General features: G+C 72.5%; 43 protein-coding genes, 1 tRNA gene and 3 pseudogenes. 18 read left to right on the forward strand and 29 right to left on the reverse strand.

The window, feature by feature from the left end; translation table 11 throughout:
* Positions 1-103 precede the first annotated feature (103 nt).
* Positions 104-2,335, reverse strand: coding sequence for an FUSC family protein (locus ACFXPK_RS14285; RefSeq protein ID WP_385075106.1), 2,232 nt, complete (start codon positions 2,333-2,335; stop codon positions 104-106).
* A 416-nt stretch (positions 2,336-2,751) separates the two neighbouring features.
* On the opposite strand from ACFXPK_RS14285, the gene ACFXPK_RS14290 reads away from it, so the two are divergent.
* Positions 2,752-3,459 (forward strand): hypothetical protein, encoded by a 708-nt coding sequence (locus ACFXPK_RS14290; RefSeq protein WP_385075109.1) that lies wholly within the window; start codon positions 2,752-2,754, stop codon positions 3,457-3,459.
* A 51-nt stretch (positions 3,460-3,510) separates the two neighbouring features.
* Here ACFXPK_RS14290 and ACFXPK_RS14295 read toward each other — a convergent pair whose 3' ends face one another.
* The gene (locus ACFXPK_RS14295) at positions 3,511-4,716 is read right to left on the reverse strand and encodes a DUF2786 domain-containing protein (RefSeq protein WP_385075196.1); all 1,206 of its coding nucleotides are present in this window, start codon (positions 4,714-4,716) and stop codon (positions 3,511-3,513) included.
* A 231-nt stretch (positions 4,717-4,947) separates the two neighbouring features.
* On the opposite strand from ACFXPK_RS14295, the gene ACFXPK_RS14300 reads away from it, so the two are divergent.
* Positions 4,948-5,550, forward strand: coding sequence for a sugar O-acetyltransferase (locus ACFXPK_RS14300; protein ID WP_385075111.1), 603 nt, complete (start codon positions 4,948-4,950; stop codon positions 5,548-5,550).
* A gap of 69 nt (positions 5,551-5,619) precedes the next feature.
* Here the strand turns inward: ACFXPK_RS14300 and ACFXPK_RS14305 are convergent, their stop codons facing one another.
* The gene (locus ACFXPK_RS14305) at positions 5,620-6,096 is read right to left on the reverse strand and encodes an ATP-binding protein (protein WP_384993607.1); all 477 of its coding nucleotides are present in this window, start codon (positions 6,094-6,096) and stop codon (positions 5,620-5,622) included.
* 174 nt (positions 6,097-6,270) lie between these two features.
* Positions 6,271-7,185, reverse strand: coding sequence for an NADP-dependent oxidoreductase (locus ACFXPK_RS14310; RefSeq protein WP_384993610.1), 915 nt, complete (start codon positions 7,183-7,185; stop codon positions 6,271-6,273).
* Positions 7,186-7,537: 352 nt separating this feature from the next.
* Here ACFXPK_RS14310 and ACFXPK_RS14315 point away from each other — a divergent pair, with 352 nt between their 5' ends.
* A complete protein-coding gene (locus ACFXPK_RS14315) occupies positions 7,538-9,241 on the forward strand; it encodes a bifunctional 3'-5' exonuclease/DNA polymerase (RefSeq protein WP_385075116.1) in 1,704 nt (567 codons plus the stop codon).
* Between the two features lie 55 nt (positions 9,242-9,296).
* Here the strand turns inward: ACFXPK_RS14315 and ACFXPK_RS14320 are convergent, their stop codons facing one another.
* Both ACFXPK_RS14320 and ACFXPK_RS14325 read right to left on the reverse strand, forming a co-directional pair.
* A complete protein-coding gene (locus ACFXPK_RS14320) occupies positions 9,297-10,577 on the reverse strand; it encodes a hypothetical protein (RefSeq protein WP_385075119.1) in 1,281 nt (426 codons plus the stop codon).
* A gap of 63 nt (positions 10,578-10,640) precedes the next feature.
* A complete protein-coding gene (locus ACFXPK_RS14325) occupies positions 10,641-11,198 on the reverse strand; it encodes a SigE family RNA polymerase sigma factor (protein WP_384993617.1) in 558 nt (185 codons plus the stop codon).
* Between the two features lie 378 nt (positions 11,199-11,576).
* Here ACFXPK_RS14325 and ACFXPK_RS14330 point away from each other — a divergent pair, with 378 nt between their 5' ends.
* Complete coding sequence (locus ACFXPK_RS14330; protein WP_385075122.1) at positions 11,577-12,005, forward strand: nitroreductase family deazaflavin-dependent oxidoreductase; 429 nt, start codon at positions 11,577-11,579, stop codon at positions 12,003-12,005.
* On the forward strand, positions 12,002-12,469 hold the full coding sequence (locus ACFXPK_RS14335; protein WP_384993622.1) for a cupin domain-containing protein: 468 nt from the start codon (positions 12,002-12,004) through the stop codon (positions 12,467-12,469). The genes ACFXPK_RS14330 and ACFXPK_RS14335 overlap by 4 nt, the downstream gene beginning before the upstream one ends.
* 74 nt (positions 12,470-12,543) lie before the next feature.
* On the opposite strand, the gene ACFXPK_RS14340 is transcribed toward ACFXPK_RS14335, so the two are convergent.
* On the reverse strand, positions 12,544-13,299 hold the full coding sequence (locus tag ACFXPK_RS14340) for an NPP1 family protein (protein WP_384993624.1): 756 nt from the start codon (positions 13,297-13,299) through the stop codon (positions 12,544-12,546).
* 232 nt (positions 13,300-13,531) lie between these two features.
* On the opposite strand from ACFXPK_RS14340, the gene ACFXPK_RS14345 reads away from it, so the two are divergent.
* The 3 genes and pseudogenes from ACFXPK_RS14345 to ACFXPK_RS14355 all read left to right on the forward strand — a co-directional run bounded on the left by ACFXPK_RS14345 (position 13,532) and on the right by ACFXPK_RS14355 (position 16,314).
* The gene (locus tag ACFXPK_RS14345) at positions 13,532-14,515 is read left to right on the forward strand and encodes a superoxide dismutase (protein ID WP_385075126.1); all 984 of its coding nucleotides are present in this window, start codon (positions 13,532-13,534) and stop codon (positions 14,513-14,515) included.
* Between the two features lie 327 nt (positions 14,516-14,842).
* Positions 14,843-14,977: pseudogene (locus ACFXPK_RS14350) on the forward strand (1-deoxy-D-xylulose-5-phosphate reductoisomerase); the annotation flags it as partial.
* Positions 14,978-15,009: 32 nt separating this feature from the next.
* Positions 15,010-16,314, forward strand: coding sequence for a M50 family metallopeptidase (locus ACFXPK_RS14355; RefSeq protein WP_385075129.1), 1,305 nt, complete (start codon positions 15,010-15,012; stop codon positions 16,312-16,314).
* 744 nt (positions 16,315-17,058) lie between these two features.
* On the opposite strand, the gene ACFXPK_RS14360 is transcribed toward ACFXPK_RS14355, so the two are convergent.
* The 11 genes from ACFXPK_RS14360 to ACFXPK_RS14410 form a co-directional block, all read right to left on the reverse strand.
* Positions 17,059-17,132: transfer RNA gene (locus tag ACFXPK_RS14360), tRNA-Thr, on the reverse strand.
* Positions 17,133-17,238: 106 nt separating this feature from the next.
* Positions 17,239-18,783: an alpha/beta hydrolase gene (locus tag ACFXPK_RS14365; protein WP_385075132.1), complete on the reverse strand. Its 1,545-nt coding sequence runs from the start codon at positions 18,781-18,783 to the stop codon at positions 17,239-17,241.
* 106 nt (positions 18,784-18,889) lie between these two features.
* The gene (locus tag ACFXPK_RS14370) at positions 18,890-20,095 is read right to left on the reverse strand and encodes a DNA polymerase III subunit delta' (protein WP_384993681.1); all 1,206 of its coding nucleotides are present in this window, start codon (positions 20,093-20,095) and stop codon (positions 18,890-18,892) included.
* Between the two features lie 204 nt (positions 20,096-20,299).
* A complete protein-coding gene (gene tmk, locus ACFXPK_RS14375) occupies positions 20,300-23,665 on the reverse strand; it encodes a dTMP kinase (RefSeq protein ID WP_385075135.1) in 3,366 nt (1,121 codons plus the stop codon).
* Positions 23,666-23,843: 178 nt separating this feature from the next.
* Complete coding sequence (gene topA / locus ACFXPK_RS14380) at positions 23,844-26,705, reverse strand: type I DNA topoisomerase (RefSeq protein WP_385075137.1); 2,862 nt, start codon at positions 26,703-26,705, stop codon at positions 23,844-23,846.
* Positions 26,706-27,138: 433 nt separating this feature from the next.
* Complete coding sequence (locus ACFXPK_RS14385; protein ID WP_385006879.1) at positions 27,139-27,336, reverse strand: hypothetical protein; 198 nt, start codon at positions 27,334-27,336, stop codon at positions 27,139-27,141.
* A gap of 189 nt (positions 27,337-27,525) precedes the next feature.
* The gene (locus tag ACFXPK_RS14390; RefSeq protein WP_385075141.1) at positions 27,526-29,028 is read right to left on the reverse strand and encodes a methyltransferase; all 1,503 of its coding nucleotides are present in this window, start codon (positions 29,026-29,028) and stop codon (positions 27,526-27,528) included.
* A gap of 145 nt (positions 29,029-29,173) precedes the next feature.
* Positions 29,174-29,767, reverse strand: coding sequence for a small secreted protein (locus ACFXPK_RS14395; RefSeq protein WP_385006875.1), 594 nt, complete (start codon positions 29,765-29,767; stop codon positions 29,174-29,176).
* A gap of 350 nt (positions 29,768-30,117) precedes the next feature.
* Positions 30,118-32,529 carry a sodium-translocating pyrophosphatase gene (locus tag ACFXPK_RS14400; protein WP_385075144.1) on the reverse strand — a complete coding sequence of 804 codons (2,412 nt, stop codon included), beginning with the start codon at positions 32,527-32,529 and terminating at the stop codon, positions 30,118-30,120.
* Positions 32,530-32,764: 235 nt separating this feature from the next.
* Positions 32,765-33,211 (reverse strand): ATP-binding protein, encoded by a 447-nt coding sequence (locus ACFXPK_RS14405; RefSeq protein WP_384994788.1) that lies wholly within the window; start codon positions 33,209-33,211, stop codon positions 32,765-32,767.
* Between the two features lie 102 nt (positions 33,212-33,313).
* Positions 33,314-33,667, reverse strand: coding sequence for an STAS domain-containing protein (locus ACFXPK_RS14410; RefSeq protein WP_003967428.1), 354 nt, complete (start codon positions 33,665-33,667; stop codon positions 33,314-33,316).
* Between the two features lie 79 nt (positions 33,668-33,746).
* On the opposite strand from ACFXPK_RS14410, the pseudogene ACFXPK_RS14415 reads away from it, so the two are divergent.
* Together ACFXPK_RS14415 and ACFXPK_RS14420 are read left to right on the forward strand one after the other, a co-directional pair.
* Positions 33,747-35,440: pseudogene (locus tag ACFXPK_RS14415) on the forward strand (DEAD/DEAH box helicase); the annotation flags it as partial.
* A gap of 129 nt (positions 35,441-35,569) precedes the next feature.
* Positions 35,570-36,400, forward strand: a pseudogene (locus tag ACFXPK_RS14420) (Zn-binding domain-containing protein); the annotation flags it as partial.
* On the opposite strand, the gene ACFXPK_RS14425 reads toward ACFXPK_RS14420, so the two are convergent.
* The 7 genes from ACFXPK_RS14425 to ssd all read right to left on the reverse strand — a co-directional run bounded on the left by ACFXPK_RS14425 (position 36,306) and on the right by ssd (position 41,375).
* The gene (locus ACFXPK_RS14425) at positions 36,306-36,710 is read right to left on the reverse strand and encodes an Rv3654c family TadE-like protein (RefSeq protein ID WP_385075147.1); all 405 of its coding nucleotides are present in this window, start codon (positions 36,708-36,710) and stop codon (positions 36,306-36,308) included. The pseudogene ACFXPK_RS14420 and the gene ACFXPK_RS14425 overlap by 95 nt on opposite strands.
* A complete protein-coding gene (locus ACFXPK_RS14430) occupies positions 36,707-37,147 on the reverse strand; it encodes a TadE family type IV pilus minor pilin (protein WP_385075150.1) in 441 nt (146 codons plus the stop codon). Before ACFXPK_RS14430 ends, ACFXPK_RS14425 begins: the two co-directional genes overlap by 4 nt.
* Positions 37,134-37,355, reverse strand: coding sequence for a DUF4244 domain-containing protein (locus ACFXPK_RS14435; protein ID WP_384994797.1), 222 nt, complete (start codon positions 37,353-37,355; stop codon positions 37,134-37,136). Before ACFXPK_RS14435 ends, ACFXPK_RS14430 begins: the two co-directional genes overlap by 14 nt.
* A gap of 75 nt (positions 37,356-37,430) precedes the next feature.
* Positions 37,431-38,207, reverse strand: coding sequence for a type II secretion system F family protein (locus ACFXPK_RS14440; RefSeq protein ID WP_385075153.1), 777 nt, complete (start codon positions 38,205-38,207; stop codon positions 37,431-37,433).
* The gene (locus ACFXPK_RS14445) at positions 38,204-39,085 is read right to left on the reverse strand and encodes a type II secretion system F family protein (RefSeq protein WP_385075156.1); all 882 of its coding nucleotides are present in this window, start codon (positions 39,083-39,085) and stop codon (positions 38,204-38,206) included. Before ACFXPK_RS14445 ends, ACFXPK_RS14440 begins: the two co-directional genes overlap by 4 nt.
* 8 nt (positions 39,086-39,093) lie before the next feature.
* Positions 39,094-40,281 carry a TadA family conjugal transfer-associated ATPase gene (locus tag ACFXPK_RS14450; RefSeq protein ID WP_385075159.1) on the reverse strand — a complete coding sequence of 396 codons (1,188 nt, stop codon included), beginning with the start codon at positions 40,279-40,281 and terminating at the stop codon, positions 39,094-39,096.
* On the reverse strand, positions 40,278-41,375 hold the full coding sequence (ssd, locus tag ACFXPK_RS14455; RefSeq protein ID WP_385075162.1) for a septum site-determining protein Ssd: 1,098 nt from the start codon (positions 41,373-41,375) through the stop codon (positions 40,278-40,280). Before ssd ends, ACFXPK_RS14450 begins: the two co-directional genes overlap by 4 nt.
* A gap of 515 nt (positions 41,376-41,890) precedes the next feature.
* On the opposite strand from ssd, the gene ACFXPK_RS14460 reads away from it, so the two are divergent.
* Positions 41,891-42,736, forward strand: coding sequence for an HAD family hydrolase (locus ACFXPK_RS14460; RefSeq protein WP_384994810.1), 846 nt, complete (start codon positions 41,891-41,893; stop codon positions 42,734-42,736).
* A gap of 340 nt (positions 42,737-43,076) precedes the next feature.
* Here ACFXPK_RS14460 and ACFXPK_RS14465 read toward each other — a convergent pair whose 3' ends face one another.
* The gene (locus ACFXPK_RS14465; RefSeq protein ID WP_385075164.1) at positions 43,077-44,036 is read right to left on the reverse strand and encodes an oxidoreductase; all 960 of its coding nucleotides are present in this window, start codon (positions 44,034-44,036) and stop codon (positions 43,077-43,079) included.
* A gap of 102 nt (positions 44,037-44,138) precedes the next feature.
* Between ACFXPK_RS14465 and ACFXPK_RS14470 the strand changes: the two genes are divergently transcribed.
* Positions 44,139-45,275, forward strand: a complete 1,137-nt coding sequence (locus ACFXPK_RS14470; protein WP_385075166.1) for an ATP-binding protein — start codon at positions 44,139-44,141, stop codon at positions 45,273-45,275.
* 85 nt (positions 45,276-45,360) lie between these two features.
* On the opposite strand, the gene ACFXPK_RS14475 is transcribed toward ACFXPK_RS14470, so the two are convergent.
* Complete coding sequence (locus ACFXPK_RS14475; RefSeq protein ID WP_385075169.1) at positions 45,361-46,635, reverse strand: hypothetical protein; 1,275 nt, start codon at positions 46,633-46,635, stop codon at positions 45,361-45,363.
* Positions 46,636-46,893: 258 nt separating this feature from the next.
* Here ACFXPK_RS14475 and ACFXPK_RS14480 point away from each other — a divergent pair, with 258 nt between their 5' ends.
* From ACFXPK_RS14480 to ACFXPK_RS14505, 6 genes are all read left to right on the forward strand, one after another.
* Positions 46,894-49,410 (forward strand): bifunctional SulP family inorganic anion transporter/carbonic anhydrase, encoded by a 2,517-nt coding sequence (locus ACFXPK_RS14480; protein ID WP_385075171.1) that lies wholly within the window; start codon positions 46,894-46,896, stop codon positions 49,408-49,410.
* A gap of 225 nt (positions 49,411-49,635) precedes the next feature.
* Positions 49,636-51,591 carry an acetate--CoA ligase gene (gene acs, locus ACFXPK_RS14485; RefSeq protein ID WP_385075173.1) on the forward strand — a complete coding sequence of 652 codons (1,956 nt, stop codon included), beginning with the start codon at positions 49,636-49,638 and terminating at the stop codon, positions 51,589-51,591.
* A 201-nt stretch (positions 51,592-51,792) separates the two neighbouring features.
* Positions 51,793-53,193, forward strand: coding sequence for a Na+/H+ antiporter NhaA (gene nhaA, locus ACFXPK_RS14490; RefSeq protein WP_385075176.1), 1,401 nt, complete (start codon positions 51,793-51,795; stop codon positions 53,191-53,193).
* Between the two features lie 85 nt (positions 53,194-53,278).
* Complete coding sequence (locus tag ACFXPK_RS14495; protein ID WP_384994828.1) at positions 53,279-53,773, forward strand: phage holin family protein; 495 nt, start codon at positions 53,279-53,281, stop codon at positions 53,771-53,773.
* Positions 53,770-54,765: an alpha/beta fold hydrolase gene (locus ACFXPK_RS14500; protein ID WP_384994831.1), complete on the forward strand. Its 996-nt coding sequence runs from the start codon at positions 53,770-53,772 to the stop codon at positions 54,763-54,765. Before ACFXPK_RS14495 ends, ACFXPK_RS14500 begins: the two co-directional genes overlap by 4 nt.
* A gap of 152 nt (positions 54,766-54,917) precedes the next feature.
* Complete coding sequence (locus ACFXPK_RS14505) at positions 54,918-55,106, forward strand: hypothetical protein (protein ID WP_385075179.1); 189 nt, start codon at positions 54,918-54,920, stop codon at positions 55,104-55,106.
* A 59-nt stretch (positions 55,107-55,165) separates the two neighbouring features.
* Here the strand turns inward: ACFXPK_RS14505 and ACFXPK_RS14510 are convergent, their stop codons facing one another.
* A complete protein-coding gene (locus ACFXPK_RS14510; protein WP_384994835.1) occupies positions 55,166-56,365 on the reverse strand; it encodes a MarP family serine protease in 1,200 nt (399 codons plus the stop codon).
* 68 nt (positions 56,366-56,433) lie between these two features.
* On the reverse strand, positions 56,434-57,138 hold the full coding sequence (locus ACFXPK_RS14515) for an NUDIX hydrolase (protein ID WP_384994838.1): 705 nt from the start codon (positions 57,136-57,138) through the stop codon (positions 56,434-56,436).
* Positions 57,139-57,231 lie beyond the last annotated feature (93 nt).

Raw genomic sequence — 57,231 nt, forward strand, 5'->3', positions numbered from 1 at the left:
CCCCGGCTGTTCCTCCGCCCGCCGGCGGAGGGGCCGGTGGCCGGCCCGCGGTCGCTTCCCGTGATCGTCGTCCGGGGCCGATCCGCCCGGCGCGGCGGTCGCGTCAGGCGGACGGACCCTGCTCCGGCGCGCGGGCCGTGGGCCCTTCGGAGGGCCGCGGCCCGTCGCCGTTCCCGGCCCGCTCCCCGCCCCTGCCCCCGGCCGGGCCCTCCTCCAGAGCCGCCGACAGCTCCTCCAGCGCGTCGAGGAGCAGGCCCGCCCCGCTCCGTACGACCTGGTCGGGAACGCCCTCGCCGTCCCAGCGCGCCAGCTCCTCGCGGACCGTGTCCCAGCGCGGGACGCGCCGTTCCCGTAGGTCCTTGGCGCCCTGCTGCGTCGCCTCCCGCAGCGTCTCCGCGAGTCCGCCCGCCGCCGGTACGGGGGTGACGCCGCGCTCCGGAAGGTGCGCCTCCATCAGCATCGCGACCCGCGCGAGCTGGGCGAGCGCGTGCTCCGCGTGGTCGGCGGCGGTCCGCGACAGGCCGCGGTGCCGCACCGGTTCGTGCAGGGCCCGCTCCTCCGACGTGTGCCAGGCGACCCGGGCCGTACGGGTGGCGAGCAGGGTCTCGCGCACCTCGCGCGCTTGGGGGCCGCCGCGGTCGGCGGGCCGGGCGTAGTGGCCGACCACCGCGGCGGCGTACCGCCCGTCGGCGAGCAGCCAGTCGGCGAGGCGGGCGCGCAGCCTGGGGGTCTCCCAGGCGGGGAAGACCGCGTACGCGATCATCGCGAGCAGCCCGCCGAGAAGCGTGAGCAGGGCGCGGTCCCGTACGGTCTGCGACACCCCGGCCCCGGCCATGCCGAGCAGGAAGACCACATAGGCCGAGACGAAGATCTGACTGATCGCGTAACCGGTGCGCAGCAACAGATACATCAGGCCCGCGCTGACGACGGCGAGCGCGGCGGAGACATAGCCGCCGGGATGGGCGGCCTGCACGATGCCGGTGGCCAGCGCGACCCCGACGAGGGTTCCGCCGAACCGGGCCACGGAACGCCCGTACGTCTGGAGGAAGTCGGGGCGCATCACCATGACGACGGTCATGGGCGCCCAGTAGCCGTGGCCCAGGGGCAACGCGGCGCCGAGGACGTACCCCGCGCAGGTGACGGTGGTGACGCGGACGGCGTGCCGCAGGATCGGGGAGTCGCGGTGGAGTTCGTCCCGTATGTCGCGCAGGACGCCGGGGAGGAGGCGCAGCAGGCTGGGACGGTCGCGGTGGGTCGCGGGGCGGGCCGCGGCGCCTTCCTCACCCGCGTCCGTGTCTGCGCCTGTGCCCGTGTCCGCGTCCGTCTCCGTGTCCGTGTCCGTGGCGACGACATCCGTCTCGACCACGTCGTCCAGCAGATCGAGCAGCGAGACGAGCCGGGTGGCGGCGCGGTGGGCCGGGCCGATGAGCAGCGACTCGGTGTCCGGGGTCCGCAGGCCGGCGACGGCGGCCGGGGCGAGATGGACCGGTGTGCCGTGGCGGACGGCGCGCGCGGTGGAGTCCAGTACGGAACCGGCCGCGGCCAGGAGTTCCCGTACCCGGTCCCGCTCCGGGCCCTCCGACGCCGCGCCCACCTCCGGATCGGCGAGCGAGGCGAGTACGGGCCTGATCCGCTCGGCGAGACCGCGCGCGCCGTGCAGTTCGACCGGGCGTCTGCGGGCCTGCCACGGGGTGACGGCGGCGGCGCTGCGGGCCGTCATCAGGGGTTCGGGGTCGAACGGCGCGGTCGGGTCGTGGCGCAGCCGGCGGGCGTAGTCGCCCAGCGCGGCGAGGGCGTCGGCGAGCGCGTCGCGCTGGAGCCCCCAGCGTCTGACGGGGAAGAACACGATCATCCCGGCCTGGACGAGACCGCCGGCCGCGATCACGGCCGCGTGGCCCGCGGCGGTCGCGACGGACGTGGGGAGCGTCACCGTCACGAGCATGATCGCGACGTTGGAGGCCGCGATCACCCCCGCGGTCGGCCCCGCTGTCCAGGCGAGCCCGGCGAGGAAGGTCCAGAGTGCGAGAAGGGCGAGGAAGAGCGGGAAGTGGGCGACGGTGAGATAGCCGAGGAACGTACTGACGGCGAGGCTCGCCCCGGACGCCAGCGCGAGCACCGGCCGGGGGCGCCAACTGCGCTGGAAGGTGGCGATCCCCGCCTGGAAGGCGCCGAACGCGGCGCTGGCCGCGACGGTAGGCCCGAACAGCGCGTACGTGCCGCACACGACCACGGCGAGACCGGCGGCTCCGCGCAGCGCGACCAGGGGTTCGAGCCGCCGGCGCTCGACACCGAACCCCGAGAGGGCGGTGTCCCTCAGCGCCCGGAGCCAGCTCATGGGGCGAGAGTAGCGACATATGCCCGAATAGCGCGCTAAGAAGTCTTCACGTCATTTCCGGCGCTGACGTACGCGCGGGCGGAGGCGCGGACGCACCCGCGAACGGCGGCGCGGGCGGAGGCGTGTGGCGGAAGCGCGTGGCGTACGCGCGGGCGGAGGCGGGCGGTGCACGCGCGGGCGGAGGCGGGCGGCGTACGCGCGGGCGGAAGCGTGGGCTCCGTTCGGCAATGGGCCGTCGAGGGCCGCTGGCGGAGCGGACGGTCGCCGCGGACTCTCGGCTTCGCCGAAGCATTCTGGTGGGTTCTGTCGGGTTCTGACGGATCGTCGGTCCCCGTTCCGTTCCGCTCGCCCCCGCCTTCCTCGTAACGTCGGAGAAACGTTTCCGGGCCCGCCGGCCCCTACCCGAGTGGAGCCCCATGCCCCAAGCGCCCGCCGTCATCGGCAATCTCGTCGAAGCCACCCTGGGACGTCCGGCCCGGGTGCTGGGCGTCCGTGAACCGGCCCCCGGCTTCCTCGAACTGGAACTGCACGCCACCGCGCCGCCGGGCGGCTGGCAGCCCGGCCACGAGATCCAGTTCCGCGTCACGCCCACCCTGGCCCGCCGCTACTCGGTACGGACCGTCGGCGGCCCGGACGCCGAGCACCTCGGCATCCTCGTCGACACCGGAGCCGCGGGCCCCGGTACGGCGTGGATCCGCCGCCTGTACGCCGGTCGGCGCCTGACGCTGCTGGCGGGACGGCAACGGCCGCTGCGCGAGAGCGGAACCCGCAGGCTCTATCTCGGCGACGGCTGCGCCCTCGGCACCCTCGACGCCTGCGCCACCCGGAGCGGCGACGCGCCCGTCGTGACGGTCGAGGTACCGGCGGACGCCGTCGCGCCGCTGGCCGACCGCTGGCCCCTCTACCGCTTCCTGCCCCTGGGGGAAACGCCGGGCGAGGCGCTGCAATCCTGGCTCGAACGCGCCATCGGGGACGGTACGTTCGCCCGGCTCGACGGCGCTCTGCTGCTGGGCCACGCCCAGTCCCTCCTGCGTCAGCGGCGGGCGCTCGTCGACAGCCGGAGCCTGCCGCGCCACGCCATCACCACGCGGCCGTACTGGGCCACCGACAGGGAAGGGCTCTAGGACACGTCGGGTGAGGTCGGTTCGTCGGGTGGGACTGGTACGTCGGGCAGGTCAGGCGGGGCGGATGCGTCCGCGTCGGGCCGCACCGTCCGCGTCGCCCCCGCGGCCGTGCCCCGGCACATGGGCCGCGTCCGCCGCCGAGACGCCGTGGGTCCAGCCCTCGGCGTCCGTCACGCCGCGCACCCGTGTCGCGACCGTCTCCGGGAACATCCGGTCCGTACGGTCGGTCACGGCGGCCTCCCGCGCCGCGAGGACCGGCAGCAGTCCGGAGCCACCGCCGGGCGCCGCCCCGTCGCCCTCCGCCCACCGCTCCGTGACCTCGCCGTTCGCCTGCTCGGTCGCCTGCTCCGTCGCCGCCGCCAGACGCTCGCCGAGGCGGTGCGCGTACGCCATCAGGAACGACTGCCGGAAGGTCTTCGTCCGCTTACGGCCGCCCGCGCGCTGGGCCGCCTCGGCGCGGGTCATCGCGGAGGTGCCCTGCACCAGCAGGGAGGTGTGCAGCAGCTCGACCGCCTCCAGGTCCGGCTCGAACCCGACGACCGTCGAGAAGCCGTACGCGCTGTTCCAGACCGCGCGGCAGCGGTTCGCCGAGGCGACCGCGTCGAGCAGGATCGCCTTCGCCGTCTCGTACGGGGCGTCCACGCCGATCCGGCACGCGCCGGGCACATCGCCGCGGTGCGTCCGGTCCGCGAGCAGCGCCTCGTCGATGCTGTGGCGCGCCATCAGCTCCTGGGCCTTGGCGGTGAGCGCCTCGGCCTCCTGCGGATAACCCGTCGCCTCCGCCTTGGCGAGCAGCGCGCGGATCCGGGTGAGCATGCGCGGCTCGCCTTCGGCGGGCGGCAGATGGAGAGGCGCCCCGGGCACCGGCCCGACCGGCTCGATCGCGGGCAGCCGGGCCAGCAGCAGATACAGCTCCAGGACGGTGGTGGCGTACGAGAACCGGTCGGCCCGGTACGGCCCGGCGCCGCCCGCCCCCGGGCCGTACTCCTGGTCGAGTTCGGCGAGCTGGGCCGCCCAGCGCGGCGGCAGCCGCTCGTACCGCCGCGCCTCCTCGGCGGTCAGCTCGGCGAGCAGCCGCAGATGGGGTCCGTGCAGGTCACGGCGGACGAGGCGGGCCACATCGGCGGGCTGCCAGCCGCGTTCCCAGGCCAGACGCAGGAATCCCGTGCCGCGCCGCCGGAGTTCGGTGTCGGAGTCCGGGGCGGCGGCGAGGAGGGAGGCGCCGGTGTCGATGCCGTCCGGGCCGCCGGCGAGCATCGCGGCGACGGCGCGCTCGACCGTGCGCACGGGATCACCGGTGGCATGCTTCTCACTCACTTCTCGATGGTCGCAGGTCGGAAGCCCTGGGCCGTACCCACCCCACCCGTCCCGTCTGTCCCGCCTGCTCCATTTTTTCCACAGCCTGTGGACAACCAGCCGCCTGTCGGTGCACGCGATTAGTCTGGGGGCTCCTGTCGACCGAGGGCTTTCATCCGCGGAGGGGCACCCATGGGCGAGAACAAGCGGCGCATGCTGGCCGGTGAGTGGTATCTCCCGGACGACGAGGAGTTGGGGTCGGACACCGAGCGCCGCTTCGCGCTGTGCGCGGCGTACAACGCGAACGGCGGCGCCGCGCCCGGTGACCGCGCCAAGATCCTCGCGGAGCTGCTGGGTTCGGTGGGCGAGGACGTCCGGATCCGCCCGCCGTTCCAGTGCGACTACGGGACGTACATCACCGTCGGGGCGCGTACGTTCGTCAACTTCAACGCGATCTTCCTGGACGCCGCGCCGATCACCATCGGCTCCGACGTCCAGATAGGCCCGAACGTCCAGCTTCTGACGCCCACCCATGAACTGGACACGGAGCGCCGCCGCGCGGGCTGGGAGAAGGCGTCGCCGGTGACGATCGGGGACAACGTCTGGCTGGGCGGCGGGGTGATCGTCTGCCCCGGGGTCACCATCGGCGAGAACACGGTGGTCGGCGCCGGATCGGTCGTCACCAAGGACCTGCCGCCGGGCGTCCTGGCCGTGGGCAACCCGGCGCGGGTCATACGTGAGCTGACGGCATCCGACGGGCGTCCCGGAACGCACCCGGACGAGCGGCGGGACTGAGCCAGTCCGGCCAGGCACCGTCCCTCCGCCACCTCCACCCCTCTCCGCCTCCACCCCTCTCCGCCTCCGCTACCTCTCCCCCGGCGCGAACTCGCACCACACCACCTTCCCCCGGGTGGGGCCCGTGTGGTCGCCCCAGTCCGAGGCCAGGGTCGTGACCAGGAGCAGCCCGCGGCCCTCCGTCGCCTCCGCGTCGACCGCACCGATGCCGGTCGGCCATCTCGGCGGCGTACGGGAGGGGTCGGCGACCTCGACGCGCAGGCGGCGGCCGTCCGGCGAGCGCAGCAGGGCGAGGGTGACGGCGCCGCGGGTGCAGCCGCAGACACAGACGCCGTGGCGTACGGCGTTGGTGACGAGTTCGCTCACCGCCAGTTCCACGGTGGCCGCGGACCCGCCGTCCACGCGGCGCAGGGCGAGCACCTCACGGGTGTGCCGACGGGCCCGCCCGGCCGCCGCCGGCTGGTGCGGGAGCGGGATCCGGGTGAGGGAGAGCCACGGCCGGCCGGAGTCGTAGACATCGTGCGCAGGTCCACTGTCAGTGAGCATCGCTACTCTCGGACATCAATAGATCACAGAGGGCAACCCATCGTGCACGAGAGGAGCGTCACCGTGCCACATCACCGCTTCCGGGCCCTGTCGGACCGGGTGCTCCCCCACACCCGGCGGCGCGACCGCTTCGGCACCCGGTTCGACAGCCGCTTCCGCGACCGGTTCCGTCCCTCAGGGCGTGATCACGAGCTTTCCGCCCGCGTGCCCCTCCTCGCTCGCCTGCTGGGCCTTCGCGGCCTCCTCCAGCGGGAAGGTCCCGGCGATCCGCACCCGCAGCGCGCCCTCCGTCGCCAGCCGGGCCTGCTCCGTCAGTCCGGCGCGCTTCTGCTCGGGCGTCGTGCCACCGGAGGAGAAGGTCACCCCCAGATCCTGCGCGGCCATGTCCGCGATGGTGACGATCCGGTCCGTGGTGCCGCCGCGCAGCTCGATCGAGTCGGGCAGCGCGCCCTTCCCCGACGCGTCGAAGACGGCGTCGACGCCCTGGGGCGCCGCCGCGCGGACCCGGTCGACGAGGCCGTCGCCGTACGCCACGGGTACGGCGCCCAGCGAGCGTACGTAGTCGTGGTTGGCCGGGGAGGCCGTGCCGATCACGGTCGCGCCGCGCGCCACCGCGAGCTGCGCGGCCACGGCGCCGACGCCGCCCCCCGCGCCGTGCAGCAGCAGGGTCTCGCCGTCCCGGACACCGAGCGCGTCCAGGACCCGCTGCGCGGTTTCCCCGGCCACGGGGAGCGCCGCGGCCTCGTCCCAGCTCAGGCCGGCGGGCTTGGCCACGACGACATCGGCCAGGGCGTACGGGGCGTAGGCGCCGGTGGCGGTCCAGCCCAGCACCTCGTCGCCAACGGCGAAGTCGGTCACGCCGTCCCCGGTCTCGTCCACGACGCCGGCGAACTCCAGTCCGGGCACGGCGGGGAGCGGGGTGGGGAAGGCCGCTTCCATCCATCCGTGGCGGATCTTGTAGTCCATCGGGTTGACGCCGGCCGCCCGTACGGCCACCCGGATCTCACCGGGGCCCGCGTGCGGCTCGTCCACGTCCTTGACGTGCAACACCTCGGGCCCGCCGAACTCCTCGAAAACGACCGCGCGCATCTCGACCTCCACAGATCTCGTGTGCTCCATATGCCCTGCATGCTCTACGTGCTGTACGTGTCCCGCGTGTGGTGCGTGTCCTGCGTGCTGTACGGGCTCCGCGTGCTGTCCGTGCCCTGTGTTCCGTCCGTGTCCTGTGTGCTGTACGGACTCCGTGTGCTGTCCGTGTGCTCCGGTGCGGTGCGGGGCCCGTGGGTTCGTCGGAGCTGTCAACACCCCGGCCCGCGCCCCTGTTCCGGCCTCAGGACCGATCTTCCCGGTGACCGGACGTGCCCGCCTCCCGGGCGGCCGGGACGTGGTGCCGGAGCGTTGCCGACGGCCGTTGTCAGACCCTCCTGCGAGACTCGGTCGCATGGGCGGACGATGGGCGGTGGCTCCGACGGACGGCGGCGGCGCGCTGCTCGTCCCGCTGGGCGAGGACGGCCGGGCGGACGGCCCCGTGCTGCGGGAGCCGGATCTCGTCGCGGCGGTCGGGGCGCGCCTGCCCGAGGTGGAGCGCTGGGTGTGGCGGGCGACGTCCCTGGTGTACCCGCGCCTGCTGGCGGCGGGGGTGCGGGTCGAGCGGTGTTACGACATCGAGGCGGGCGAGTCGCTGCTGCTGGCCCACGAGGGGCGGCTCGGGGAGCCCCGGTCGGCGGCGGCCGCGTGGGCGCGGTTGCGGAACGGGCCGGTGCCGCCCGATCCGCCGCCCCGCTCGGCGGAGCCGGGTGCGCAGTCCTCGCTCTTCGAGGCGCGGGCGGGAGCGGAGATTCCGTTCGAGGCCCTGGTGGAGGTGTACGCGGAGCAGCAGCGGCGGCATACGGCGGCCGAGCATCCCGGGCGGATGCGGCTGCTCACGGCGTCGGAGTCGGCGGGCATGCTGGTGGCCGCCGAGATGCACCGGGCGGGGCTGCCCTGGCGGGCGGACGTGCACCGGGAGGTGCTGCGCGAGCTGCTCGGCGAGCGGTACGCGGGCGGGGGCGAGCCCCGGCGGCTCGCGGAGCTGGCGGACGCGGTGTCGGAGGCGTTCGGGCGGCGGGTGCGGCCGGATCTGCCGGCGGACGTGGTGAAGGCGTTCGCGCAGGCGGGCATCCGGGTGAAGTCGACCCGGCGCTGGGAGCTGGCGGAGATCGACCATCCGGCGGTGGAGCCGCTGATCGAGTACAAGAAGCTGTACCGGATCTGGACGGCACACGGCTGGAGCTGGCTCCAGGACTGGGTGCGGGACGGCCGGTTCCGCCCGGAGTACCTGCCGGGCGGTACGGTCTCGGGCCGCTGGACCACCAACGGCGGCGGGGCGCTCCAGATCCCCCGGGTGATCCGCCGGGCGGTCGTCGCCGACGAGGGGTGGCGGCTGGTGGTGGCGGACGCCGACCAGATGGAGCCGCGCGTCCTGGCCGCGATCTCCCGCGATCCGGGGCTGATGGAGGTGGCGGCCCACCCCGGCGATCTGTACACGGCGCTGTCCGACCGGGCGTTCTCGGGCGACCGGGAGCACGCGAAACTCGCCCTGCTGGGCGCGGTCTACGGCCAGACGTCCGGCGACGGGCTGAAGAACCTGGCGGCGCTGCGCCGGAGGTTCCCGCTGGCCGTGGCCTATGTGGACGACGCGGCCAGGGCGGGCGAGGAGGGCAGGATCGTACGGACCTGGCTCGGGCGGACGAGTCCGCGCGCGGCCGGGGCGGAGGACGACGAGGCCGGGATCCCCCAGGAGACGCCGGCGCCGGACGCATCGGCGCCGGACGCGTCCGGGGGTGACTTCACACCGGGGTACGCGTCGTCGAACGGCCGGGCCCGTGGCCGCTTCACCCGGAACTTCGTCGTGCAGGGCAGCGCGGCCGACTGGGCGCTGCTGATGCTGGCGGCGCTGCGCCGGGCGATCGCGGGGATGCGCGCCGAGCTGGTCTTCTTCCAGCACGACGAGGTGATCGTGCACTGTCCGGCGGAAGAGGCCGGGGCGGTGGCGGAGGCGATCGACGCGGCCGGGGCGCTGGCCGGGAGGATCGCCTTCGGCGAGACGCCGGTGCGGTTCACGTTCACGACGGCGACGGTGGAGCGGTACTCCGACGCGAAGTGAGCGGTGCTCCGCCGGATTGTGCGCCGCCGGACCGTGCGCCGCCGGGCGTTCCGGGTCAGCCGACCCACTTGTCGCTGGTCGCGAGGGCGGTGAGCTGTTCGACGGTGAGCGCGGGCTCCGGGCGGGTGGCCGCACTGCCCTGCGTGGCGGAGTTGAAGGCGGAGACGACGACCCGCAGTCCGTCGGGCCTGAGGGTGTCGACGGTCCACTGCACGACGCCGGCGCCGCCCTTCTCGCCCGGCTGCTTCGTCACCTTCACCTGTGTGCCGTCCGGCAGGGTCGTGGCACCGCCGAAGAGGTCGGCCACCGTGTCCGACATCCCGGTCTGCACATTGATCTGGACGAGGCTGCGCCCCTGGCCGTCGTCGACCACGGCGTACGCGAATTCGTTGTCCTGCCGGCCCTGGTCGTACACCTTCAGTCCGGCGGGCAGCAGCGAGGCGAACGTCGTGGCGACCTCCACCTCGACCCGGCCGCCGCCGGTCTCCTTGTCCGGCCGGGGCGCGGGCAGCCGGCGCAGCGTCCCGCGCCACTCGTCCGAGGTGACCAGTTCCTGGAGCCGCGCCCGGTCCAGCGGCGGCTCGGGGCGGCTGACCTCGGCGCCCTTCTCCGCCGGGGCGTTGTACGCGTTCGCGTCGACCAGGTAACCGTCGGGGGTCAGCAGCACGGCCCGCCAGTCCTTGGTGTCCTCGCGCCGGTCCGGATACACGTACCCCTGGAGGATCATGAGCCGGGAGCCGTCGGGCAGTTCGGTGGTCCCGCAGAAGTCGTACGGCGTGTACGTACGGGCCGGGCAGGTGACCCGGTCCTCGGCGCCGGTGGGGTCGACGCGGAAGAGCCCCACCGAGACCTCGGCGCCGCCGTCGCCGTCGTCGAAGACGCCGCGCACCGTCGCCCTGCCGTTCAGGCTCTCCACCGCGCCGCTCAGCTCGCCCTCCGGGAGCAGCCGCGCGAGCGCCCCGGTCAGGCCGCCGTCCGGGGCCGCCCCGGCGCCGGTGATCAGGGCGGGGGCCTCGGCGGACGCGGTCCCGGACGCGGTGGAGCCGTCCGCCGCCGTACCGCCGGACAGCCCGTCCCCGTACACCCCGCCCAGACCGATCGCGCCGAGCACGAGGGCGCCGCCGGTCACGACGGCGATACGGCGGCGGGCCAGTCTGCGGCGGCCCCGGCGCAGCCCCGCGTCGACCAGGGCCGTCCGGTCGGCGGGCGTGAAGCTGCCGCCCGTACGGTGCAGCACCTCGCCGAGTTCGTCCTCGAACGGTGCGGTCTCCGGTCCCCCGCCGGAGGTCTCCGGCCCCTCATCTGGATACGCCTGTGGTGAATTCTCCGAGGGCATGATCGATCGACCCCACTTCCCGCTCGTTCCCATCCGGACAGAATCAGTTGCCAGCAGCTCCGGTCAGGCGGCGAACTCGGCGTACTGGCCGCCCAGTCGCTCCCGGAGCTTCGCGAGCGCCCGCACCGACCGGGTGCGTACGGCGGCGGAGCTGACGTTCATGGCCTCGGCCGTCTCCTCGACGCTGCGGTCCTCCCAGTACCGCAGCACCACCACGGCGCGGTCCTTGGGCGCGAGCTGCCCGAGCGCGTCGAGCAGCGCGACCCGCAGCGCCGGATCGTCGCCCGGACCGCCGGCCCCTCCCGGACCGGCGGAGCCACCGGCGCCGACCGGGCTCCCGGCCGACTCCGGGATCTCCCCGAGGGGTCTCTCCCCGGCCGAGCGGCGCCGCCGGTGGGTGAGGAACGTACGGACGAGGACGGTCTGGGCGTACCCCGCAGGGTTGTCGATCCGCGAGACGCGCCCCCACAGCGCGTACATCCGGCCGAGCGTCTCCTGCACCAGGTCCTCGGCCAGATGGGTGTCGCCGCTGGTCAGCAGGCAGGCCGAGCGGAAGAGATGGTTCGTACGACCGGCCGCGAACTCCCGGAAGTCCTCCTCACGGGAGGTGCGGGACGGCATACGGACCGTGTCTCCCCCCGTACGTCCGCCACGCCCCGCACCTCCCGTCCGCCCCATCCATCCTGTCCGCCCCGTCCGCCCCGTCAGTCCTGCCGACCCCGCCGACCCCGAGCGCCGCATCGGCTCCCCCGCCTCCCCCGTCGCCCCCGTGGCGCCCGGTCCCCCGTGTCCGCCCCGCCTTCACCTCCATGACGCGACGGCCCCGGGGAAATGTTTCAGCGGCCAGGCAGAAAATGCGGCCAGGAAAGAGAAGGGAGAGAAAGAAGACGGCGGGGCGGGGGCCGGGTGGTACTGCTGGGGCCACCTCCACCACTGGCGGTCGCCCGGCACCGGCGAGGATCATCGTCCATGCGGCACTCCTCGACCCAGGAGACAGTCATGACGGAAAATGTCGACTTCAACGCACGCATCATCGCCGAGTTCCGGGCCCACCACGGACAGGTCGGCGGCAATTTCGCGGGAGCGCCGTTGCTCCTGCTGCACACGGTCGGTGCCCGTTCCGGCGCGGCCCGCATCAATCCGATGATGTATCTGGCCGACGAGGGTCGCTATCTCGTCTTCGCCTCCAAGGCGGGCGCCGATCGCCACCCCGACTGGTACCACAACCTCCTCGCCCATCCCGACGTCCGGATCGAGGTGGGCGACGACACCCTCGCCGTACGCGCCGTCGAACTGCACGGAGCGGAGCGCGACACCCACTTCGCCGAACAGGCGCGCCGCTACCCCGGCTTCGCGGGCTACCAGCGCCGGACCGAGCGGATCATCCCGGTCGTCGCGCTCGTCCCCACCGAACGGACCTCCTCATGAGCATGGCCTACCTCGCACAACCCGATCAGCAGCAGAAGCTCGAATGGCTGGACGGCGGGCAGTTCGCCGTCCTCCTGGACAGTGCGGCCACCGACGGGCAGCTCACCGTCGGACGGTTCACCGTCGGCAGGGGCGAGGCACCGCCGTACCATCTGCACACCCGTGAGGACGAGGTGTTCATGCTGCTCAAGGGCAGTGCGCTGCTGTGGTGCGACGACCAGGAGATGGAGCTGACGGAGGGCGGCATCGTCTATCTGCCCCGGAACGTCCCCCACGGCTACCGGATCACCTCCGACACCGCCGACCTGCTGATGATGGCCACGCCCGCAGGCATCGAGGGCATGTTCCGGCACGCGGGCCGCGACATGGCGACGCCCCGGCCGGAGGGGTACGAGATCTCCGAGGACCTGATGGCCGAGGCGGCGGACCTGTACGGCCAGATCGTCGTCGGCCCGCCGCGCTGACCGCTACCGGAACCGCCACCGGGGCCGGGACCAGGTCCGGGACCAGGTCCGGGCCCCGGTACCCCGGCCCGCCCCTAGGCGTTCGGGTCGAACGGGATGGAGGCCGGCTTGGCCTTCTCCAGGTGGCTGTTGAAACTGCCGTCCTTGAGGCCGAAGTTGGCGCTGCCGAAATTGGCCTGGCTGAGCTTGTCGCGGAGGCCCGCCGGGTAGCCGTTCCAGCCGACCAGGCTGGGGTACTGCCAGGCGTGGTAGTGGTTCTCCGGCGGCTCGTCGTTGGCGTTGGCGGCGCGGAAGGCGTGCGTGCTCAGCCCGTCCTTGTGGTAGACGATCTTGGGGTGTGCGCCGTCCCAGCGGATCTGGTCGCGGTTGTGGACGGTGAACCCGCCGTGCGCCGAGGTGGAGACGTACTGCGCCTGGTTGTTCTGCACCCAGACCACCACGTGCTCCCAGTCGTGCCGGTGCCCGCCGATCGTCGCCTGGTCCTTCTCGAAGTAGAGGCCGTACATGATCGCGCACCAGCCGTTGTTGCACTTGGACCGCGCGTACCCGTTGGTGTTGTCGAGGTCCGACTGGTCGTGGCACTCGCCCTGGGGCGCCCCGGACGGGTTGAGGCCGCCGTTCAGTGTGCCGTCGGGCCCGATGGCGGGGGTGGGGTAGCAGCCGTCGGTGTCGTAGTCGTAGGCCGGCTGGTACGCGCGCTCCAGCTCGTCCGCGTTGGCGGGCAGGGCCGCCGGAGGGGCGGCCAGGGCGGTGCCCGGCAGGGCCAGGACCAGCGCGACGGCGCTGCCGAGGGTGAGAGCGGCCTTACCTGTGCGCGAGCTTTTCTTCACTGCGTCCTCCTGATGGACCGCGACGTGGGGCCGGCGGCGCTACTGACATGCCCACTTCATACACAGGGAACTCCGGTACATGACAGCTCGTTACGAACGAAACGGAGCATCGATCAGAGCAACGAACAGGAGGAGAAGGTGAGTTGACACCCAACTGAAGAACACGACCATGGCGTCACCGAGTCCGCGGAGTTCCCCGCTTCCCACCCATTTCGCACGGAGGCCCCGAACCATGACCCGGAACCACCCCCATCCCGTCCCCCGCGCCACATCCGCCCCGTCCCGGCGCGCCCTGCTCGGCGGCACCGCCCTCGCGGCCGTCGCCCTGACAGCCGGTGCCGGCCGGGCGAGCGCCGCCCCCGGCACGTGGCCGACGGAGTTCCCGCTGCCCGACGGCTTCCTCCCCGAGGGGATAAGCATCGGCGACCGCCCGTACGCGTACATGGGCTCGCGCGCCAACGGCGCCGTGTACCGCACCGATCTGCGCACCGGCGCGGGCGAGGTCCTGTACCCGGGCGAGACGGGCACGGCGGCCGTCGGGGTCGAACTGGACGACGACGGGCTGCTCTACGTCGCCGGAGGCGGCGGTGGGACGGCACGGGTGATCGACACCCGCACGGGACGTCTGGTGGCCACGTACCAACTGACCCCCACGACCGGTCACTTCATCAACGACGTGATCCTGCTCGGCGACCGCGCCTGGTTCACGGACTCACGCGACAGCGTGCTGTACGGCGTCCCGCGCGGCCGGGCGCGAGCGGCCGGCGGCCGCGGCGGGATCCGCGCCCTCCCGCTCGGCGGCGACTGGGTGCAGACCCCCGACGTGAACAACGCCAACGGCATCGTCACCGCCCCCGGCGGCCGCGGGCTGATCGTCGTCAGCAGCCAGCCCGGCAGGCTCTACCACGTGGACCTGGCCTCCGGTCACGCACGGGAGCTGGAGCTGAAGGGCGCGGCCGACGTGGCCAACGGCGACGGTCTCCTGCGGCTCGGCCGCACGCTGTACGTCGTACAGAACCGGCTGAACCTCATCGCGGTGTTCGCACTCGACGCGGAACTCCGCTCCGCCACCCTGCGCAGCGCGATCACGGACCCGCGCTTCGACGTGCCCACCACCGTCGCCCGCTGGGGTGACCGCCTCTACCTCGTCAACGCCCGCTTCACCAGCCCGCAGACGCCGGAGACGACGTTCAACGGGGTCGCCGTTCCCCTCTGACCCGCCAGGCCGCGGCGCCGGTCCCCTCCACGTACGAGTCCGGCGCCGCAGCCGTCCCCTTCTGCGCGTCCGGGTCGACGAGCGGCGGCTCCGAGGCCGCCCTTCGGCGCCGGCCGGCCGAACTGCCGCCGCGCCTGCGGCCGTACGACCGGCCGTACGCCCGGCGCGAGGGGCGAAGGCTCTCTCGTGCACGGCCCGCCGTACGGCACCATATGGGCGGATGAGCGACAGCCCGGCGCCTCGCCGGCCCGCCCCTCGCGCCCTCCCCCGTCGCCGACCCCGGTGCCGACGAGCGCGCCACCCGTTACGGACGCCGCCCGGCCGACGCTCGTCGACATTCCCTCCGAGCGCGTTGAGGTGATCGTGCACCCCCAGTCGTATGTCCACCCGATGGCCGAGTTCGCGGACGGACGGACACCGGCCCAGGCGGCGCCCCCGGACCCGCGCGGGCCCGAGGCCGTCGCCACCGAGCGGACCCACGTGGAGGCACGCGCATGACCACCCTGATGACGATCCTCGGCATGGTCGTCTTCGTGATCGGCCTGCTGATCTCGTTCGCCTGGCACGAGCTGGGCCATCTCTCGACCGCCAAGCTCTTCGGGATCCGGGTGCCCCAGTACATGGTGGGCTTCGGCCCGACCATCTGGTCGCGCCGGAAGGGCGAGACCGAGTACGGCCTCAAGGCGATCCCGCTCGGCGGCTACATCCGCATGATCGGGATGATCCCGCCCGGCCCCGACGGCCGTCTGGAGGCCCGTTCGACGTCCCCGATGGGCGGCATGATCGACGACGCCCGCGCGGCGGCGTTCGAGGAGCTGAAGCCCGGCGACGAGCGGCGCCTCTTCTACACGCGCAAGCCCTGGAAACGCGTCATCGTGATGTTCGCGGGCCCGTTCATGAATCTGATCCTCGCCGTCGCGATCTTCCTGACCGTGATGATGTCGTTCGGGATCAACACACACACCACCACCGTCGGCAAGGTCTCCGCCTGTGTCATCCAGGCCGGTGAGAAGCGCTCCACGTGCGAGAAGGGCGACCCGGCCGCCCCGGCCAAGGCGGCGGGCCTCCGGGCGGGCGACAAGATCGTCGCCTTCGACGGCGAGCCGGTGAAGGACTGGTCGGCCCTCCAGACCGATATCCGCGACAACCCCGGCAAGGACGTCACCCTCACCGTCGACCGCGCGGGCCAGGAGGTCGACCTCACGGCCCACCTGATCAGGACCCAGGTCAGCAGGACCGACGGCGACGGCGTCCACGTCAAGGACGAGTACGTGTCCGCCGGCTTCCTCGGGTTCACCCCTGCCTCCGGCATCGTCCCGCAGACCTTCGCGCAGTCCGTGGACCGCATGGGCGACATGATGGTCCACGGCGTCGAGTCGCTGTTCGCCCTGCCCTCCAAGGTCCCCGCCCTGTGGGACGCCGCGTTCGGTGGCGGCGAACGCGACCCCGAGTCCCCCATGGGCGTGGTCGGCGCGGCCCGCGTGGGCGGCGAGATCGCCACCCTCGACATCCCCGCGTCCCAGCAGATCGCCACGTTCCTGATGCTCGTGGCGGGCTTCAACCTCTCCCTGTTCCTGTTCAACATGGTCCCGCTGCTCCCCCTCGACGGGGGCCACATCGCGGGCGCCCTGTGGGAATCCCTCCGCCGCAACCTGGCCAGACTCCTGCGCCGCCCCGACCCGGGCCCCTTCGACGTGGCGAAACTGATGCCGGTCGCCTATGTGGTGGCCGGTATCTTCATCGCCTTCACGGCCCTCGTCCTGGTCGCGGACGTCGTCAACCCGGTCCGCATCAGCTAGGACGCCCCTCGCGACCCACCGGAGCCCCGCGCCCTCCCCGCACCCACAGGAAGGAGCGGGGCTCTTCCGCGGATCACGGACGACGCCGCACCGAAAATCCCCCTCGGCGGGCACGCCGGTACCACGTCACCGGCAGCGCCACCGCGGCGAGCGCGAAGAAGAACAGAGCGACCATGACGTACGGCTCCGTCGTCCCCAGCACCAGGGCACACACCCCACCGGCCACACCCCCCCGCGACAAGACACCAGGCGGGAAGCCACCGGTCGCTGGAGAGGCCCTTGATCAGCACGACGTAGAACGGCAGCATCAGGACGAACAGCACCGCTCCCTGCGCCGTATGGCCGTCCGCGACCCGACACCCCCCACGCGGCCCGGCCGTACAACCACCGTCGAGAAGCCCGGTGACCGCCCACGCCACCCCGGCCACCACCACGGCAGCCAACGGCACCAGCCACCACTGCGCACGAGGACTCCTGACAACGACACGCACCCGGCCCGCCACGCGGCGCCAGAACAGTCCGCCCCGTACGGGGGTAGTTGGCCACGTCTTCCGGAATCGCCCCATGAACTCCCCGCCCCTCGCCCTCCGCAGACCTGGCCACAAGGCCGACCGACCGGGGACGCTGGTGGCGATCAGGCTGCGGCTGTCGGCAAGGCCGGCGGTGGCGCATTCGTATCCGCGTGCGCACCCGAAAAAAGCAAAAGCCCCAGGTCACGGCGAGTGAGTCCTGAGGCTTCCACAGAGCCGCCTTCGGGATTCGAACCCGAGACCTACGCATTACGAGTGCGTTGCTCTGGCCAACTGAGCTAAGGCGGCGTGCCGTCCGGACCATCGTGCGGTCTGCGGCGCCGCCAAGTCTACACAGTTTCGAGGGGTGCTCCGTACACCCCCGGTGTGGAGGGGTTCTCGCAGGTCAGGGCGGTCAGGAGCACTTCTTGCCGCGGGTGGGGGGTGTGCCCTCCAGGAGGTAGGTGTTGATCGCCGTGTCGATGCAGTCGCTGCCGCGGCCGTACGCCGTGTGGCCGTCGCCGTTGTAGGTGAGGAGCGTGCCGGAGGAGAGCTGGTCCGCGAGGGAGCGGGCCCACTTGTAGGGGGTGGCCGGGTCGCGGGTGGTGCCGACGACGACGATCGGGGCCGCGCCCTTCGCCTCGATGCGGTGGGGGGCTCCTGTGGCCTTGACCGGCCAGTACGTGCAGTTCAGGGCCGCCCAGGCGAGGCCCTTGCCGAAGACCGGGGACGCCTGTTCGAAGGAGGGGAGCGCCTTGGTGACCTCGTCGGGGCCGGTGAAGGAGGGCGGGAGGTCCAGGCAGTTCACCGCGGAGTTGGCGTACATCAGATTGGCGTACGTGCCGTCGCTCTCGCGTTCGTAGTACGAGTCGGCCAGGCCCAGCAGCGCCGCCCCGTCGCCACTCATCGCGCCGGTCAGGGCCTCGCGGAGCTGGGGCCAGGCGGACTCGTCGTACATCGCGGCGATCACACCGGTCGTGGCCAGGGATTCGGTCAGCGAGCGGTCACCGCCCGTCGGGACGGGCCGCGCGTCCACCTTCTTGAAGAAGGCCTTCATCCGGTTCGAGACGTCCGCCGGGGACTTCTGGCCGAGCGGGCAGTCCGCCTGCTTCACGCAGTCCTCGGCGAAGGAGCGGAAGGCCGTCTCGAAGCCGGCCGTCTGGTCGCGGTTCAGCTCGCGGGCCGGGAGCGAGGGGTCCATCGCTCCGTCGAGGACCAGGCGGCCGGTGCGCTTCGGGAAGAGTTCGGCGTAGGTCGCGCCGAGGAAGGTGCCGTACGAGGCGCCGACGTACGACAGTTTCCGGTCGCCCAGAACCGCCCGGAAGATGTCCATGTCGCGGGCGGCCTCGACCGTGGAGACATGCGGGAGGACCGTTCCCGAACGCTTCTCGCAGCCCTGGGCGAACTTCTTGAACGACTCGGTCAGCTTCCTGACCTCCGCCGGGTCGTCGGGGGTCTGGTCGACCCGCGTGTACGCGTCCATCTCCTTGCCGCTGAGGCATTCGACGGGCTCGCTGCGGGCCACCCCGCGCGGGTCGACGGCCACCATGTCGTACCGGGCCCGGACCGGCGCCGGGTAGCCGATGCCCGCGTACGCCTGGAGGTAGCCGACGGCCGAGCCGCCGGGGCCGCCCGGGTTGACCATGAGGGAGCCGAGGCGCTTGCCCGGCCCCGTGGCCTTCTTGCGGGCGACGGCCAGGTCGATCCCCGGGCCGTCCGGCTTCGCGTAGTCGAGCGGAGCCTTCATCGTGGCGCACTGGAAGTCGGGGACACCGCAGCCGCGCCACGTGAGCTTCTGCCCGTAGTACTTCTTCAGCGCGGCCGGATCGGACACGGAGCCGGAGGCCGAGTCCGACGCGGACGCCTCCGACGGCGAGCCGCCGGGGCTGCAACCGGAGATCAGCAGGCCGGCAGCGGCGAGCGCGGTGGCGGAGGTGCGGAGCAGGCGCCTGGTGTCCATCCACGGATGCTAACCGTCCGGGCTCGGCAGCGGCCCGGCCACGCTCGTAGGGGTGAATACCGGCCCGTACGGGTGACCTTCCGACCGTACGGGCGAATCCCCCGGATCAGCCCGTTCTGAGCGACACGGCCATCGCCTCCACGGCGAGCAGCGGCGCCACATTGCGGTCCAGGGCCTGGCGGCAGGCCCCGATCGCCTCGATACGGCGCAGGGTCCGCTCCGGGGTGGAGGCGCGGGCGATCCGTTCCAGCGCGTCCCGCACATCGGCGTTGGCCAGCGCGACCCGTGATCTCATCTGGAGGGCGAGCACATCGCGGTAGAAGCCGGTCAGGTCGGTGAGAGCCAGATCGAGGCTGTCGCGCTGCGTACGGGTGGACCGGCGCTTCTGGCGGTCGGCCAGCTCCTTCATCACCCCGGCCGTGCCCCGGGGCATCCTGCCGCCCGCCGCGGCGCCGAGCGCGGCCTTCATCTCGTCGGTCTCCTTGACGTCGACCTCCTCGGCGACCTGCTTGGCGTCCTCGGTGGCGGCGTCGATCAGCTCCTGCGCCGCCTTGAGACAGCCGCCGATGTCGTCCACGCGCAGGGGCATCTTGAGGACGGTCGCCCGGCGGGCGCGGGCCCGTGGGTCCGTGGCCAGCCGGCGGGCCCGCCCGATGTGGCCCTGGGTGGCCTGCGCCGCCGCGTGGGCGGCGTCCGGCTCGATGCCGTCGCGCCGGATCAGGACGTCGGCGACGGCGGCCACGGGCGGGGTGCGCAGGACGAGGTGGCGGCAGCGGGAGCGGATGGTGGGCAGGACGTCCTCCAGGGAGGGCGCGCACAGCAGCCAGACGGTGCGCGGCGCCGGCTCCTCCACGCCCTTCAGCAGGACGTTGCCCGCGCCCTCGGTGAGCCGGTCGGCGTCCTCCAGCACATTGACCTGCCAGCGTCCGCCGGCGGGCGAGAGCTGGGCGCGGCGGACCAGTTCGCGGGTCTCCTTGACGCCGATGGAGAGCAGGTCCGTACGGATGACGTCCACGTCGGCGTGCGTACCGATCAGGCTCGTGTGGCAGCCGTCGCAGAACCCGCACCCCGGCTCCCCGCCGAGGGCGCGGTCCGGGCTGGTGCACTGAAGGGCCGCGGCGAAGGCGCGGGCCGCCGTGGACCGGCCCGATCCCGGCGGGCCCGTGAACAGCCACGCGTGCGTCATCCTCGACGCCTCGGGCGGGGTGCCGCCCCCGGCCTCGGCCGTGACCTGCGCGTCGGCGTCACGGGCGGCGGCGGCCAGTGTCTCGTGGACGCGGTCCTGCCCGACCAGCTCGTCCCATACGGTCATGCGCTGTCACCCCCTTCTCGCCGCGCGGCCCTGGCTCCGCGGCTCTGTACCGTGCTGCGGCTCCGGGCCGTCGTCCCGGCCCCGCGCAGGCGTACCGGCCCCGCGCCGTGTGCCGTCCCGGCGGGACGGACGCGCTCGGAATCCATTGTGGGGCCGGGGTCTGACAATCCGGCCCCACACGGTCATCCGGTCCGGTCGCCCGGTCTAACGGCGCCGCCTGCCGTCGGTGTCGTCGCCGTCGTCGTCACGCCCGCCGAGCAGCTCGTCCGCCAGGGTCGGCAGATCGTCCAGCGGCGTCTCCTCCGCCCAGTCGGAGCGGCGGCGCGGACGCTCCGGCGGGCGCTGGAGACGGGACTCGGGAGCGGCGTCCGGGTCGATCACCGGCAGCTCCCTCGTGCGCTCGTTCTCCCGCTCCGCGGACGGCGCAGGGGCGTCGTCGCGGAAGAAGCCCCGCGGCACCCGGTCCGCCGGGTCGCTGTCGCGCGCGGGCGCCGGGTCGCCGGGGCGTACGGGCGGCAGGACGGCGGTCTCGTCGGCGGCGCGCGCGTCGCGCGGCGTCTCGTTCCGCCCGTCGCGCCCCGTCCCGCGCGGCTCGTCGCGCACCTGGGGCAGCACGGCCGTCTCGTCGGCCGCGCTCGTCCTGCCCTGGCCGGCGCCCGGCCGGCCGTCCCCGGGCCGCCGGGTGTCCGGGCGGACCGCCGGGACCTCCTGCGTCACATCCTCCGGCGTGGTGTCCGGCTTCCTGAGGTTCGGCTTGACCACCGGGGTGGGCACCGTGATCTCGTTCGGCGAGACCTCGGCCGAGGCCGCCGCCGCTGCCGCGGCCTCCTCCGCGCGCCGACGCGCCTCCTCGGCACGGAGCAGCGCCTCCTCCGCCTTGCGCTGCTTCTCCAGGCGCCGTTCCTCCGCCTCGGCGCGGAGCCTGGCCTCCTCCTGCGCCTGCCGCCGGAGACGCGCCTGCTCCGCCTCGTAGGCCCGCTCCTCGGCCTCGCGCCGCTTGCGCTCCTCCTCGGCGACCCGGCGCTCCTCCTCGGCGCGCGCCCTGGCCTCCTCCGCCAGGCGCTCCTCCTCGCGGCGGCGCGCCTCCTCCAGCTCGCGGCGCTTGCGCTCCTCCTCCTCGGCACGGAGCTTGGCGAGCTGCGCCTGGCGCTCACGCTCCAGCCGCTCCTCCTCCGCCTTGCGCGCGGCCTCTTCCTCGGCCTTGCGGCGGGCCTCCTCGATGGCGGCCTTCCGCGCCTCCTCCCGGGCCGTGATCTCGGCCTCGGAGAGCGGCAGGAGCTGGTCGAGCCGGTGCCGTACGACCGTGGTGACCGCCTCGGGCTCCTGGCTCGCGTCCACGACGAAGTAGCGCGTCGGGTCGGCGGCGGCCAGGGTGAGGAAGCCGGACCGTACCCGCTGGTGGAACTCGGCGGGCTCGGACTCCAGCCGGTCCGGTGCCTCCGTGAAGCGCTCGCGCGCCGCCTCCGGGGAGACGTCGAGCAGCACCGTGAGGTGCGGTACGAGGCCGCCCGTCGCCCAGCGCGAAATGCGGGCGATCTCGGTCGGGGAGAGGTCGCGGCCCGCTCCCTGGTAGGCCACGGACGAGTCGATGTAGCGGTCGGAGATGACGATCGCGCCACGCTCCAGGGCGGGGCGGACCACCGAGTCGACATGCTCGGCGCGGTCCGCCGCGTACAGCAGCGTCTCCGCGCGGTGGGAGAGTCCGGCGCTGGACACGTCGAGCAGGATCGACCGGAGCCGCTTGCCGACCGGGGTGGCGCCCGGCTCGCGCGTGACCACCACTTCGTGGCCCTTGGCCCGGATCCAGTTGGCCAGCGCCTCGACCTGGGTGGATTTCCCGGCGCCGTCCCCGCCCTCCACGGCGAGGAAGAAGCCGGTCCCGGCCGGGCTCTGCACGGGGTCGGCCCCGCCGCGCACCGCGTCGCGGATGTCGCGCCGGAGCGGCACGCCGGACCGGTCGTCCGTCTTGGCCAGCACGACCGCCGCGACGGGCAGCAGCAGCGCGCCGACCAGCATCAGGGTGAAGGCGGCGCCGTCGTGCGCGAAGACGAAGGTGCCGCTGGCGAGGCGGTGCGGGCCGATGGCCGCGGCGACGAGGGGGGCGACGACCACGCCGAGCGCGACAAAGACCCTGACGACTGCGTGCAGGTGTTCGGTGACTCGCTGTCGACGATACTCCTCGATCTCCACATCGATCAGGGCGTGGCCGGTATACGCCACGACTCCCGCCGTGAAGCCGGTGAACAGGGCGAGGAACAGCACCGTCGCCGTGTCCGGTACGAGACCCATGGCGAGCAGCGCGACACCGGTGACCGCGATGCCCAGCGCGAACGTACGGCGCCGGGACAGGGCGGGGAGCACCTTCGCGCCGCCGCGGATGCCCAGCGCCGTACCGCCGGCCAGTCCGAGGACCAGCAGGGCGAAGGCGACGGGCCCGCCGCCGAGGTCCTTGGCCTGGAGGACGGAGACGGCCACGGCCGACGCGACGGCTCCGGCGATCGCGCCGCAGGCGAGGACGAGCAGCGGCACCACGCCCGTACGGCCCTTGTCGCCGCCGCCGGAACCGGAGCCGCCGGGGCGGCGCAGTCCTTCGAGCGGCGAGCGCGGCCGGGGCGTCGGCCCGTCGGGCAGTTCCAGGAAGTACAGCGCGGAGACGGACGCCGAGAACAGCCCGGCCGCGACGTACGAGCCGAGCGCCGCCTGATGCAGCGAGAACCACTCGATGCCCGTGCCCAGCAGATTGCCGAGCAGCGTGGCGACGAGCAGGACCGCCGCGGCGGCGGGGACGGACAGGAACGTCGTACGGAGCGACAGCCTGCGCAGCGCGTCGAGGTGGTCGGGCAGCGGGCGTACGGCGGCGCCCTCCAGCGGCGGGGGCGGCAGCAGGGCCGGGGCGGCGCTCTCCTTGGCCACCGCCCAGAAGCGCTCGGCCACACCCAGCACGAAGACGGTGCTGAGAAGGATCGGAAGGGCGCGGTCGGGGGTCCAGTCGAGCCAGAGCGGCGCGACGATCAGCAGGCCGAGACGGAGGACATCCGCGACGATCATCGTCCAGCGGCGGTCCAGCGGCCCACCGTCCCGTTCGGGCTTGGCGGGTTTGGCCGGCTTGGCGGGTTTGGCGGCGGTGTCGGCGGACTGGGCTGCGGCGGTGTCGCCGGACTCGCCCCCGCCGGGCTCCGCGGCCACGGCCTTCGCGGCCGCCTTCCGCTTCCCGGCGGCTCCGGAGGCGCCCGTACGGGGTGCGACCAGCGCCGTCAGCGGTCCCAGCAGCACGGCGCCGAACAGCAGCGTGGCCAGGATCCGGGCGCCGAACACGGCGGCGACGGCGAACGCCGCGCCCCGGTACCCCGTACCGAACGAGCCCTCGGTGATCGCCGCTTGCAACGACAGCAGCAGAAGCACGAGAACGGCGAGTACGTCGCCGACCCCGCCGACGAACTGGGCACCCCACAACCGCCGCAGCGGGGGGAGGCGCAACAGAGATCGAACGGCGCGCTCTCGTGAGTCTGCGGCAAGTGCGTCGGAGTCGGAGGAGGCGCTCACGACCGTTGGCTGCTCGGCTCGCGTCATCCGCCCAGCCTATCCGGCCGCACCGACAACCCTGGAGCCCCGTCCGAACAAACGACCACGTGGCCGCCCACGCGGGACCGCCGGGGCACGCCCCGCCCCGGTCCCCGGCCTCGTCGCCCCGCTCCCGGGGCTTTCTCCGGGTGGGCGCCGCTCGGCGACGCCCACCCGCGTACCGCCGCTACGCGTCCGTACTCGTCGAACCCTTGGCCGAGGCCGACGCCTTCTTGGCAGCCGTCTTCTTCGCCGCGGTCGCCGTACCGGCTCCGGCCGCCTTCTTGGCCGTCGTCTTCTTCGCGGCGGTCTTCTTCGCCGTCGTCGCCTTCTTGGCGGGCGCCTTCTTGGCCGGGGCCTTCTTCGCCGCCTTCTTGGCGGTCTTCTTGGCCGGGCCCTTCGCGCGCTTCTCCGCGAGCAGTTCGTACCCGCGTTCCGGGGTGATCCCCTCGACGCTGTCGTCCGTGCGCAGGGTCGCGTTCGTCTCGCCGTCCGTGACGTACGGGCCGAACCGCCCGTCCTTCACGACCACGGGGCGCTCGCTCACCGGGTCCGTGCCCAGCTCCTTCAGCGGCGGCTTGGCCGCGGCCCTGCCCCGCTGCTTGGGCTGGGCGTAGATCGCCAGCGCCTCTTCGAGGGTGATGTCGAAGAGCTGGTCCTCGCTGGTCAGCGACCGCGAGTCGGTGCCCTTCTTGAGATACGGGCCGTAGCGGCCGTTCTGCGCGGTGATCTCGACGCCCTCGGCGTCGGTCCCGACCACCCTGGGCAGCGACATCAGCTTGAGCGCGTCGTCGATGGTGACGGTGTCGAGCGCCATGGACTTGAAGAGCGAGGCGGTACGGGGCTTCACCGCGTTCTTGCCGGTCTTCGGCGTACCGTCCGGCAGGATCTCGGTGACGTACGGGCCGTAGCGGCCGTCCTTCGCCACGATCTGGTTTCCGGTGACCGGGTCGGCGCCCAGCTCGAAGTCGCCGCTCGGCTTGGCCAGCAGCTCCTCCGCGTACGCGACGGTCAGCTCGTCGGGTGCCATCTCCTCGGGCACGTCGGCGCGCTGGTGGCCCTCCGCGTCCTTCTCGCCGCGCTCCACGTAGGGCCCGTACCGTCCGACGCGCAGCATGATGCCGTCGCCGACGGGGAACGAGGAGATCTCCTTGGCGTCGATCGCGCCGAGGTCGGTGACGAGTTCCTTGAGGCCGCCGAGGTGGTCCCCGTCGCCGTTGCCCGCGCTGGAGGCCGCTCCCGCGTTGTCGTCGCCCTCGCCGAAGTAGAAGCGCCTGAGCCACGGCACGGCCTGGGCCTCGCCCTGGGCGATGCGGTCGAGGTCGTCCTCCATCTTGGCCGTGAAGTCGTAGTCGACCAGGCGGCCGAAGTGCGTCTCCAGCAGGTTGACGACGGCGAAGGACAAGAAGGACGGTACGAGCGCCGTGCCCTTCTTGAAGACGTAACCGCGGTCGAGGATGGTGCCGATGATGGAGGCGTACGTCGACGGGCGGCCGATCTCGCGCTCTTCCAACTCCTTGACCAGCGACGCTTCGGTGTAGCGGGCCGGCGGCTTGGTGGCGTGGCCGTCGACCGACATCTCCTCGGCGGAGAGCGCGTCGCCCTCCGCGACCTGCGGCAGCCTGCGCTCGCGGTCGTCCAGCTCCGCGTTCGGGTCGTCCGCGCCCTCGACGTACGCCTTCATGAAGCCGTGGAAGGTGATCGTCTTGCCGGAGGCGGTGAATTCGGCGTCCCGGCCGTCGCTCGACGTCCCGCCGATCCGGACGGTGACGCTGTTGCCGACCGCGTCCTTCATCTGGGAGGCGACGGTCCGCTTCCAGATCAGCTCGTACAGCCGGAACTGGTCACCGCTCAGTCCGGTCTCCGCCGGGGTGCGGAAACGGTCGCCCGAGGGACGGATCGCCTCGTGCGCCTCCTGCGCGTTCTTGACCTTCCCGGCGTACGTACGCGGCTTGTCCGGCAGATAGCTCGCCCCGTACAACTGCGTGACCTGGGCACGGGCCGCCGAGACCGCGGTGTCGGAGAGCGTCGTGGAGTCCGTACGCATATAGGTGATGAAGCCGTTCTCGTACAGCTTCTGCGCCACCTGCATCGTGGACTTCGCCCCGAAGCCGAGCTTGCGCGAGGCTTCCTGCTGGAGCGTCGTGGTGCGGAAGGGCGCGTACGGGGAGCGGCGGTACGGCTTGGACTCGACCGAGCGCACGGAGAAGGACGAGTCCGTCAGCGCGGCGGCCAGCGCCCGCGCGTTCGCCTCGTCGAGGTGCAGCACCTGGTCGGACTTGAGCCGGCCGTCCGGGCCGAAGTCACGGCCCTGGGCGACGCGCCGGCCGTCGACCGAGTTCAACCGGGCGACCAGGGAGGACGGGTCGGAGGGGTCGCCGGGGCGGCCCGTGGAGAACGTGCCCGTCAGGTCCCAGTACTCGGCGGAGCGGAAGGCGATGCGCTCGCGCTCGCGCTCGACGACGAGCCGGGTGGCGACGGACTGGACGCGGCCCGCGGAGAGGCCGCGCATGACCTTCTTCCACAGGACCGGCGAGACCTCGTAGCCGTAGAGCCGGTCGAGGATACGGCGCGTCTCCTGGGCGTCGACCATGCGCGTGTTCAGCTCGCGCGGGTTGGCGACGGCGGCCCGGATCGCATCCTTGGTGATCTCGTGGAAGACCATCCGGTGGACGGGGACCTTGGGCTTGAGGACTTCCTGGAGGTGCCACGCGATGGCTTCGCCCTCGCGGTCCTCATCGGTGGCGAGGTAGAGCTCGTCGGATTCGGCCAGCAGCTCCTTGAGCTTTCTGACCTGCGCCTTCTTGTCCGAGTTGACGACGTAGATGGGCTGGAAGTCGTGCTCGACGTCCACACCGAGGCGGCGCACCTCGCCGGTGTACTTCTCGGGCACCTCGGCGGCGCCGTGCGGGAGGTCGCGGATGTGCCCGACGCTCGCCTCGACGACATAGCCAGGGCCGAGGTAGCCCTTGATCGTCTTCGCCTTGGCAGGCGACTCGACGATGACGAGTCGGCGGCCGCCGTGTGCGGTCTCGCTGGTCGGGGACAACTTCGCTCTTCTCTCCGGTCGACACTGGGTGGGCCCGTACGGCAGTACGGCAGAACGGCACGGCGGGGCGCGGGACCGCCCAGCGATGACGCTGCTTCGCTGCGGAGTGTGACGGTACAACCCGCCCCCGTGTCAAACGACGAAAGACCGCAACGGCCACTCGAACGGTAACCCGACTCCAGCCATTCCTGCCGCCCGGACCCCCGCGCCCGTCGCGTCGGACCCGGTCGGCGGTGGGTGCCCCGGGGCGCCCGGGGCGGGTCGGGCAGAGGTGCCTCGTGGGGCGCGCGGCGCGGGGCCCGACCGGTCCCCGGCGCAGGTCCGGCCCAGGTCCGGCGTGCTTCAGCGGCAGGTCCGGGGCGGTGGCGGCGCGGCGCGGCGGGCCGGGACGATCATGGCCCGGCGGTTGTCCACGGACGGTGGGGCGCTTGGATCAGATACGACCGAAGCACCACACGCCGAGAGCGAGAAAGACCACGCCCGAGAGTGTGGCGAGCGTGATGGACGCCGCAGGCCGGACGCCGTGGGCCACCGGCTCCCGGTGCAGCACGCGAGCCCCCGTCCACACCAGCAGCCCCGCCCCGAACAGCGTGAACACCACTCCCGCGAAGATCGCCGGCTCGCTCTCCATGCCCGCCCCCGTTCCTCCGTGGCGCCCGTTCCGGAGCGCCGGGAATCCCCTGGAGGCGGATGCTGGCAGCCCGGGACATACCCGGCGCGAACTCCGGGTGAACGCGGCACATCGCGGTCGGCCGGGCAGCCGGGCCACCGGGCCACCGAGCCACCGAGCCACCGAGCCACCGAGCTCACCCGGGAGGACTCATCCCCGCGAGGCCGGTTCCAGGAAGCCCTCCTCCACGAGCAGCCGGATCGACTGCGGGGTCCGGTCGCGGAGCAGGACCGGGTCCTCCCCCATGAGCTGGGCGATCGCGTCCAGGATCCGCCCGGCGCTCAGGGATCCGTCACAGACCCCCGCGAACCCGGCGCCGACGGTGTCGACCTTGGTGGCCCGGCGCATCCCGCGGTTCTGCCGGAGCACGACATGCTCGGGGTCCTCGGCGCCCGGCAGTCCGACCTGCTCCTGGACGACCTCGGCCGCGAGGACGAAGTGGTCGGCGAGCAGCGCGGCGTCATCCCTGGCCCGCAGATAGTCCTGCCGCTCGAAGTGGGCCCGTACGCTCTCGCCGAGCGGCTGCTCCACCGAGTGCGGCCACTCCTCCACGACGATCGACGGCTGCGCGGCGCCCGACTTCCTGAGCGAGATCCAGCCGAAACCGACGGCCTTCGTGCCACGGGCCTCGAACTCGTCCAGCCAGGCGTCGTAGCGCGCCGCGTACGCCTGCGGATCGCTGCGGTGGTCGCCGCTGTCGCGCAGCCACAGCTCGGCGTACTGCGTGACGTCCTGGACCTCGCGCTGCACGATCCAGGCGTCGCAGCCGCGCGGCACCCACGAGCGCAGCCGCTCCTGCCACTCCTCCCCCTCCACGTGCTGCCAGTTGGCGAGGAACTGCGCGTATCCCCCCTCGTTCAGCCGGTCGCCCGCCTGCTGAACGAGCGTGCGGCACAGATCGTCCCCGCCCATCCCGCCGTCCCGGTAGGTCAGCCGGGCGCCGGGGGAGATGACGAACGGCGGGTTGGAGACGATCAGGTCGTACGTCTCGTCCCCGACCGGTTCGAAGAGGGAGCCCTCGCGCAGCTCGGCGGCGGGCGCGCCGGAGAGCGCCAGCGTCAGCCGGGTGAAGCCCAGCGCCCGGGGGTTGAGATCGGTGGCGGTGACACGGGTGGCGTGCTGCGCGGCGTGCAGCGCCTGGATGCCGGAGCCCGTGCCCACGTCGAGCGCGCTGCCCACGGGGGTACGGACCGTCAGCCCGGCCAGGGTCGTCGAGGCGCCGCCGACACCGAGCACCACGCCGTCGTCATGACCGCTCGCCCCGGCGGCGCCGCCGACGGAGCAGCCCAGGTCGGAGACGATGAACCAGTCCTGCCCCTCGGGCCCGCCGTACGGCCGGACGTCCACGGCGGCGGTGATCTGCGCGCCGTCCCGTACGACCCAGCCGCCGGTCAGCGCGTCGTCCAGCGGAAGGGCGGCTTCCGCGCGCTCCAGGGGGACGGGCCGCTGGAGCAGGAAGAGCCGGACGAGCGTTTCGAGCGGTGTGTCGCCCCGGGTGGCGCGCAGGGCGGGCACGGTCTCGCTGCGGGCCAGGGCGGCGTAGGCGGGGGCACCGAGCAGCTCCAGGAGGCCGTCGGCGGTGAAGTCGGCGGCGAGGAGGGCCGCACGGAGTCGGGGCGAGTGGTCGGGCGAGGGAAGACTGGTCGTACTCACCTGCCCATTGTGGCGTCTCCCACCGACAACGGCCCGCGGCCCGGCCCCTGGACGCGTGGGTCCGGGCCGGGCCGCGTGTGCCGCGTCCGAGAGCGCGTGCCGCGCGCCGCGGCCCGTGGGCCGCGTGCGGACTCCGCCGCGCCGGTCAGGACTGGCTGCCCGCCGTCGTGGGAGAGGCGGACGAGCCGCCGGCCGTGGGCTTCTGGCAGCCGGGCTGCTTCGCCATGGCCTTGCCGACATCGCCGGACTGGAGCTTCTGGAGCGCCTGGTCACCGCTCTTGCTGAGGGTGGCCAGTTCGTCCGCGACGCCCTTGAGGCCGTCGGCGAACTTCGCCTGGTCCTTGGTGTCCAGCTCGTCGACCTTCGTCTTGAGGCCGCCGTAGGACGCCGCGGTGGCGTTCAGCTCCTTGACCGCCTCCTGCTGGGTCTTCTCGCCGTCCGTGACGGGCGGGGCGCCCGCGCTGTTCACGGCGGCGCCCAGCGACTTGTACGCCTGGGAGATGGACTGGAAGGCGGCGGCGTCCGTCGACTGGACGTCGGCGGGCTTGCTGCTGTCGGAGGTCGCCTGCTGGATCGACGTGTTGGCGTCCGCGATCTTCTTCAGCTGTGGCTGGACCTGGTCGCAGACCTTCTTGGCCCAGTCGTTCACCTTGCTGTCGTTGTCGTCGCCACTGCAACCGGACAGCGCCATGAGCAGTACCGCACCGCCGGACAGCGCGGCCACAAGCTTCTTGTTCACCGGATGGGTCCCTTCCAAGGCTCTCGGCCCCGGAACATACACGGCGTCGGGGCGCCACCCATGCGCCGGACGTCCGGTACGTAGGCTATTGCAGCCATTTGCACCAAGGGAGAGACACCTCACGCGTACGGCCCGCTCCGGGACGGCGCGGGTCCCTGCGCACGGCCCCCGGTGGCTGGGTCCGGTGCGGGCCGGCCCCCTCCGGCCGGGTACGGACGGCGCGTCAGTCCGCGCCGTCCGTACGTTTCTTGACCGGCCCCCGTCTTGATCGATTTCGATCAATCAGGCGGCGAGAAGTGCGGAGAATCGGTCGGTGGGCGATCGGTAGGCGATCGGTGAATGACCGGCTGTCATGAGGCCGCCACCGGATCGGGCGACTTCTCGCTGCCGCCGCCGCTGCCCTCCCCACCGCCTCCTTCCGCGTCGTCCACGGTGACCGAGCGCCGCTTGGAGACGTAGACCGCGCCCACGATGACGGCGATGGCGAGGACCGCGACCAGCGCGCGGATCCCCGCGCTGGCGTCGTCCCCGTAGCTGAACTGCACGACCGCCGGGGCGATCAGCAGCGCGACCAGGTTCATCACCTTGAGCAGCGGGTTGATGGCGGGGCCCGCCGTGTCCTTGAACGGGTCACCGACGGTGTCCCCGATGACCGTCGCGGCGTGCGCGTCACTGCCCTTGCCGCCGTGGTGCCCGTCCTCGACCAGCTTCTTCGCGTTGTCCCAGGCGCCGCCGGAGTTGGCGAGGAAGACGGCCATCAGGGTGCCGGTGCCGATCGCGCCCGCGAGGAACGATCCGAGCGCGCCGACCCCGAGCGAGAAGCCCACGGCGATCGGGGTGAGCACCGCGAGCAGGCCGGGTGTCGCCAGCTCGCGCAGCGCGTCCTTGGTGCAGATGTCCACGACGCGCCCGTACTCGGGCTTCTCCGTGTAGTCCATGATCCCGGGGTGCTCGCGGAACTGCCGCCGTACCTCGTAGACCACCGAGCCGGCCGACCGGGACACCGCGTTGATCGCCAGCCCGGAGAAGAGGAAGACGACCGCGGCACCGAGGATCAGCCCGACCAGGTTGTTGGGCTGGGAGATGTCCAGGCTGAGCGTGAGTTCGCCCGCCCTCGCGCCGACGTCCGCCACGGCCGTCGCGATGGCGTCCCGGTACGAGCCGAAGAGCGCCGCCGCGGCGAGCACGGCCGTGGCGATGGCGATGCCCTTCGTGATCGCCTTGGTGGTGTTCCCCACGGCGTCGAGGTCGGTGAGCACCTGGGCGCCCGCGCCCGTCACGTCCCCGGACATCTCGGCGATGCCCTGGGCGTTGTCGGAGACCGGCCCGAAGGTGTCCATGGCGACGATGACGCCCACGGTGGTGAGCAGCCCGGTGCCGGCCAGGGCCACCGCGAAGAGGGCGAGCATGATCGACGTACCGCCGAGCAGGAAGGCCCCGTACACCGCGAGACCGATCAGCAGCCCCGTGTAGACGGCGGACTCCAGGCCGATGGCGATGCCCGCGAGGACGACCGTGGCGGGGCCCGTCAGGGCGGATTTGCCGATGTCCTTGACCGGACGCCGGGAGGTCTCGGTGAAGTAGCCGGTGAGCTGCTGGATCAGGGCCGCGAGGACGATACCGATGGCGACCGCGACCAGGGCCAGGACCCTCGGGTCGCCGCCGTGGGTGAGGATCGACCGGTCGGAGACGCCGTCCAGCCCCGCGTACGAGGAGGGCAGGTAGACGAAGGCCGCCACGGCCACGAGGGCGAGCGAGATCACCGCGGAGATGAAGAAGCCGCGGTTGATGGCGCTCATGCCGCTGCGGTCGGCACGGCGCGGGGCGACCGCGAAGATGCCGATCATCGCGGTCACTACGCCGATCGCGGGGACGATCAGCGGGAAGGCCAGGCCGAAGTCCCCGAAGGCCGCCTTGCCGAGGATCAGCGCGGCGACCAGCGTCACGGCGTACGACTCGAAGAGGTCGGCGGCCATGCCCGCGCAGTCGCCGACGTTGTCGCCCACGTTGTCGGCGATCGTGGCGGCGTTGCGCGGATCGTCCTCGGGGATGCCCTGCTCGACCTTGCCGACCAGGTCGGCGCCGACATCGGCGGCCTTGGTGAAGATGCCGCCGCCGACCCTCATGAACATGGCGATCAGCGCGGCGCCGAGGCCGAAGCCCTCCAGGACCTTGGGGGCATCGGCCGCGTAGACGAGGACCACGCACGAGGCGCCGAGCAGGCCGAGGCCCACCGTGAACATGCCGACCACGCCGCCCGTACGGAATGCGATCTTCATTGCTTTGTGCGAGACGGCCGTCAGATCCTTTTCCGGTTCGCCTTCCGCCGGTGTCGCCTCACGCGCCGCCGCGGCCACCCGCACATTGCTGCGCACGGCGAGACGCATGCCGATGTAACCGGTGGCCGCCGAGAATCCCGCACCCACCAGGAAGAACAGCGAACGTCCCGCGCGCTGCGACCAGTTGTCGGCCGGCAACACCAGGAGCAGAAAGAAAACCACCGCGGCGAAAACACCGAGGGTGCGCAACTGCCTGGCCAGATAGGCATTTGCGCCTTCCTGTACAGCGGCCGCGATCTTCTTCATGGAATCGGTGCCCTCACCGGCCGCCAGGACCTGACGCACCAGTACCTGGGCGACGAACAGGGCCGCCAGCGCGACGACCGCGATGACGATCACGATCAGCCTATTGCCGTCCGTGAGTATCGCGGCCGCGAGAGAAGTGGGGTGCTCGGACAGTTGTGGTTGGAAGTGTCCCGCCATTCGTCCTCCTTGACGCTCAGCGTTCAAGATGGACGGATTGTAGGGAGCGGAACCTGATCAAAACAGAGCGCGCCACAGCGTAATTGACCTTGACATGAGGAATCACCCGGGAATCGAGTAATGGGATAAAAGCGTTTACGAAGCCCGGGGAAATAGGAAAGGCCCTGCTCAGCAGGGCCTTTCCTGGGTCGGCCGGAAGGGGTCGGCCGACGGAATGATCAGGACATGAGAATGATCAGGACGTCGGGACGGGTGGCGTCGTGGGCCAGCTCATCCGGATGACGCCGCCGTCGTCCCCGGATGTCACCTCGACGTCGTCGACGAGGCCGCTGATGACCGCGAGGCCCATCTCGTCCTCGCCCTCGGCGTCACCCTCGTAGTCGCCCGAGGACGCACCGCCCTCCGAGGCCCCGGCACCGGCGCCGCCCGTACCGGACACGCCGTCGCCGACCTCGATGGAGAAAGTCTTCTCCTCCTCGGTGAGCACGACGCGCACCGGTTCGGTGATGCCATGACTGCGGTGCAGCCCGACCGCACGGCTGCATGCCTCGCCGACAGCGAGTCTGACCTCGTCCAACACAGCTTCGTCGACGCCCGCCCGGCGAGCCACGGCGGCCGCCACCAGACGGGCCGTCCTGACATGTTCGGGCTGCGCGCTGAAGCGGAGTTCAACGGTGGCCATGCGATCCCCCTCGAACGTACGGGCGTGCGAACTCACGGGCGCGGGCATCCGGGCGCGATGCCCGGTGCCTCTGCCCACTCCTCCGGAAAGCGGCGTCCGACCTCAGTCGGTGGCCGCCACGGCCTCGTCGACCGTGGTGTGGATGGGGAACACCTTGGTCAGACCGGTGATCCGGAAGATCTTGAGAATGCGCTCCTGGTTGCAGACCAGACGGAGCGAGCCCTCATGGGCGCGCACACGCTTCAGTCCACCCACGAGCACGCCGAGACCGGTCGAGTCCAGGAAGTCCACGCCCTCCATGTCGACAACCAGGTGGTAGCTGCCGTCGTTCACCAACTCGACCAACTGCTCGCGCAGCTTGGGCGCGGTATACACATCAATCTCGCCACCGACCTCGACGACCGTACGGTCGCCACCAGGGCCGGACACATTGCGAGTCGACAGGGACAGGTCCACGGATCCTCCAGCACCTTGCTATCGAGCGGTCGCCCCTCGGGTCTCCCCGACGGAGCCAGGGGACGTATCGCCAGCCGCGATGGCATTCAATCACTTACCAGCAGTCATGCACGACGCCTTGGGCCCATTGTCCGTCATGCCAGTGACACACTCGATGCCGATGGCCAGGAATCATCGCCCCAGTGGACCCCCGCAGACCGGGGGCGAACGCCCCTCTCCAGGTACGGTCCTCGACCGCCTCGCCGCAGGGGCGGGCCGTGCTGCGCGCATCACCCATACGGAGCACCTGCCCCCACGTGCGGGCCGTCATGCAGTCTGGCCCGACCGCATCCGCGCGGAAGTGATCAACGCCATTCAGCGGGCCGGCATCGACCATCCGTGGACGCACCAGGCCCAAGCCGCCGAGCACGCCCTGGACGGCGAGTCCGTCGTGATCGCCACCGGCACGGCCTCCGGCAAGTCGCTCGCCTACCTCGCCCCCGTCCTGTCCACGCTCCTCGACGGCTCAGAAGCGCCCAACGGCCGGGGCACCACGGCGCTCTACCTCGCCCCGACGAAGGCCCTCGCCGCCGACCAGCGGCGCGCCGTGAAGGCCCTCGCCGCCCCGCTCGGCAACGCCGTACGACCCGCCGTCTACGACGGCGACACCCCAGTGGAGGAGCGTGAATGGGTCCGGCAGTACGCGAACTACGTACTGACCAACCCGGACATGCTGCACCGGGGCATCCTGCCGTCCCACCCCCGCTGGGCCTCCTTCCTGCGCTCGCTGCGCTATGTCGTCATCGACGAGTGCCACACCTACCGCGGCGTCTTCGGCTCCCACGTGGCCCAGGTGCTGCGCCGGCTGCGCCGCGTCTGCGCCCGCTACGGAGCCGACCCGGTCTTCCTGCTCGCCTCGGCCACCGCCGCCGAGCCCGCCCAGGCCGCGGGCCGGCTCACCGGTCTGCCCGTGCGCGAGGTCGCCGACGACGCCTCCCCCCGGGGCGAGGTGGTCTTCGCCCTGTGGGAGCCCCCGCTCACGGAGCTGCACGGGGAGCGGGGCGCGCCCGTACGCCGTACCGCCACCGCCGAGACCGCCGACCTCCTCACCGATCTGACCCTCCAGGGCGTCCGTACGGTCGCCTTCGTACGCTCCCGGCGCGGCGCCGAACTGATCTCCGTCATCGCCCAGGAACGCCTCGCCGAGGTGGACCGCTCGCTGGCCCGCCGGGTCGCCGCCTACCGGGGCGGCTACCTCCCCGAGGAGCGCCGCGCGCTGGAGAACGCGCTGCACTCCGGCGAACTCCTCGGCCTCGCCGCCACCACCGCCCTGGAACTGGGCATCGACGTCTCCGGCCTGGACGCCGTCGTGATCTCCGGCTACCCCGGCACCCGTGCCTCGCTCTGGCAGCAGGCGGGCCGGGCTGGGAGGGCCGGACAGGGCGCGCTGGCCGTTCTCGTCGCCAGGGACGACCCGCTGGACACCTACCTGGTCCACCACCCCGAGGCGCTGTTCCGGCAACCGGTGGAGTCCACCGTTCTCGACCCGGACAATCCCTACGTCCTCGCCCCCCATCTGTGCGCCGCCGCCGCCGAACTCCCCCTCACCGAGGACGACCTGACGCTCTTCGGCCCCGCCGCGCCCGCCCTGATGCCGCAGCTGGAGTCCGCCGGGCTGCTGCGGCGCCGCGCCTCCGGCTGGTACTGGACCCGCCGCGAGCGGGCCGCCGATCTCGCCGACATCCGGGGCGAGGGCGGCCGCCCCGTCCAGATCGTCGAGGCGTGGACCGGCCCGGGGGTGGGGGCCGGGGGCGTGGGGGGCAGCCCCACAGCCCGCCCCGACGGGGGCGGGCCGCCTTACCCCCCCACAGCGGGGCGGGGGGGGGCCCCCCCGACCTTTTCGCGGCGGCGCCCCCCGGCGGGATGCTGGGCACGGTCGACGAGGCGGCCAGCCACACAGCCGTCCACGACGGCGCCGTCCACCTCCACCAGGGCCGCACCTACCTGGTGAAACAGCTCGACCTGCCGGAGTCGGTCGCCCTGGTCGAGGAGGCCAACCCGCCGTACTCCACCACCGCCCGCGACACCACCGCCATCTCCGTCCTCGAAACCGACACCGAGATCCCCTGGGGAACCGGACGTCTGTGCTACGGCTCCGTCGAAGTCACCAACCAGGTCGTCTCCTTCCTCCGCCGCCGGCTCATCACCGGGGAGGTCCTCGGCGAGAGCAAGCTCGATCTGCCCCCACGGACCCTGCGCACCCGGGCCGTGTGGTGGACGGTCACCGAGGACCAGCTCGACGCGGCCCGGATCAACCCCGAGCAGCTCGGCGGCGCGCTGCACGCCGCCGAACACGCCTCCATCGGCATGCTGCCGCTCTTCGCCACCTGCGACCGCCGGGACATCGGCGGCGTCTCCGTACCGCTGCACCCGGACACGCTCCTGCCGACCGTCTTCGTGTACGACGGCCATCCCGGCGGCGCCGGGTTCGCGGAGCGCGCCTTCCGCACGGCCCGCGCCTGGCTCGGCGCCACGCGTGAGGCCATCGCCTCCTGCGAGTGCGAGGCGGGCTGCCCGTCCTGCATCCAGTCCCCCAAGTGCGGCAACGGCAACGACCCGTTGCACAAGCGGGGCGCCGTACGGCTGCTGTCCGAACTGCTCAGGGCGGCACCGGCGGAGCCTGCGGATCCGGATACGGCGGAACAGGCCGGCCCGGCGGATACGCCGATCGGGGCGGACCGGCCCGCGCCCTGACCGTGGGCGTGTACGGACCGAGGCGCGCCGCGGCCGTCACCTCCGCGATCTCCCCGCTCAGTACGCACCGGACCACCCGCGCGCCCTGCGCCGCCGCCACGTCGGCCGCCTCCCGGCAGGCGAGGCCCTGACCGCCCGGCGCGCGGGCGGCCGCGGCGAGGGCCGCCAGGTCCGCGGCGGCCCCGGCACGGTGCCGTGCGACGACCGCCTGACCCAGGGCGAGCACCGCGGCGAAGACCACACACATCGTCGTCGCGGCCATGGCCGCCCAGACCGTCGCAGCACCCCGGTCCCGGCTCATGCGGCTCATGGAGCCACCTCCGCCGGTTGCGGGCCTCCTGGGGCCCCTCCAAGGCCGTCCTGGGCGTCCTCCGCCGACGCGACGGCCTCGGAGGCGAGTGTCAGGGCCAGTGAGCCCGGTCCCGGCGTCGGTGCCTCCACCCGGACCCGCCACAGATCGCCGGTACGGCCCAGCGTGACCCGGGCGCCCTTCGGAGCGGCCGACCGGGCGGCGGCCAGCGCCACGGCCCGGGGCTCGGACCTGGCCGCCGCCCGCGCCCCCGCCCTGGCCGCGTCCACACACTGGATCTGCGCGGCGGCCGCCGTCAGCCCCCAGACCAGCGACAGGGCGAGGACCGTCAGCGCGGGCACCGTCACGGCCGCCTCCGCCGTCACCGAACCCCGGTCCGCCCCTCCCGCCCTGAAGTGGCGGCCCCGGGCCGTACCGCCCGGCTCAGAACTGCGCATCGAGCGCCCTGCCGATCAGTCCCTGCAACGCGCCCGAGACGGACCCGCTCGTGACCACCCGGTAGAGCACCGCCGCGAAGGCGCAGGCGGCGATCGTGCCCACCGCGTACTCGGACGTGGTCATCCCCGTGTCGGCCCGCGCCCCGCGCAGCCAGTTCCGGCGCAGCCTCCGTGCTCGCCGTGTCCATCGTGTCCGCACATGCCCCATAGCGCTCTCCCCGTGTGCTCGTGAGAAATCGTCGAAGTCCGTTGACGTGCGTCCGTCGTTCGTCGACGGAGAAGTTCAGTCGCCGCTGAGCAGGCCGCTCGCCAGGCCGATGACCACCGGGGCCACCCCCACCGCCAGGAAGGCGGGCAGGAAGCACAGCCCCACCGGCGCGGTGATGAGCACCTGGGCCCGCTGGGCCCGCGCCACCGCGTCCCGCGACCGGGCCGCCCGGAAGCCGTCGGCGAGCCGGGACACCGGGTCCGCGGCCGGCGCCCCGGTGGCGCCCGCCCGCTCCAGACAGCGGGCCAGCCCGGCGGCGCCCGGTATCGCGCCGAACCTCCCCCACGCCTCGGCCGGTTCACCACCGAGCCGGATCTCGGCCGCCGTATGTGCCAGGCGCTCCCCGACGGGGCCGCCCAGCGACTCGCCGACGGCCTCCGCGGCCTCGCGCGGCCCGGCCCCGGCGGCGACGCAGGCGGCCAGCAGATCGGCCGCGAGCGGAAGCTGCCCCGCGATCGCGTCGGCCTGTGCGCCGTCGGCCGGCCGGTGCGTGCGCAGCCATCTGCGGAGCCCGTACGCCCCGGCCAGCCCGAGCGCCACCCCTGTCACGCCGCCGAGCAGGGCCCAGCCGATGACCACCACACCGAGCGGCGGGCCCCAGCGACCGGCCCGTTCCGCCGACCACGGCCGCGCCGGTGAGGGCGGCTGCCGGTGCTCGACGCCCAGAAGGCCCGTGAGCCGCCTGCGCACCATTCGTTCGCGCCGTCCGGCCGAGACGGCGAAGCCCAGACATCCGACGGCGGCCAGCAGCGGCACAGCCATCCACAGCCCTGGGAAGAAGGCGGCGCTCATGTGCCCTCCCCGGTCCGTACGATCCGCGCCGCCCACCACAGCCCCGCCGCCTCCAGCAGGCCGCCCACGGCCAGACAGCCCAGACCGGCCGGGGTGTGCAGCAGCACCCGCAGGGGGTCCGCGCCCAGCGCCCAGCCCATCGCCAGTCCCACGACGGGCAGCAGCGCGAGTACCACGACCGTCGACCAGGCGCCCGCCAACTGCGCGCGCAACGCCTCCCGCTGGTCCCGCTCCGCCCGGAGGGCCGCCTCCAGCCGGTCCAGCCCGGCGGCCAGCCCCGCGCCACCGTCCACAGCCACCCGCCAGCACGCGGCGAGCCCCGCCAGACCCTCGGCCCCCGGCTCGCCCGCCGCCCTCCGCAGCGCGTCCGGTACGTCACCACCGAACCGCGCGGCGGCCAGCACGGCGGGCTCGGCGCCGCCCAGACCACCGGTGGAGGCAGCCGCCGCCAGCAGGGCCGGTACGGGCTGGAGCCCCGCCCGCAGCTCACCCGCGGCCGCGCCGCAGAGCGTCACGATCCCGTCGGCCCGCCGCTCCCGCTTCTTCCGCTCCTCGACGGCGCGCAGCCGTCGCCCCACCAGCGGCACCGCCAACACCCCTCCGAGCAGCGGCAGCACCGACCCGCCCAGCAGAGCGAGGAGCACCGACGGAGGCAGACACAGCCACTCCCGGGGCAACCCGCGCAACCGCTCCAGGGCCTTGGACGGCAGGTGCTCCCACGGCGGCTCCCCGGGCACCGACCGTCCGGGCGCGCCGACGGGCGCGAGCACGGCCCGGGCCCTGCGCAGTCCTCTCTCCTGATGGACCGCAAGCCGCACGGCGGCCACCGCGCACGGCACCGCCGCACACAGGAGGGCCGTCGCGGACACCGCTCTCATGGACGCCGTCACAGCGCACCCCCGAGCAGCGTCCGCAGCCGAGGCCAGCCCCGCTCGTACGCGAAACCGTCAACCCCCCAGCGCAGCGCGGGCACCGGCACCACGAGCCCGGCCCCGTCCCGCTCCAGCACATGTGTCTCGGCGAGCCTCCGGCGCCCGTTACGGTCCCGTACGAGATGGATCACGACGGACAGCGCCGCCGCCAACTGGCTGTGCAGCGCCGCCCGGTCCAGCCCCGCCGCCGTCCCGAGGGCTTCGAGGCGCGCGGGTACGTCCGCCGCCGTATTGGCGTGCACGGTGCCACAGCCGCCCTCGTGGCCCGTGTTGAGCGCCGCCAGCAGTTCGGAGACTTCCGAGCCTCTGACCTCGCCCACCACCAGCCGGTCCGGCCGCATCCGCAGCGCCTGGCGGACCAGGTCCCGCAGGGTCACCAGACCGGCGCCCTCCTGGTTGGCGGGACGGCCCTCCAGCCGCACCACATGCGGATGGTCGGGCCTCAACTCCGCCGAGTCCTCGGCCAGTACGATCCGCTCGCGCGCTCCGACCAGCCCGAGCAGGGTGGACAGGAGGGTGGTCTTTCCCGTGCCCGTACCGCCACTGACCAGGAACGACAGCCGGGCGTCCATCAGCGCGCGGAGCAGTCCCGCGCCGCCCGGCGGGACCGTGCCCGCCTCGGTCAGCTCCGCGAGGGAGAAGGCCTTGGGGCGCACCACCCGCAGCGACAGGCAGGTCGAGCCGACGGCGACCGGGGGCAGCACCGCGTGCATCCGGGTCCCGTCGGGCAGCCGGGCGTCCACCCAGGGCCTCGCGTCGTCGAGTCTGCGTCCGGCCGCGGCGGCGAGCCGTTGCGCGAGCCTCCGTACGGAAGCCGCGTCCGCGAACGACACCGCCGTACGTTCGAGACCCCGGCCCCGGTCCACCCACACCTGGTCGGGCGCGGAGACCAGCACGTCCGTCACCGACGGGTCGGCGAGCAGCGGCTCCAGCGGTCCCGTGCCCACCAGCTCGCACCGTAACTCCTCGGCGGCGCCGAGCACTTCCGAGTCGCCCAGCAGCCGCCCCTGCGCCCGCAGGGCGGCGGCCACCCTGGCCGGTGTCGGTTCCGCACCGCTCTCCGCGAGCCGTTGCCGTACGGCGTCGAGCAGGCCCCCGGCCGCGTAAGCCTGCCCGGCGGCGAGAGGCGTCGAGGGCGTCATGCGGTCACACTCCCGTCCCCGGCGAGGGCCTGCTCCCAGAAAGCCGCACAGAACTCCGCGAGCGGGCCACGCACCCGGGAGCCCGGCGGGGCCCCGCTCTCCTGAGCCTCCGAAAGCCCTGGCTCGGCAGGAAGTTCACCCGCCAGCGGGAGGCGGAGCGCCTCGGCGATCCACTGCTCGTCGAGACCCGCGGCGTACGGGCCGCGGACCACGGCGCGCAGATCGTGCAGGACCATGCCCACCGTCGAGGCCACCCGTCCGGCCGCCGCGACGGCCCTCAGCTCCGCCGGGACCACCAGCAGCCCCAGATCCACCTGGGCCAGCGCCTCCGCCATGGCCTCGTCCACCCGGCGCGGGAGGTCCACGACGACCACACCACCGCGCCTGCGGGCGGCGGCGAGCACCGATCTCATGGCCTCCGGCCGGACCACCACGGAATCCCCACGATCCCAACTGAGCACCCGCAGCTCGTGCAGGAAGGGCAGCGACTCCTCCAGGGCGCCGCTCGCGACCCTTCCTTTGGAAGCCGCGAAATCCGGCCAGCGCCGCCCTTCGGCCTGTTCACCGCCGAGCAGGACGTCGAGCCCGCCGCCGAGAGGATCGCCGTCAACGAGCATCGTGCGCCGGCCGGCCCGCGCCGCGGTGACGGCCAGGGCGCAGGCGAGGGTCGAGGCCCCGGCTCCGCCCCGGCCGCCGATCACCCCGACGGTCAGCGCCGGCCTGCCCACACCCTCGACGGCGTCGGCGATGCGGTCCACCAGCCAGCTCTCCGCGTCGGGCAGCCGCAGCACACAGTCGGCGCCGATCTCCACCGCCCTCCGCCACACCCCCGGATCGTCCTGGTCCTTCCCGACGAGCATCACCCCGCGCCTGCGCGTGGCGCCCCGGCAGCGGGCCGCCGCGTCGTCCCCGACCAGGACCATCGGCGCGTCCTCCCAGGAGCCCTTCCGCTCCGGCACCGCGTGGTGCACCTCCGGCTCGGCGCCGGCCGCCGCGCACAGGCGCAGCAGGTCGTCGAGCAACTCCATGTCCTCGGTGAGGATCAGCGGTCCGGCCCGGTGTCCGTCCGGTCCGCGCGAGCGATCGGATGTCATGGATCCAGCCACGATCTCCGCCCCCTATCTCTGACGTGATCCCGGTATCCGCGAGGGCGTCTCTCCGCGATCTCGCACTGATCCGGTATCCCTGATTCCGGCTTCCGCGAAGTTCGCGGCCGGAATCACCGTGCAGGAGAACAAGAAATCGTGTGGATCTTGCTGGAAAACTGTGGACAACTCACCAGTTGTGAATATCCCGGTAGCTCATACCGGTGACTTCCGGAGCGGAGTGCGTCGGCTACGCAACGTGACGGGCATGCTGATCGCGACGCCGCAGCGCCGAAAGACCGAAGAGAGGGGGACGCCGTGGCGCGAGAGCCAAAAACGCGTCCGGACATGCGACGACCCCCGCCGGGGGGGAGAGCGGGGGTCGTCCCCACGGCCGACTCGGGGGGGGGGAGGAGCCGGACCGGGTTAGCACGGTCGCGAACGATCCGTGACTTCCATGGTGTACCCGAGAGCCTTCTCAGGCAAACCCACGCGCCGCACCTTACGCCGAATGGTGGGCGCATATGCTCGACCTCGTGGAAAACCACTCCTTGCCGCGCACAGCAGCCTTCTTTGACCTGGACAAGACGGTCATTGCGAAGTCTTCGACGTTGACCTTCAGCAAGTCCTTCTACCAAGGCGGCCTGATCAACCGCCGTGCCGTGCTGCGCACCGCGTACGCACAGTTTGTCTTCCTCGCGGGAGGCGCGGATCACGATCAGATGGAGCGGATGCGGGAGTACCTTTCCGCGCTCTGCAAAGGCTGGAACGTCCAGCAGGTGAAGGAGATCGTCGCGGAGACGCTGCACGATCTGATCGACCCGATCATCTACGACGAGGCGGCGTCGCTCATCGAGGAGCACCACACCGCCGGCCGCGACGTGGTGATCGTCTCCACCTCGGGCGCGGAGGTCGTCGAGCCCATCGGCGAGCTGCTGGGCGCCGACCGGGTCGTGGCCACCCGCATGGTCGTCGGCGACGACGGCTGCTTCACCGGCGAGGTGGAGTACTACGCGTACGGGCCGACCAAGGCGGAGGCAGTCAAGGCGCTCGCCGCGTCCGAGGGGTACGACCTGGCCCGCTGTTACGCGTACAGCGACTCCTTCACCGATGTACCGATGCTCGAATCGGTCGGCCACCCCTTCGCCGTCAACCCGGACCGGGCGCTGCGACGCGAGGCGGTGGCCCGTGAATGGCCGGTTCTCGTCTTCAACCGGCCCGTCCGGCTGAAGCAGCGACTGCCCGCCTTCTCCATGCCTCCCCGCCCCGCACTGGTGGCGGCAGCGGCGGTGGGCGCGGCGGCGGCCACGGCCGGACTGGTCTGGTACGCCAGTCGACGCCGCCAATCCGCCGCCTTTGCCCGTATTTGAACCCAAAAGTAAAGAAGTGGGGCCGGGGGTTCCGCATCCTGGCGGACAGGAGTACAAAGGATTCAACGGCCCGCGAGACCAAGGACATCCGAGAGGATCACCTTTTTACGCACCAGGCCCCACGGACCGAGCAGGAAAGCTGGGCACCCACGCGACGTCGACCCGTCGATTACGGGCCAGCCGCACCAGGTGACGGGCAAAGTACCCGACCTGATGGGCAACACACGAGGACGCTTGGTAACCCGGTGGACGTGCCAGCGGCGGTGCCCCCTACGGCGCCGCCGCAACTTCGTGTCAGGACGAACGCCTTCAGGCAGGTCAGGCCGCGCCTCCAGGCAGGTCAGGCCGCGCCTCGCTGAAGCGCCTCACAGACGGCCGTGGACTCCCGTACCCCCAGCTCGACCGCGCGACCGCAGTGCGTGATCCACGCCGCCATGCCCTGCGGGGTCCCGGACACATACCCCTCGAACGCCGCCGCGTACGCCGCACGCCCCAGCTCCGCGTGGCCGACCTCGGCCGGACAGATCGACTTGGGGTCGAGACCACTGCCGATCAGCACGATGCGCTCGGCCGCCCGCGCCACCAGGCCGTTGTACGAGCCGAAGGGGCGCAGCGCCAGCAGTTCGCCGTGCACCACCGCGGCCGTCACCAGAGCGGGCGCCGCGCTCGGGGTGATCACCAGCCGGGCCAGCCCGTCCAGCCGGGCGGCGACCTCGTCGGCGTCCGGCAGCGGCGTCCCGACCGGCGGCACCGGAGCCGGCACCTCGGCGTTAGGGACCTCTGCGACCGACGCGCCGTCGGACCGCACGACCGTGCCACCGCCCGCCGGAGCCGCCGCACCGGCGCCGGGCGCCTCCACGACCGGCTCGCCCGCCAGCCGGGGCCGCCCCACCGTACGGTCGGAGACCCCCGCGCCACCGGCCGCCACCAGATGCAGCCGGGCCAGCACCCGGAGCGGCGACTGCGACCAGACGGAGAGCAGTTGGCCCGCCTCCGCGTTCAGCCGCAGAGCGGCGCCGACCGTACGGGCCTCGGCGTCGGACCCGAAGTCGCTGCGCCGGCGCACCTCTTCGAGCGCCCAGTCCGCCCCGGACAGCGCGGCGGATCCGCGCGCCGCCCTCAGCGCCGCCTCGGAGGTGACCTCGCCGCTGCGACGTCGCATCACACGGTGGCCGTAGACTCGGTCGACGGCCTTCCGTACGGAGTCCACCGCGCCGGGAACGCCCGGCAGGGCGGCCAGGGTGGCCAGGGGGTCCTCCGGCCGTGGCGCGGAGGAGGCGTCAGAGGCTGTCGTACTCATAGGTAGCGAGGCTACGCGCCCCGTGCGCGCGCCCCACCTTGGAGTGGTCTTCTCCACACGAACCCATCACCTGGAGCGAGATTGCCGCTACCCTACGTGAACATGAAGATCGCTTTCGTGGGGAAGGGCGGCAGCGGCAAGACGACGCTGTCATCGCTCTTCATCCGCCACCTGACCGCCAATGAGGCCCCCGTCGTCGCGGTGGACGCCGACATCAACCAGCATCTCGGGGCCGCGCTCGGCCTCGACGAGACAGCGGCCGCGACGCTGCCCGCGATGGGGGCGCACCTCCCGCTGATCAAGGAGTACCTGCGGGGCACCAATCCGCGGATCGCCTCGGTGGACGCGATGATCAAGACGACGCCGCCGGGCGAGGGCTCACGGCTGCTGCGGGTCTGCGAGAACAACCCCGTGTACGACGCGTGCGCCCGCCCCGTCATCCTCGACGACGGCGAGATCCGGCTGATGGCCACCGGCCCGTTCTCGGAGTCCGACCTGGGCGTGGCCTGCTACCACTCGAAGGTCGGCGCGGTCGAGCTGTGCCTGAACCACCTGGTGGACGGGCCCCACGAGTACGTGGTCGTCGACATGACTGCCGGTTCCGACTCGTTCGCCTCCGGGATGTTCACCCGGTTCGACATGACGTTCCTGGTGGCCGAGCCGACCCGTAAGGGCGTGTCGGTCTACCGCCAGTACAAGGAGTACGCGCGGGACTTCGGCGTCTCCCTGAAGGTCGTCGGCAACAAGGTCCAGGGCCGGGACGACGTGGAGTTCCTCCGCGACGAGGTCGGCGAGGACCTGCTCGTCACGGTCGGACACTCGGAATGGGTACGGGCGATGGAGAAGGGCCGGCCCTCCCGCTTCGAACTGCTGGAGGCGGACAACCGCTGCGCCCTCCAGACCCTTCAGGACGCGGCGGAGGACTCGTACGAGCTGCGCGACTGGGAGCGCTACACCCGGCAGATGGTCCACTTCCATCTCAGGAACGCCGAGAGCTGGGGCAACGCGAAGACGGGCGTGGGGGGGGGGGGGGCCGGGGGCCCCGCCCCCGGGCGCTGGGGTTCCCGACCCCGCGCCCACCCCGGCCGCGAGTCGCCCCCCCCCGCGCCCCCGCGGCACACAACACACCACCCCCCCCCGCGGGGGGGGCCCCCCGCCCGGGGGGGGCCCCCCGGGCCCCCCCGGGCCCACCCCGCCTTCGTACTGAGCGAAGCCCTCGCACTGCCCCAGCCGTCCTGACGGAAGCCCGCCCGGCCGCCCGGACCTCGCGCGCCGAACGTCCGGTCCCGCCGGGCCGGCCCGGACCTCGTGCCCCCGAGCGGGCTCAGTGCTTCGCGGCCACCGCCGGGGAGGCCGAGGCGGCCGGGGAGGCGGAGTTCGGCGGGGTGGAGGTGTAGGCCGCCCAGCCGCCCTTCGGGGCCTCGCCGACGCCGAGGCCGCGCAGCTTCTCCAGCGTCGCCGGGTCCTGGGCGTCCAGCCAGTCCACAAGCTGGCGGAAGGTCACACACTGCACGTCCTTCTGGGGGCAGACCGTCTTGATGGTCTCCTCGACGGCGCGCATGTAGGTGCCGCCGTTCCAGGACTCGAAGTGGTTGCCGATGATCAGCGGGGCGCGGTTGCCCTTGTGGGCGCGGTCGAACGCCTGGAGCAGGCCGTCACGCATCTGGTTGCCCCAGTAGGTGTGCTGCGACTCGTCGCCGCTGGACTCCCCTGACTGGTTGTACATGAAGTTGTAGTCCATCGAGAGCGTCTCGAACTCGCGGCCGGGCACCGGGACGAGCTGGAGCGGGACGTCCCACAGCCCCTCCTTCTTCTTCGGCCAGACCTGGTTGCCGATGCCGCTGGAGTCGTAGCGGAAGCCCATCGCCTTCCCCGCGCGCATCGCGTTCTTCTGCCCCTCCAGACACGGGGTGCGGGCGCCGATCAGCTCCTTGTCGTAGTCGAAGGGCAGCGGGGCCTCGTCCTGGAGACCCGTGTTGGACTTCCAGCCCTTCACGAACGCCTTGGCCTGGTTGATCTCGCTCTTCCACTCGTCGACGGACCAGGTGCCGACTCCGCCGTTCTTGCCGCAGAAGTGGCCGTTGAAGTGGGTGCCGATCTCGTTGCCCTCGCTCCAGGCGGCCCGCACCTCCCGCAGGGTGTCCTGGATTCCCTTGGTGTCGTTGAATCCGATGTCGGAGGTGCCGATCGTGTGCTTCGGCGGGTCGTACTGCTTGGCCTTCTCCTCGGGGAGCAGATAGACGCCGCTCAGGAAGTACGTCATCTTCGCGTCGTACTTCTTGGACAGCTCCCGGAAGTACGAGAAGAGCTGCTGGCTGTCCTCGCCGGCGCCGTCCCAGGAGAACACCACGAACTGCGGGGGCTGCTGACCGGGCCGCAGCCGCTGCGGCTTGGCAAGGTGCGGCTGCGCCCCGGTGAACGCGGTCGAACCGTCACCGATGAGCCGTACGGCATTGGGCGCCCCCATGCCCTTCTTCGCCGCCTGGGAGCCCTTCGACGTTTCCTGCTTGGTGTCCTGGACACCGGAGCATCCGGCGAGGCCGACGGCGAGCGCCATCGCGGCAGCGCCGAAGGAAATTCGTTTTGTGGCGGCCAGCATCCGCCCACCTCTTCCTTCAGATTCAGTACCGAAGTGCCGAGCGGCGACTGCCGGCGCGGCGTCGAGCGCCGACAACCTCGCACTGAGACTGATTAGAAGAAGAAACGACAAGCCGTACAAAATGACTAATCATCACTCCGGGTGAAGCTCTACTCCATTCGCCCGAAATGTCACGACTTAATCTTTACCCTCCATTACGATCCATTTACCAAGTGTTGAGACACCGCCATTCGCCAGCCGCCCGGAGGGGACGGAAATATGACTGCCGGCGTTCCCACTCACACCGACCGACCGGCCCGCCCCACCCCGCCGGACGGCCGCAGATTCCGGATCGCGGGGGCCGACCTCTCCGCGTCCATCTCCGTCTTCCTGATCGCGCTCCCGCTCTCCCTCGGCATCGCGCTCGCCACCGGCGCACCGCTCCAGGCGGGCCTGGTGGCCGCCGCGGTCGGCGGGCTGGTCGTCGGGCGGCTGGGCGGCGCCCCGCTCCAGGTCAGCGGGCCCGCGGCCGGGCTCACGGTGGTCACGGCCGACGTGATCCAGCGATACGGCTGGCGCACCACCTGCGTCATCACCATCTGCGCCGGTCTCGCCCAACTCGGACTCGCCGCGCTACGGGTGGCCCGCTCGGCGCTCGCGGTCAGCCCGGCGATCGTGCACGGCATGCTCGCGGGGATCGGCGTCACGATCGCCCTCGCGCAGCTCCATATCGTGCTCGGCGGTTCGCCGCAGAGCTCCGCCGTCGCCAATGTGCGCGGTCTGCCTTCGCAGTTGGCCCATCTGCATCCGGGCGCCCTCTCCGTGAGCGCCCTGACGGTCGCGGTCCTGCTCCTCTGGCCGCGCCTTCCGGGGAGAGTGGGCCGGGCCGTACGGAAGGTCCCGGCCGCTCTCGCCGCGGTGGCCCTGTCCACGACCGCGGCGGCTCTCGTCGGGCTGCGGCTGGAGCGGGTCGATCTGCCGTCCTGGAGCAGCCATGTCCTGCCCGGGCTGCCCGAGGGGCCCGTGCTCGGGCTGCTGGCCGCCGTCCTCACCATCACCCTGGTCGGCAGCGTCGAATCGCTGCTGTCCGCGGTCGCCGTGGACAAACTGGTGGCCGCGCGCAAGACACCGGGCGTCCGGATCCCCCGCGCCCGGCTCGACCGGGAGCTGGCCGGACAGGGCGCGGGGAACGTGGTCTCCGGTGCGCTCGGCGGGCTGCCCGTCACCGGGGTCGCCGTGCGCAGCGCCGCCAATGTCGCCGCCGGGAGTGTGAGCCGCAATTCGACGATGCTGCACGGACTGTGGGTCGCGGTGGCGGCGCTGCTGCTCGTACCGGTGCTGGATCTGATCCCGCTGGCGGCCCTGGCCGCGCTGGTGATGGTGGTCGGGGTGCAGATGGTGAACATCACGCATCTGCGCAGCGTGCGGCGCAACCGCGAGCTGCTGGTGTACGCGGTGACCCTGACCGCCGTGGTGTTCACCGGTGTACTGGAAGGAGTGGTGATCGGGATCGCGGTGGCGGTGGCGGTCGCGCTGCACCGGCTGACGCGGACGCGGATCACGGTCGAGGAGCTGGACGGCGTCCACCGGGTCCGTGCTCGGGGTCAGTTGACCTTCCTCGCCGTACCGAGACTCAGCCGCATGCTGCATCAGGTCCCGCAGGAGGCCAGATGCGTGGTGGAGCTGGACGGCTCCTTCATGGACCACGCGGCGTACGAGGCCCTGCACGACTGGCGGTCCTCGCATGTCGCCCAGGGAGGTACGGCGGAGTTCGCCGGCCGGGCGGGTGCCAGGATCGCGGAACTGCCCTCCGGTGAGCCACATGTCCGCTGCCGTCCTTGGGCGCCGTGGCGCAACCACCGCCACGTCGTACCGCCCGCGCCTGGCCTGGACGTCGCGCCGGGGCCGGACGCGGCGCCCGGGCCGGACGCCACCGCCACACCGGAGGCCGCGCACGCCCTGGCCCCCGATCCGGATGTCGCCCCGCGACCGGACGTCGCCGAGCCGGATTCCGTACCCGTCCTGTCGCCCGGGGGGAGACAACTGGCCGGCGGGCGCGGCCCCTTCCAGCGGAGCACCGCCCCGCTGGTGCGCGACGAGCCGGCGCGGTCGGCGCGCGAGGGCCGGTGTCCCTCCCAGCTCTTTCTCACCTGCGCCGACTCCCGGCTGGTCACGAGCATGATCACGTCCAGTGGTCCGGGCGAGCTCCTCACCGTACGGAACGTGGGGAATCTGGTGCCGCCGCCGGGGGCGGTCGGTGTGGACGACTCGGTGGCCGCCGCGATCGAGTACGCCGTGGACGTGCTGCGGGTGGAGTCGATCACCGTATGCGGTCATTCGGGGTGCGGGGCGATGCAGGCCCTGCTCGACACGCCCGGCCCGGACCCCGGTGCCGCGGACCGCTTCGGAGAGGCGGGGCCCGCCCCCGTACCGTCCACCCCGCTGGCGCGCTGGCTGCGCCACGGGCAGCCCAGTCTGGAGCGGATGAGGAACCGTCAGCAGGCGTACGCCAGTATCTCCGGGCGGCTGCCGGCCGACGCGGTCGAGCAGCTCTGTCTCACCAATGTGGTCCAGCAGCTGGAGCATCTCCGGGCCCATGAGGCGGTCGCGCGCGGGCTCGCCGAAGGCCGACTGGAGCTGAACGGCATGTACTTCCATGTCGGCGAGGCCCAGGCCTACCTCCTGGCGCACAGCGCCGGGACCGGGGCCGGTGGCGGGACCGGTATCGGCGCCGCCCCGGGCGAGGAGGTCTTCAACCGGGTGGCGCCCACCGCACGGGAGGAGTCGCGCGCCTGAACCGTCCGCGTACCGCGTCCGTGAGAGTGTGTGGCCCCTTCCCTCCTCTTCCCACCCACCTGTCCGGGGGAAGCGGGCCGCTCCCGCCCGGCAGGGCACCGGGCGGGAGACCGGGCGGGGAGCCCCGGTGCCGGAGGGGAAGCCCCTTGTCACCAGGGCATCGGCCTGATGAGCTAGGGCCCGGGACACATAGGACGCTAGGACGCCCTGGGAAAGGGAGATGTCGTGAGCAACGAAAGCCTGGCCAATCTTCTCAAAGAGGAGCGGCGGTTCACTCCGCCGGCCGAGCTGGCCGCGCACGCCAATGTGACGGCGGAGGCGTACGAGCGGGCCGAGGCGGACAGGCTTGGCTTCTGGGCCGAGCAGGCGAGGCGGCTCACCTGGGTCACCGAGCCGACCGAGACACTCGACTGGTCGAACCCGCCCTTCGCGAAGTGGTTCGCGGACGGCGAGCTGAATGTCGCCTACAACTGCGTCGACCGCCATGTCGAGGCCGGTCACGGCGACCGCGTGGCGATCCACTTCGAGGGCGAGCCCGGCGACAGCCGGTCCCTCACCTACGCGGAGCTCAAGGACGAGGTGTCGCGGGCCGCGAACGCCCTCACCGAGCTGGGCGTCCGTACCGGGGACCGCGTCGCCGTCTATCTGCCGATGATCCCCGAGGCCGCCGTCGCCATGCTGGCCTGCGCCCGGATCGGAGCCGCGCACTCCGTGGTCTTCGGCGGCTTCTCCGCCGACGCCGTCGCCTCCCGGATCCAGGACGCCGACGCCAAGCTGGTCATCACCTCCGACGGCGGTTACCGCCGCGGCAAGCCGTCCGCGCTCAAGCCGGCCATCGACGAGGCCGTCGCCAAGTGCCCGCAGGTCGAGCATGTCCTCGTGGTGCGCCGTACCGGACAGGACACCGCGTTCGACGCCTCCCGGGACGTGTGGTGGCACGAGATCGTGGGCCGCCAGTCCGCCGAGCACACCCCCGAGGCGTTCGGCGCGGAGCACCCGCTCTTCATCCTCTACACGTCCGGTACGACGGGGAAGCCGAAGGGCATCCTGCACACCTCGGGCGGCTATCTCACCCAGGCGTCCTACACCCACCACGCCGTCTTCGACCTCAAGCCCGAGACGGACGTGTACTGGTGCACGGCCGACATCGGCTGGGTGACGGGCCACTCGTACATCGTGTACGGGCCGCTCGCCAACGGCGCCACCCAGGTGATGTACGAGGGCACCCCCGACACCCCGCACCAGGGCCGGTTCTGGGAGATCGTCCAGAAGTACGGGGTCACGATCCTCTACACCGCGCCGACCGCGATCCGTACGTTCATGAAGTGGGGCGACGACATCCCCGCCAAGTTCGACCTGTCGTCCCTGCGGGTGCTGGGCTCGGTCGGCGAGCCGATCAACCCCGAGGCGTGGATCTGGTACCGGGAGCACATCGGCGCGGGCAAGACCCCGGTCGTGGACACCTGGTGGCAGACCGAGACCGGCGCGATGATGATCTCGCCGCTCCCCGGGGTGACCGCGACCAAGCCGGGCTCCGCGCAGCGCGCCCTGCCCGGCATCTCCGCCACCGTCGTGGACGACGAGGGGCGCGAGGTGCCCGACGGGGGCGGCGGCTATCTCGTCCTCACCGAGCCGTGGCCGTCGATGCTGCGCACCATCTGGGGTGACGACCAGCGGTTCATCGACACGTACTGGTCGCGCTTCGAGGGCAGGTACTTCGCCGGGGACGGCGCCAAGAAGGACGACGACGGCGACATCTGGCTGCTGGGCCGGGTCGACGACGTCATGCTGGTCTCGGGCCACAACATCTCGACGACCGAGGTCGAGTCCGCCCTCGTCTCCCACCCCAAGGTCGCCGAGGCGGCGGTCGTCGGCGCCGCCGACCCGACCACGGGCCAGGCCATCGTCGCCTTCGTGATCCTGCGCGGCACCGCCTCCGTGGACGACGGTCTGGTGGCCGAGCTGCGGGGCCATGTCAGCGGGGTCCTCGGCCCGATCGCCAAGCCCCAGCGGATCCTTCCGGTCGCCGAACTGCCAAAGACCCGCTCCGGCAAGATCATGCGGCGACTGCTGCGGGACGTCGCCGAGAACCGCCAGCTCGGTGACGTCACCACGCTCACCGACTCCTCCGTCATGGAGCTGATCCAGACCCAGCTCCCCGGCGCGAGCAGCGAGGACTGAGCACCGGCGCACGCGCCCGGTGGACGGGGCGCCCGGCGGAGAACCGCACGCCGGCGCCCCGTTCCGCGTATCCGGGCGGTCCGCGCATCCGGGTAGGGTACGGAACGCGTCAACAAATGAACACGAAGTGCATAGGGGCGCCGGGAAGTCTGGTCGGCATGTGAGTACGTCATGCCCGCCCACCCGACCGGAGGACGCCGGATGCCCGCGCCTGCCCCCACCCCCGTACGCACGTTCCTCGGACGGCTCCCGCTCCCCGAGCGGAACTACGTCGCGGAGGCGCTGCGCACCGAGACCGTCGGCGGTGTGCTGCTGCTCGTCGCCGCCGTCGCCGCCCTCGTCTGGGCCAACACCCCGCTCAGCGGCGCCTACGACGCCGTACGCGACTTCCATTTCGGGCCGGGCGCGCTCGGGCTCGACCTCTCCGTGCAGCACTGGGCGGCCGACGGTCTGCTCGCCGTCTTCTTCTTCGTCGCCGGCATCGAACTCAAGCGGGAGCTGGTGGCCGGGGAGCTGCGCGACCCGAAGGCGGCGGCGCTCCCCGTCATCGCCGCCGCCTCCGGAATGGTGGCGCCCGCGCTGGTGTACGTGCTGGTCAACACGGTGGGCGGCGGCTCGCTCGGCGGCTGGGCGGTGCCCGTCGCCACCGATATCGCCTTCGCCCTCGCCGTTCTCGCGGTCCTCGGCACGTCCCTGCCGTCCGCGCTCCGCGCCTTCCTCCTCACCCTCGCCGTCGTCGACGACCTCTTCGCCATCCTGATCATCGCCGTCTTCTTCACCGGCGAGCTGAACTTCCTGGCGCTCGGCGGCGCGTTCGCGGGCCTCGTCGTCTTCTGGCTGCTGGTGCGGAAAGAGGTGCGCGGCTGGTACGTGTACGTTCCGCTGGCCCTGGTCGTCTGGGGGCTGATGTACAACAGCGGCGTCCACGCCACCATCGCCGGGGTCGCGATGGGTCTGATGCTGCGCTGCACCCGGCGCGAGGGCGAGGAGCGCTCCCCCGGCGAGCACATCGAGCATCTGGTGCGCCCGCTGTCGGCGGCGCTGGCCGTGCCGCTGTTCGCCCTGTTCTCGGCGGGCGTCTCGGTCTCCGGCGACGCGCTCGGCCGGGTCTTCACCCAGCCGGAGACCCTCGGGGTGCTCCTGGGGCTGGTGGTCGGCAAGGCCGTCGGCATCTTCGGGGGTACGTGGCTGGCCGTACGGTTCACCCGCGCCGAGCTGAACAAGGACCTGACCTGGCCCGATGTCTTCGCCCTCGCGACGCTCGCCGGGATCGGCTTCACGGTCTCGCTGCTCATCGGGGAGCTGGCCTTCGCCACCGATCCCGGGCTCACCGACGAGGTGAAGGCCGCGGTGCTGACCGGTTCCCTGATCGCCGCCGTGCTGGCGGGGGCCCTGCTGAAGATGCGGGTCCGTACATACCGCACGCTCTACGAGGCGGAGGAGCGCGACGAGGACCTGGACGGCATCCCCGACATCTATGAGCAGGACGATCCTGGGTACCACTTGCGCATGGCCGCGCTGTACGAGGCGAAGGCCGCGGAACACCGCCGGCTGGCGGAACACGCGGGGGCGGCGCGCGACGACGGCCCCGGTCCGGCATGATCGGACATCCGACGGACCTGCGATCGCGCGGACGGACCGCCCTGCGATCCGCAGACGAGAAGAGCGAGAAGGTAGGGAGTCACCGATGAGCGACCCCGGCATGCATGTCGCCGACGCTGTCACGACCGGCACCGTTGTCGAGGCCGGCGGTGCGGACCGCAGTATCGGTCAGCTGGTCGCCGCGGCGACCGCCGAGATGTCCGCGCTGGTGCACGACGAGATCGCCCTGGCCAAGGCGGAGGTGCGACAGGACGTCAAGCGCGGCGTCACCGGTGGGGCCGCCGGCGCCATCGCGGCGGTGTTCGCGCTGTTCGCACTGCCGGTGCTGAGCTTCGCCGCCGCGTACGGGATCCACAATCTGGGGCTGGGCCTGGCCTGGTCGTTCCTGATCGTGGGTGTCGCGTTCCTGTTGATCGCCGGGCTGCTGGCCGGCCTCGCGCTCAGGAAGTTCAAGAAGGTCAAGCCGCCGGAGAGGTCGATCGCCTCGGCCAAGCAGACCGCCGCCGTGCTCCAGAACGTGAAGCCGCACCCGCGCGAGGTGGGGGAAGGCTCCAAGTCTGTGGCACGCTCGACCGTATGACCGCCCCTGATTCCGAGCCCGGTGCCACCTCCGGTACGACCCCGGCGAGTTCGTCAGGTCCGGTGCACCGGGCCACTCCGGCGCCGGGCTCCGCCGTACGCCTCGACGGGCCCTGGACCCACCGTGACGTGGCGGCCAACGGCGCGCGCTTCCACATCGCCGAGATGGGCGACGGGCCGCTGGTGCTGCTGCTGCACGGCTTCCCACAGTTCTGGTGGACGTGGCGGCACCAGCTCCCGGCGCTCGCGGAGGCCGGGTACCGGGCGGTCGCGATGGATCTGCGGGGCGTGGGCGGCAGCGACCGTACGCCGCGGGGGTACGACCCGGCGAACCTGGCGCTGGACATCACCGGGGTGGTGCGCTCGCTCGGTGAGCCCGACGCCGCGCTCGTCGGCCACGACCTGGGCGGCTACCTCGCCTGGACCGCGGCCGTGATGCGGCCCAAGCTGGTGCGCCGGCTGGCGGTCTCCTCGATGCCGCACCCGCGCCGCTGGCGCTCGGCGATGCTCTCCGACTTCGCGCAGAGCCGCGCGGGCTCGTACATCTGGGGCTTCCAGCGGCCGTGGCTGCCGGAGCGTCAACTCGTCGCCGACGACGCGGCGCTGGTGGGGCGGCTGATCCAGGAGTGGTCGGGGCCCCGGCTGCCGGACGACGAGGCGATCGGGGTCTACCGGCGCGCGATGGCCATTCCGTCCACGGCGCACTGCTCGATCGAGCCGTACCGCTGGATGGTCCGGTCGATGGCGCGTCCGGACGGCATCCAGTTCAACCGGCGGATGAAACGGCCCGTGCGGGTGCCGACGCTCCAGCTCCACGGGTCACTCGATCCGGCGATGCGCACGCGCAGTACGGCCGGGTCCGCCGCGTACGTGGAGGCTCCGTACCGGTGGCGGCTCTTCGACGGTCTGGGACACTTCCCGCACGAGGAGGATCCGGTGGCTTTCTCCTCGGAGCTCATCAACTGGCTCAAGGACCCCGAACCGGACCGTTGAAGAGCCCGAGAGGCCCGCACCTGAACCGCGCTCACACCAACGGGTGAACGTCGCGAACGCTTGTCCTACGAACAGCCAAATGCCGGGCGCATAGGCCGATTGGCCGCCTCCGGCGCGGTTACCGACCATGGGGCACGGGCAGACGTCGGGGTATGGGCTGGACGCACGACTACGGTGACGCAGCACGCAACCGCCGCTCGGCCTCGGGGCCGATCACGCACAGAAAGGGCGGCCCCGATGATCAGCGCCATGATGCCCGACTCGGCATTTCGCTGATCCTCCGCCGCCGAGCACGCTGGGTCTCGGCCCGGCTGCGCCATCAACGCGCCGAGAGGCCCTAGCACCCGTCCGCCGGGACCGGGAGGGGCACTGCCGCCACCCGGGCCGGGGCCAACGGCGTCTAGAGCGCGCATCCCTGGGTGTCGACCTGCTGGTTCGCGGTCCGGCCGAGGGTGATGTCGTCGCGGATCTCGTCGACCGTCAGGGCGTAGCCGGTCTCGACGTCGTCGAGCGACCTGGCGAAGATCACCCCGTACACCTTGCCCTCGGGGGTGAGGAGCGGGCCGCCGGAGTTGCCCTGGCGCACGGTCGCGAAGAGCGAGTAGACGCGGCGCTGGACCTCACCGCGGCGGTAGATGTCGGGGCCGTTGGCGTCGATACGGCCGCGGACGCGCGCGGAGCGGACGTCGTACGCGCCGTTCTCCGGGAAGCCGGCGACGATCGCGTCGTCCCCGCTGGACGCGCCGTCCTGGGTGAACTGGAGCGGCGTCGCGGGGAGATCGGGCACGTCCAGTACGGCGATGTCGCGCCGCCAGTCGTAGAGGACGACCTTCGCGTCGTACAGCTTGCCCTCGCCGCCGATCTGGACCGTCGGCTCGCTCACGCCGCCGACCACGTGCGCGTTGGTCATGACCCTGCGGTCGGCGAAGACGAAGCCGGAGCCTTCGAGGACCTTGCCGCAGCTCGGAGCGGTGCCGACGACCTTGACGATGGACTTCTGGGCGCGGGCGGCGACCGGGCTGCCGGCGAGCGCCGGGTCCGGGGGCTCCACATCGGTGATGGGCTCGCTGGCGAACGGGCTGAAGACCTGCGGGAAGCCGTTCTGCGCGAGGACGGACGAGAAGTCCGTGAACCAGGTCGACGCCTCCGAGGGCATGACCTGCGAGACGCCGGTGAGCACCTTGGAGCTGCGGACCTCCTTGCCGAGCGTCGGCAGCGACGTACCGGCGAGGGCCGAGCCGATCAGCCAGGCGACCAGCAGCATCGCCACGACGTTGACCAGCGCGCCGCCGGTGGCGTCCAGGGCGCGGGCCGGGGACCAGGTGATGTAGCGGCGGAGTTTGTTGCCGAGGTGCGTGGTGAACGCCTGCCCCACGGAGGCGCAGACGATCACTATGACGACCGCGACGACGGCGGCGGTCGTGGAGACCTCGGAGTCCTGCGTGAGCTTGGCCCAGACCACGGGGAGGAGATAGACGGCGACGAGGCCGCCGCCGAGGAAGCCGACCACCGACAGGATGCCGACGACGAACCCCTGGCGGTAGCCCACGACGGCGAACCAGACGGCGGCGAGCAGCAGCAGGATGTCCAGCACGTTCACCGTCAGTAGCCTCGCTTGCCTCGCGGAAATGTCACCGGTGGCCCCGTCCAGAGCACCGGGTCAGCCTTTCATGCACGCCAGTCGAGCGGGACGTGCCGGGAGCGGTCCCAGGGCCGCTCCCATCCCGCGTGGTGCAGGATCCCGTCGATGACTCCCGCGGTGAACCCCCAGACCAGGGCGGACTCCACCAGGAAGCACGGGCCCTCGTGCCCCCGGGGGTGGCGGGTGGTCGCGCGGTTGGCCGGGTCCGTCAGCTCGGCCACCGGGACCGTGAAGACCCGGGCCGTCTCCGCGGGGTCGACGACCCCGACCGGGGTCGGGGTCCGCCACCAGCCGAGGACGGGCGTCACCACGAAACCGCTCACCGGGATGTAGAGCCGGGGCAGCACGCCGAAGAGCTGGACGCCCGCCGGGTCGAGGCCGGTCTCCTCCTGGGCCTCCCGCAGGGCGGCGCGCAGCGGGCCGGTGGTCGCCGGGTCGCCGTCCTCGGGGTCGAGGGCGCCGCCCGGGAACGCGGGCTGTCCCGGGTGCGAGCGGAGGCTGCTCGCGCGCTCCATGAGCAGCAGTTCGGGCCCGCGGGCGCCCTCACCGAAGAGGATGAGCACGGCGGACTGACGGCCGCCTTCGCTCTCCGGCGGCAGGAAGCGGCCGGGCGGCTGGCCCTGGACGGTCCTGACGGCGCCGACGACGGGCGCCAGCCAGTCGGGCAGCCCGTCGCCGCTGACGGCGATGCCGTCGGCCGATGGGTCGTAGGTCTCTCTCGCGCGCGTCATGGGCACCCCCGTCGTACAACGCCTGCCGTCGGCGGGATCGTTCCGCGCCCGTCCGGCTCCACCCGATCGTGCGGCCGGCGCGGACCGCACCGT

The organism is Streptomyces sp. NPDC059142 (assembly GCF_042755665.1).
Classification (GTDB): domain Bacteria; phylum Actinomycetota; class Actinomycetes; order Streptomycetales; family Streptomycetaceae; genus Streptomyces.

Excerpts from the sequence above, each read along its gene's own strand:
- ACFXPK_RS14365 (WP_385075132.1), bottom strand. The coding sequence starts at position 18,783 with ATGGACACCAGGCGCCTGCTCCGCACCTCCGCCACCGCGCTCGCCGCT.
- ssd (WP_385075162.1), bottom strand. The coding sequence starts at position 41,375 with ATGACATCCGATCGCTCGCGCGGACCGGACGGACACCGGGCCGGACCG.
- ACFXPK_RS14290 (WP_385075109.1), top strand. The coding sequence starts at position 2,752 with ATGCCCCAAGCGCCCGCCGTCATCGGCAATCTCGTCGAAGCCACCCTG.
- nhaA (WP_385075176.1), top strand. The coding sequence starts at position 51,793 with ATGCCCGCGCCTGCCCCCACCCCCGTACGCACGTTCCTCGGACGGCTC.
- ACFXPK_RS14285 (WP_385075106.1), bottom strand. The coding sequence starts at position 2,335 with ATGAGCTGGCTCCGGGCGCTGAGGGACACCGCCCTCTCGGGGTTCGGT.
- ACFXPK_RS14335 (WP_384993622.1), top strand. The coding sequence starts at position 12,002 with ATGAGCATGGCCTACCTCGCACAACCCGATCAGCAGCAGAAGCTCGAA.
- ACFXPK_RS14465 (WP_385075164.1), bottom strand. The coding sequence starts at position 44,036 with ATGAGTACGACAGCCTCTGACGCCTCCTCCGCGCCACGGCCGGAGGAC.
- ACFXPK_RS14385 (WP_385006879.1), bottom strand. The coding sequence starts at position 27,336 with ATGGAGAGCGAGCCGGCGATCTTCGCGGGAGTGGTGTTCACGCTGTTC.
- ACFXPK_RS14310 (WP_384993610.1), bottom strand. The coding sequence starts at position 7,185 with ATGCGCGCGGTCGTTTTCGAGGAGTTCGGCGGGCCCGAGGTGTTGCAC.
- ACFXPK_RS14435 (WP_384994797.1), bottom strand. The coding sequence starts at position 37,355 with ATGGGGCATGTGCGGACACGATGGACACGGCGAGCACGGAGGCTGCGC.
- ACFXPK_RS14325 (WP_384993617.1), bottom strand. The coding sequence starts at position 11,198 with ATGCCGTCCCGCACCTCCCGTGAGGAGGACTTCCGGGAGTTCGCGGCC.
- ACFXPK_RS14445 (WP_385075156.1), bottom strand. The coding sequence starts at position 39,085 with ATGAGAGCGGTGTCCGCGACGGCCCTCCTGTGTGCGGCGGTGCCGTGC.
- ACFXPK_RS14425 (WP_385075147.1), bottom strand. The coding sequence starts at position 36,710 with ATGAGCCGCATGAGCCGGGACCGGGGTGCTGCGACGGTCTGGGCGGCC.
- ACFXPK_RS14305 (WP_384993607.1), bottom strand. The coding sequence starts at position 6,096 with ATGCTCACTGACAGTGGACCTGCGCACGATGTCTACGACTCCGGCCGG.
- ACFXPK_RS14480 (WP_385075171.1), top strand. The coding sequence starts at position 46,894 with ATGACTGCCGGCGTTCCCACTCACACCGACCGACCGGCCCGCCCCACC.
- ACFXPK_RS14315 (WP_385075116.1), top strand. The coding sequence starts at position 7,538 with ATGGGCGGACGATGGGCGGTGGCTCCGACGGACGGCGGCGGCGCGCTG.
- ACFXPK_RS14330 (WP_385075122.1), top strand. The coding sequence starts at position 11,577 with ATGACGGAAAATGTCGACTTCAACGCACGCATCATCGCCGAGTTCCGG.
- ACFXPK_RS14515 (WP_384994838.1), bottom strand. The coding sequence starts at position 57,138 with ATGACGCGCGCGAGAGAGACCTACGACCCATCGGCCGACGGCATCGCC.
- ACFXPK_RS14405 (WP_384994788.1), bottom strand. The coding sequence starts at position 33,211 with ATGGCCACCGTTGAACTCCGCTTCAGCGCGCAGCCCGAACATGTCAGG.
- ACFXPK_RS14430 (WP_385075150.1), bottom strand. The coding sequence starts at position 37,147 with ATGCGCAGTTCTGAGCCGGGCGGTACGGCCCGGGGCCGCCACTTCAGG.
- ACFXPK_RS14470 (WP_385075166.1), top strand. The coding sequence starts at position 44,139 with ATGAAGATCGCTTTCGTGGGGAAGGGCGGCAGCGGCAAGACGACGCTG.
- tmk (WP_385075135.1), bottom strand. The coding sequence starts at position 23,665 with ATGACGCGAGCCGAGCAGCCAACGGTCGTGAGCGCCTCCTCCGACTCC.
- ACFXPK_RS14320 (WP_385075119.1), bottom strand. The coding sequence starts at position 10,577 with ATGCCCTCGGAGAATTCACCACAGGCGTATCCAGATGAGGGGCCGGAG.
- ACFXPK_RS14370 (WP_384993681.1), bottom strand. The coding sequence starts at position 20,095 with ATGACCGTATGGGACGAGCTGGTCGGGCAGGACCGCGTCCACGAGACA.
- ACFXPK_RS14460 (WP_384994810.1), top strand. The coding sequence starts at position 41,891 with ATGCTCGACCTCGTGGAAAACCACTCCTTGCCGCGCACAGCAGCCTTC.
- ACFXPK_RS14500 (WP_384994831.1), top strand. The coding sequence starts at position 53,770 with ATGACCGCCCCTGATTCCGAGCCCGGTGCCACCTCCGGTACGACCCCG.
- ACFXPK_RS14495 (WP_384994828.1), top strand. The coding sequence starts at position 53,279 with ATGAGCGACCCCGGCATGCATGTCGCCGACGCTGTCACGACCGGCACC.
- ACFXPK_RS14475 (WP_385075169.1), bottom strand. The coding sequence starts at position 46,635 with ATGCTGGCCGCCACAAAACGAATTTCCTTCGGCGCTGCCGCGATGGCG.
- ACFXPK_RS14345 (WP_385075126.1), top strand. The coding sequence starts at position 13,532 with ATGACCCGGAACCACCCCCATCCCGTCCCCCGCGCCACATCCGCCCCG.
- ACFXPK_RS14450 (WP_385075159.1), bottom strand. The coding sequence starts at position 40,281 with ATGACGCCCTCGACGCCTCTCGCCGCCGGGCAGGCTTACGCGGCCGGG.
- ACFXPK_RS14440 (WP_385075153.1), bottom strand. The coding sequence starts at position 38,207 with ATGAGCGCCGCCTTCTTCCCAGGGCTGTGGATGGCTGTGCCGCTGCTG.
- ACFXPK_RS14300 (WP_385075111.1), top strand. The coding sequence starts at position 4,948 with ATGGGCGAGAACAAGCGGCGCATGCTGGCCGGTGAGTGGTATCTCCCG.
- ACFXPK_RS14295 (WP_385075196.1), bottom strand. The coding sequence starts at position 4,716 with ATGCTCGCCGGCGGCCCGGACGGCATCGACACCGGCGCCTCCCTCCTC.
- ACFXPK_RS14355 (WP_385075129.1), top strand. The coding sequence starts at position 15,010 with ATGACCACCCTGATGACGATCCTCGGCATGGTCGTCTTCGTGATCGGC.
- ACFXPK_RS14505 (WP_385075179.1), top strand. The coding sequence starts at position 54,918 with ATGGGCTGGACGCACGACTACGGTGACGCAGCACGCAACCGCCGCTCG.
- ACFXPK_RS14400 (WP_385075144.1), bottom strand. The coding sequence starts at position 32,529 with ATGGCGGGACACTTCCAACCACAACTGTCCGAGCACCCCACTTCTCTC.